General features: G+C 68.9%; 40 protein-coding genes and 4 pseudogenes (1 of these 44 only partly in view). 25 read left to right on the forward strand and 19 right to left on the reverse strand.

Annotated elements, in window-relative coordinates:
* Nucleotides 1-8: 8 nt before the first annotated feature.
* Nucleotides 9-638 (reverse strand): annotated as a pseudogene (locus B5557_RS42145) (sigma-70 family RNA polymerase sigma factor); the annotation flags it as partial.
* 535 nt (nt 639-1,173) lie between these two features.
* Here B5557_RS42145 and B5557_RS42150 point away from each other — a divergent pair.
* The 3 genes and pseudogenes from B5557_RS42150 to B5557_RS44065 all read left to right on the forward strand — a co-directional run.
* Nucleotides 1,174-1,857: pseudogene (locus B5557_RS42150) on the forward strand (FAD-binding protein); the annotation flags it as partial.
* 74 nt (nt 1,858-1,931) lie between these two features.
* Nucleotides 1,932-2,678 carry an SDR family oxidoreductase gene (locus B5557_RS42155; RefSeq protein ID WP_079664463.1) on the forward strand — a complete coding sequence of 249 codons (747 nt, stop codon included), beginning with the start codon at nt 1,932-1,934 and terminating at the stop codon, nt 2,676-2,678.
* A 122-nt stretch (nt 2,679-2,800) separates the two neighbouring features.
* Nucleotides 2,801-2,974, forward strand: a complete 174-nt coding sequence (locus tag B5557_RS44065; RefSeq protein ID WP_159424504.1) for a hypothetical protein — start codon at nt 2,801-2,803, stop codon at nt 2,972-2,974.
* Nucleotides 2,975-3,178: 204 nt separating this feature from the next.
* On the opposite strand, the gene B5557_RS42160 is transcribed toward B5557_RS44065, so the two are convergent.
* Nucleotides 3,179-3,847 carry a sigma-70 family RNA polymerase sigma factor gene (locus B5557_RS42160; protein WP_079664464.1) on the reverse strand — a complete coding sequence of 223 codons (669 nt, stop codon included), beginning with the start codon at nt 3,845-3,847 and terminating at the stop codon, nt 3,179-3,181.
* 349 nt (nt 3,848-4,196) lie between these two features.
* On the opposite strand from B5557_RS42160, the pseudogene B5557_RS42165 reads away from it, so the two are divergent.
* Nucleotides 4,197-4,604: pseudogene (locus B5557_RS42165) on the forward strand (ATP-binding protein); the annotation flags it as partial.
* A 10-nt stretch (nt 4,605-4,614) separates the two neighbouring features.
* Here B5557_RS42165 and B5557_RS42170 read toward each other — a convergent pair.
* The 3 genes from B5557_RS42170 to B5557_RS42180 form a co-directional block, all read right to left on the reverse strand.
* Nucleotides 4,615-4,956: a hypothetical protein gene (locus tag B5557_RS42170; RefSeq protein ID WP_079665279.1), complete on the reverse strand. Its 342-nt coding sequence runs from the start codon at nt 4,954-4,956 to the stop codon at nt 4,615-4,617.
* 35 nt (nt 4,957-4,991) lie between these two features.
* On the reverse strand, nt 4,992-6,347 hold the full coding sequence (locus B5557_RS42175; RefSeq protein ID WP_079664466.1) for an NAD(P)/FAD-dependent oxidoreductase: 1,356 nt from the start codon (nt 6,345-6,347) through the stop codon (nt 4,992-4,994).
* A gap of 265 nt (nt 6,348-6,612) precedes the next feature.
* Nucleotides 6,613-7,023 carry an SsgA family sporulation/cell division regulator gene (locus B5557_RS42180; protein WP_231976171.1) on the reverse strand — a complete coding sequence of 137 codons (411 nt, stop codon included), beginning with the start codon at nt 7,021-7,023 and terminating at the stop codon, nt 6,613-6,615.
* Between the two features lie 293 nt (nt 7,024-7,316).
* Here B5557_RS42180 and B5557_RS42185 point away from each other — a divergent pair, with 293 nt between their 5' ends.
* Nucleotides 7,317-10,073, forward strand: coding sequence for an AAA family ATPase (locus tag B5557_RS42185; RefSeq protein WP_079664468.1), 2,757 nt, complete (start codon nt 7,317-7,319; stop codon nt 10,071-10,073).
* Here the strand turns inward: B5557_RS42185 and B5557_RS42190 are convergent.
* Both B5557_RS42190 and B5557_RS42195 read right to left on the reverse strand, forming a co-directional pair.
* Nucleotides 10,070-12,901, reverse strand: a complete 2,832-nt coding sequence (locus B5557_RS42190) for a helix-turn-helix transcriptional regulator (protein WP_079664469.1) — start codon at nt 12,899-12,901, stop codon at nt 10,070-10,072. The two genes, B5557_RS42185 and B5557_RS42190, sit on opposite strands and share 4 nt — an antisense overlap.
* Before the next feature lie 53 nt (nt 12,902-12,954).
* Entirely contained in the window at nt 12,955-13,377 is a 423-nt protein-coding gene (locus B5557_RS42195; RefSeq protein WP_079664470.1) for a cupin domain-containing protein, read from the reverse strand.
* Between the two features lie 363 nt (nt 13,378-13,740).
* On the opposite strand from B5557_RS42195, the gene B5557_RS42200 reads away from it, so the two are divergent.
* The 5 genes from B5557_RS42200 (at nt 13,741) to B5557_RS42220 (ending at nt 22,669) form a co-directional block, all read left to right on the forward strand.
* Nucleotides 13,741-14,730, forward strand: coding sequence for an ROK family glucokinase (locus tag B5557_RS42200; RefSeq protein ID WP_079664471.1), 990 nt, complete (start codon nt 13,741-13,743; stop codon nt 14,728-14,730).
* A gap of 154 nt (nt 14,731-14,884) precedes the next feature.
* The gene (locus tag B5557_RS42205; RefSeq protein ID WP_079665280.1) at nt 14,885-16,318 is read left to right on the forward strand and encodes a sugar porter family MFS transporter; all 1,434 of its coding nucleotides are present in this window, start codon (nt 14,885-14,887) and stop codon (nt 16,316-16,318) included.
* Entirely contained in the window at nt 16,315-16,686 is a 372-nt protein-coding gene (locus B5557_RS42210; RefSeq protein WP_231976172.1) for a WhiB family transcriptional regulator, read from the forward strand. Before B5557_RS42205 ends, B5557_RS42210 begins: the two co-directional genes overlap by 4 nt.
* A gap of 239 nt (nt 16,687-16,925) precedes the next feature.
* Nucleotides 16,926-19,670 (forward strand): ATP-binding protein, encoded by a 2,745-nt coding sequence (locus tag B5557_RS42215; RefSeq protein ID WP_079664473.1) that lies wholly within the window; start codon nt 16,926-16,928, stop codon nt 19,668-19,670.
* Between the two features lie 224 nt (nt 19,671-19,894).
* Entirely contained in the window at nt 19,895-22,669 is a 2,775-nt protein-coding gene (locus tag B5557_RS42220; RefSeq protein ID WP_079664474.1) for a helix-turn-helix transcriptional regulator, read from the forward strand.
* 172 nt (nt 22,670-22,841) lie between these two features.
* On the opposite strand, the gene B5557_RS42225 is transcribed toward B5557_RS42220, so the two are convergent.
* Complete coding sequence (locus B5557_RS42225) at nt 22,842-23,780, reverse strand: sigma factor-like helix-turn-helix DNA-binding protein (RefSeq protein ID WP_107472691.1); 939 nt, start codon at nt 23,778-23,780, stop codon at nt 22,842-22,844.
* A gap of 621 nt (nt 23,781-24,401) precedes the next feature.
* Between B5557_RS42225 and B5557_RS42230 the strand changes: the two genes are divergently transcribed.
* The gene (locus tag B5557_RS42230) at nt 24,402-25,244 is read left to right on the forward strand and encodes an alpha/beta fold hydrolase (protein ID WP_079664475.1); all 843 of its coding nucleotides are present in this window, start codon (nt 24,402-24,404) and stop codon (nt 25,242-25,244) included.
* Nucleotides 25,245-25,480: 236 nt separating this feature from the next.
* On the opposite strand, the gene B5557_RS42235 is transcribed toward B5557_RS42230, so the two are convergent.
* From B5557_RS42235 to B5557_RS42260, 6 genes are all read right to left on the reverse strand, one after another.
* On the reverse strand, nt 25,481-26,233 hold the full coding sequence (locus B5557_RS42235) for an SDR family oxidoreductase (protein WP_079664476.1): 753 nt from the start codon (nt 26,231-26,233) through the stop codon (nt 25,481-25,483).
* Nucleotides 26,234-26,367: 134 nt separating this feature from the next.
* A complete protein-coding gene (aceE, locus tag B5557_RS42240; protein WP_079664477.1) occupies nt 26,368-29,055 on the reverse strand; it encodes a pyruvate dehydrogenase (acetyl-transferring), homodimeric type in 2,688 nt (895 codons plus the stop codon).
* 383 nt (nt 29,056-29,438) lie between these two features.
* Entirely contained in the window at nt 29,439-29,933 is a 495-nt protein-coding gene (locus B5557_RS42245) for a cupin domain-containing protein (protein ID WP_079664478.1), read from the reverse strand.
* 127 nt (nt 29,934-30,060) lie between these two features.
* The gene (locus tag B5557_RS42250; RefSeq protein WP_079664479.1) at nt 30,061-31,599 is read right to left on the reverse strand and encodes an MFS transporter; all 1,539 of its coding nucleotides are present in this window, start codon (nt 31,597-31,599) and stop codon (nt 30,061-30,063) included.
* 14 nt (nt 31,600-31,613) lie between these two features.
* Entirely contained in the window at nt 31,614-32,513 is a 900-nt protein-coding gene (locus B5557_RS42255; RefSeq protein ID WP_231976173.1) for an alpha/beta fold hydrolase, read from the reverse strand.
* A gap of 217 nt (nt 32,514-32,730) precedes the next feature.
* A complete protein-coding gene (locus B5557_RS42260) occupies nt 32,731-33,201 on the reverse strand; it encodes a carboxymuconolactone decarboxylase family protein (protein ID WP_079664481.1) in 471 nt (156 codons plus the stop codon).
* A gap of 218 nt (nt 33,202-33,419) precedes the next feature.
* Between B5557_RS42260 and B5557_RS42265 the strand changes: the two genes are divergently transcribed.
* Complete coding sequence (locus B5557_RS42265) at nt 33,420-34,370, forward strand: alpha/beta hydrolase (RefSeq protein ID WP_079664482.1); 951 nt, start codon at nt 33,420-33,422, stop codon at nt 34,368-34,370.
* Between the two features lie 78 nt (nt 34,371-34,448).
* Nucleotides 34,449-35,168 carry an alpha/beta fold hydrolase gene (locus tag B5557_RS42270; protein WP_079664483.1) on the forward strand — a complete coding sequence of 240 codons (720 nt, stop codon included), beginning with the start codon at nt 34,449-34,451 and terminating at the stop codon, nt 35,166-35,168.
* A gap of 646 nt (nt 35,169-35,814) precedes the next feature.
* On the opposite strand, the gene B5557_RS42280 is transcribed toward B5557_RS42270, so the two are convergent.
* Nucleotides 35,815-36,876 (reverse strand): ferritin-like domain-containing protein, encoded by a 1,062-nt coding sequence (locus B5557_RS42280; RefSeq protein WP_079664484.1) that lies wholly within the window; start codon nt 36,874-36,876, stop codon nt 35,815-35,817.
* A 343-nt stretch (nt 36,877-37,219) separates the two neighbouring features.
* Between B5557_RS42280 and B5557_RS42285 the strand changes: the two genes are divergently transcribed.
* Nucleotides 37,220-37,675 carry a cupin domain-containing protein gene (locus B5557_RS42285; RefSeq protein WP_079664485.1) on the forward strand — a complete coding sequence of 152 codons (456 nt, stop codon included), beginning with the start codon at nt 37,220-37,222 and terminating at the stop codon, nt 37,673-37,675.
* A gap of 360 nt (nt 37,676-38,035) precedes the next feature.
* Here the strand turns inward: B5557_RS42285 and B5557_RS42290 are convergent, their stop codons facing one another.
* Nucleotides 38,036-39,766 carry an FAD-binding protein gene (locus B5557_RS42290; protein ID WP_079664486.1) on the reverse strand — a complete coding sequence of 577 codons (1,731 nt, stop codon included), beginning with the start codon at nt 39,764-39,766 and terminating at the stop codon, nt 38,036-38,038.
* A 217-nt stretch (nt 39,767-39,983) separates the two neighbouring features.
* Here B5557_RS42290 and B5557_RS42295 point away from each other — a divergent pair, with 217 nt between their 5' ends.
* The 3 genes from B5557_RS42295 (at nt 39,984) to B5557_RS42305 (ending at nt 44,331) form a co-directional block, all read left to right on the forward strand.
* Nucleotides 39,984-42,803, forward strand: coding sequence for a helix-turn-helix transcriptional regulator (locus B5557_RS42295; protein WP_079664487.1), 2,820 nt, complete (start codon nt 39,984-39,986; stop codon nt 42,801-42,803).
* A gap of 164 nt (nt 42,804-42,967) precedes the next feature.
* Nucleotides 42,968-43,702, forward strand: a complete 735-nt coding sequence (locus B5557_RS42300) for a sigma factor (RefSeq protein WP_079665281.1) — start codon at nt 42,968-42,970, stop codon at nt 43,700-43,702.
* 143 nt (nt 43,703-43,845) lie between these two features.
* Complete coding sequence (locus B5557_RS42305; protein ID WP_079664488.1) at nt 43,846-44,331, forward strand: MarR family winged helix-turn-helix transcriptional regulator; 486 nt, start codon at nt 43,846-43,848, stop codon at nt 44,329-44,331.
* Nucleotides 44,332-44,461: 130 nt separating this feature from the next.
* Here the strand turns inward: B5557_RS42305 and B5557_RS42310 are convergent, their stop codons facing one another.
* Nucleotides 44,462-44,803, reverse strand: a complete 342-nt coding sequence (locus tag B5557_RS42310; RefSeq protein ID WP_231976174.1) for an antibiotic biosynthesis monooxygenase family protein — start codon at nt 44,801-44,803, stop codon at nt 44,462-44,464.
* 285 nt (nt 44,804-45,088) lie between these two features.
* Here B5557_RS42310 and B5557_RS42315 point away from each other — a divergent pair.
* From B5557_RS42315 to B5557_RS42345, 7 genes and pseudogenes are all read left to right on the forward strand, one after another.
* A pseudogene (locus B5557_RS42315) lies at nt 45,089-45,545 on the forward strand (cupin domain-containing protein).
* Between the two features lie 164 nt (nt 45,546-45,709).
* Nucleotides 45,710-46,480: a DUF427 domain-containing protein gene (locus B5557_RS42320; protein WP_079665282.1), complete on the forward strand. Its 771-nt coding sequence runs from the start codon at nt 45,710-45,712 to the stop codon at nt 46,478-46,480.
* A gap of 188 nt (nt 46,481-46,668) precedes the next feature.
* Nucleotides 46,669-48,603 carry an ATP-binding protein gene (locus B5557_RS42325; RefSeq protein WP_079664490.1) on the forward strand — a complete coding sequence of 645 codons (1,935 nt, stop codon included), beginning with the start codon at nt 46,669-46,671 and terminating at the stop codon, nt 48,601-48,603.
* Nucleotides 48,604-48,697: 94 nt separating this feature from the next.
* Nucleotides 48,698-49,963, forward strand: coding sequence for an IS21 family transposase (gene istA, locus B5557_RS42330; protein ID WP_079657744.1), 1,266 nt, complete (start codon nt 48,698-48,700; stop codon nt 49,961-49,963).
* On the forward strand, nt 49,963-50,823 hold the full coding sequence (gene istB / locus B5557_RS42335) for an IS21-like element helper ATPase IstB (protein WP_079657743.1): 861 nt from the start codon (nt 49,963-49,965) through the stop codon (nt 50,821-50,823). The genes istA and istB overlap by 1 nt, the downstream gene beginning before the upstream one ends.
* A 64-nt stretch (nt 50,824-50,887) precedes the next feature.
* Complete coding sequence (locus B5557_RS42340) at nt 50,888-51,754, forward strand: helix-turn-helix domain-containing protein (protein ID WP_079657742.1); 867 nt, start codon at nt 50,888-50,890, stop codon at nt 51,752-51,754.
* A 207-nt stretch (nt 51,755-51,961) separates the two neighbouring features.
* Entirely contained in the window at nt 51,962-52,675 is a 714-nt protein-coding gene (locus tag B5557_RS42345; RefSeq protein WP_079657741.1) for a sigma-70 family RNA polymerase sigma factor, read from the forward strand.
* A gap of 312 nt (nt 52,676-52,987) precedes the next feature.
* On the opposite strand, the gene B5557_RS42350 is transcribed toward B5557_RS42345, so the two are convergent.
* Together B5557_RS42350 and B5557_RS42355 are read right to left on the reverse strand one after the other, a co-directional pair.
* On the reverse strand, nt 52,988-55,732 hold the full coding sequence (locus B5557_RS42350) for an AAA family ATPase (protein ID WP_079657740.1): 2,745 nt from the start codon (nt 55,730-55,732) through the stop codon (nt 52,988-52,990).
* 104 nt (nt 55,733-55,836) lie between these two features.
* On the reverse strand, nt 55,837-56,673 hold the full coding sequence (locus B5557_RS42355; RefSeq protein WP_159424505.1) for a hypothetical protein: 837 nt from the start codon (nt 56,671-56,673) through the stop codon (nt 55,837-55,839).
* 791 nt (nt 56,674-57,464) lie between these two features.
* On the opposite strand from B5557_RS42355, the gene B5557_RS42360 reads away from it, so the two are divergent.
* On the forward strand, nt 57,465-57,671 hold the 5' portion of the coding sequence (locus B5557_RS42360) for a DUF5133 domain-containing protein (protein WP_079657738.1). Its footprint extends 36 nt past the window's final position; only the first 207 of its 243 coding nucleotides appear in the window; its start codon is at nt 57,465-57,467; the stop codon falls past the right edge of the window.

Raw genomic sequence — 57,671 nt, forward strand, 5'->3', positions numbered from 1 at the left:
CAGCAGGGCAGAGAGACGGCGTCCGGTGTCAGAAGAGCCTCCAGGGACGCGATGTCCCCGGTACGCGCCGCCGAGACGAAGGTGTCGAGTAGCTGCCGGTGCTCGGCCGCGTCCACGGTCTCCTGGTGGTCGGCCGACAGGTGCTTACGGGCCCGGCTCACGATTTTGCGCACGTTGACGACGGTGAACCCGAGTATCTCCGCGATATCGGCGTAGGCGTAGTCGAATGCCTCACGCAGCACGTAGGCGGCCCGCTCGGTCGGATTCAGCTTGCCCAGCACGAGGAGCAGGGCCAGTTCGAGGGCCTCTGCCCGCTGCGCGCCCGCCTCCGGGTCGTTGCTCGTGTCTATGGGCTCGGGTAGCCATGGGCCGATGTAGGTCTCACGCCGCACGCGGGCGGATTGGGCCACGTTGATGGCCAGCCGGGTGGTTGCCTTGGACAGGAACGCTATGGGATTCTCCACCGCCGAACGGTCTGTCTTCTGCCAGCGCAGCCACACCTCCTGGACCACGTCCTCGGACTCCACCGCGCTTCCCAGCAAGCGGTAGGCGATACCGAAAAGACGTGGACGGAGCTCCACGAAGACAGAAACGGCCTCGTCCATCGTGCTCGTAGTGGAGGGCCTGTCAAGATGCATGTTCCTCTGTCTCCGTTCCTCTCAGGACCCGTGCTGTCGATGGCGCACTCGTTGGTTCACCGTGTGACGGTCCGGCCCGTAGGCGCCTGGACACGGTTGCTTTGGCTGCACGCGCACAGGGGAGGGGCCGGCCGCCACAGAGTCCGGTGTCACCACAAGGCGGGCACCAGGTCGATCGCGTCTTCTCTTCGACCGGGCACACCCTCATTCCGTTACAGGTCTGCCATGGTCGTTGTCTCCGGCGAGCATCACACTGTCACTTTCGACAGAGTGGTCACACTGTGGCGATGCTCTTAGGCCCTGTTGCGAAAGTGCTGGTCGCGGCTCGAAGGCGTGATGAGCCAACCGGGACAAGTGTCTGAGCCGATCAGCCATGATTAGGGCTGGAAAGCGTCGGCTGGGGGGAGGAGTGCGGTTGAGCAGGACTGTGCCAGTGATCTCCGGTGAAGCGATGTTCTGGGCCTATGACGTGGCGCTCGGGGTTCTCTTTATCGAGGCGGCGCGCGTTGGTGCGGAGATGCCGGCGGATCGGTACCTGGACCTGCAGATGCTCGACATCACCCGCGAGCCGATCGAGATCGCGCCCACCGCGCACTACTCGATGGGCGGGGTGTGGGTGCGCCCGGAGGACCACAGCACGGACGTCCGCGGCCTGTACGCCATCGGCGAGGCGTCGAGCGGCCTGCACGGCGCCAACCGCCTCGGCGGCAACAGCCTCATCGAACTGCTTGTCTTCGGCCGCCTCACCGGCCGGGCGGCGGCCGCCTATTCAGAGTCCCTGACCGCGCAGCCGCGGTCGGCGTCGGCCATCGCGGAGGCCCGGGAGGAGGTCGACGATCTCCTCGCCGCCGACGGGCCGGAGAACGTTCGTGCTCTGCAACGCGCCATCCGCAACACCATGACCGAGCACGCGGGCGTCGTCCGCGATGAAGACGGCCTGCGCGCGGGACTGGCGGATCGCCGTCAGGACCTCGCGCACGCTTTCGACCTCAAGTCCGCCGCGCTGGCGGCCCGGGCCACCCTCGAAGCGGCACTGGAGCGCCGGGAGACCCGCGGCTGCCACAACCGCAGCGACTATCCCGACATGGATCCTGCTCTGCAGGTCGACCTCGTGTGGTCCCCGACGACGGGCGTCACCCGCGAGAGCGTTCCGGCCGTCCCCGAAGAGATTTCCGCCCTGATGGAGGAAGTCTCGACCACGGGCAAACTCGTCGAATAAGAGGTGTCACAAACAGAACCGGTGGCCGGTCTCTACTGGTAGAGGCATCAGGGAAACTCGAAAGGAATTCCGTCATGAAGGTCGTAGTGATCGGTGGGACCGGGCTCATCGGCTCGAAGGTGGTCGCCGGGCTTGGCGAGCACGGGCACGAGGCGGTCGCGGCGTCCCCCAACACCGGCGTCAACACGCTGACGGGTGAGGGCCTTGCCGAGGTCCTGCAGGGTGCGTCAGTGGTGGTCGACGTGTCGAACTCGCCCTCGTTCGAGGACGAGGCTGTCATGGAGTTCTTCCGCACCTCGACGACCAACCTGCTGAAGGCGGAGACCCAGGCCGGCGTGGCGCATCACGTGGCGCTGTCCGTGGTCGGCACCGACCGTCTCCAGGGGAGCGGGTACTTCCGCGCCAAGCAGGTCCAGGAAGACCTGATCAAGGCGTCCGGCAACCCCTACTCCATCGTCCACGCCACCCAGTTCTTCGAGTTCGCGAAGGGACTCGCCGACGGGGTCACCCAGGGTGACACCGTGCACCTCCCCGACGCCAAGATCCAGCCCATCGTCTCCGACGACGTGGCCGTGGCCGTCGCCCGCACCGCGGTCGGCGCACCGGTGGGAGGCGTGGTGGAGGTCGCCGGTCCTGAGGCGTTCCAGCTGGAGGAGTTCATCCGCATGGGACTGACCGCCCTGAACGACCCCCGCAAGATCGTCACGGATCCGCAGGCGACGTACTGGGGCGCCCCGCTGCAGGAGAACACACTCCTGCCCGGCCCGGACGCGCACATCGCGGAGACCCGCTTCGCCGACTGGCTGTCACGGCAGAAGTAATTTCTCGAGGTGGCCCTCACCGAAAGGAGAGGGCCACCGATGTCCTTTGCCAACGGGCCGACTTCATTCCTCCGGGAGGGCGGCTCGCGCTGCTCGAACGCAAAGTCATGGAGCCACCCACGATGTCCCTGATCCATGAGGACCGCATCGACCTCGCTGCCACATTCGAGTCGCTGACCGCCGAAGCCGCCGAGCTTCGTGACCGGGTCACGGAACTGCGCCAGGAACTCGCGGCCCTCGGCGAGCGCATGATCGTCATTTCAACCGCTCTGAACCGGCATACGCCCTACCCCTGACCTCCTCGTCCGGGCCAAGAGGCGTTGCGGCAGGAGGCGACGGCGCGTGGGTACGCGTCGTCCCCGTCGAGCCTGGATTAGCCGCGAGAGGCTGAGCCCGAGGAAAGTCGCCGACGACGTCCGGTACGCCGTCACCCGGCCCAGCCACGTCTGCGTCGACGACATTCCGCCCGCCCGGAGGCCCGCTGACACCTGCCGCAGCAGTCACCGCCGACCGCCCGCATCACTCGACAGCACCCTCTCCAGGTGCCCGAGGTCACCCGTCTGGGCCGCCGAGAGGAACGCCTGAACAAGACGCCGGTGCGCGACGGAGTCGACCTGCTGCCTGCGGCGGTCCCCGTTGAGACGCCGCTGGGCGCGTGCAACCTGCTGCCTCGTGTTGACGACGCTGAGATGCAGGATCTCGGCGATCCGGTCGTACGGGCAGCCGAAGCCCTCCCGCAGGACGTACGCGGCGCGTTGCCTCGGAGTCAGGGTTTCCATCAGCAGGAGGACCGCTCGCTCGACGGCGTCCTGCCGCTCGGCCACCTCTTCAGGGCCCGCGTGGTGGTCCACCCGCTCCGGGAGCGAGGGGCTGTCACAGGACTCCCGGCGCTTCCAGGCGGACTGGACGACGTTGATGGCCAGCCGGACGGCGGTCGTCCTGAGCAGTGCCGGCGGATTGGAGACGGCCGTGCGGTCGGCATCCTGCCACCGCAGCCACGTCTCCTGGATGACGTCCTCGGCTTCGTTCGCGTTTCCGACGATGTGCCTGGCGAGGGTGAGCAGCCCGGGCCTGGCCTGCACGAACACCCAGGTCGCGTCGTCCAGCGCGATGACGGATGTGCCCGCCGTCTCCCGGCTCTGCCCGGTCTCGGTCAGCTGTGTGTCCATGTCCGGCTCCTCTGCTCCGTGGGTCAGCAGCTCGAAGAGCAGCCGGCACCAATGTCGCGCCCGAGGGCAGCCCGGCGCGCCCTTGGAAGGCCGTAGGGGATTGCGTGGTCGTGCCGTGGGAGATCCGTGGCCGACCCGTCGGACCGTCGTTCCGGACGGCACTCGACCACTACGCTCGCTCAAAGTCGGAAGTTCTCCACTTTCGCAGCCGTTTCCGATGGAACCGGCTCGCCTCGGTTGCGCCACGGCCGCAGTCATCCGGCTACGCGCCAGCCGACGCGCCGCCATGAGGATCTGACGTGGGAGGCTGCCATGACGAGCCGCGGTTCCGGAGCCGGAACTCCTCGGCAGGCGGAGCGAGCGTCGGGCCCTCGACGACCTGCTGGCGGGCGCCAGGGACGGGCGCAGCGGAGTCCTGGTCCTTCGAGGTGAGGCGGGGATCGGGAAAACCGAGCTGCTGAAATACCTGCTGGGTCGTGCCACCGGATGCCGTACCTTCGGCGTGGCCGGCGTCCAGTCCGAGATGGAGCTCTCCTACGCCGGCCTGCACCAGCTCTGCGCACCGCTGCTGTCGGGTTCGCGGAGGACTCCCGAAAGCTTCTCGCCTCGGTCGTCACCGGCCCAGGTCGCGGCGGCGCTCGGCCGTGACGCCGACAGCGGAAGCATCAACGCGGTCCGCAGCACACTCGATCGCCTCGTCGCCTCCTCCCGCATTGAGCGCGCCGGCCGGGGCTTGTATCGCACCGGGCGTTCCTAGCGCTCGGCGGTCACCGCGACGAGCCAAGGATCACCACGACGCAGGCGATGATCGTCAGGGTGATCAGCACCATTCCGGTGAGTGTTCCCCGCAGCCATTGCCGGATCCTGACGTGGTGCTGCGCCTCCATCGCGCCGACGCGTTCGGCGATGTGATCGGTCACCATGCGGGCTACGTGTTTCTGCTCGTCGACGTACCACTGCTCGATGTCCCGCTTCTGCTCGGGGGTGAGCCCCTCCACGCGCGCGGTGAATGCCGCCACGCGGCGGTACGTCGCTCCCCTGTGAGCCTCCCGGTACAAGAAGCCCTCGATGTCGGGCAGGCCGCGGGCGGCCTCCTCGCGTGCGGACACGGCGTACCCCCAATGAAAACGAGAACCCCACATGGTCATGGTGCGCTGCCTTCCTTCGCACGGCCGGCGCTCGGGTCCTGCGGCTGCCCACCCGTGACGAAGGCGTCCCGCGGACGCTGGACGGAGGCGAGGGACACGAGATCCCGGCCTGTCAGGGCCGCGGTGAGCCAGACCGCCAGAACGCGGATCTTGCGTTCCCAGCTGGGCACCGCGAGCACGTGATAACCCCGGTGCATCAGCCACGCCGGGAATCCCCTGATGACGATGCCCTTGTACTGGAAGATGCCCCGCCCCAGCCCCAGCGTCGCCACCACGCCCAGGCTGCCGTGCCGGTAGTTCCGGACTCGCCGCCCGCGCAGGTCGGCCACGAGGTTCCTGGCGAGACGTCTGCCCTGTCGCACGGCGTGCTGGGCGTTCGGCACCGTGCGCGCGCCCGGCACCGGCGAGGCCAGGTCGGGGATGGACGCGTCGTCGCCGGCGGCCCACACGTTCGGCACGGGCTCGGCGTCCGTGCCCACGCGTAGATCGGCGCGGGCCAGCAGCAGACCGCGCTCGTCGAGGGGCAGGTCCGTGTGGTTGTGCACGACCGGGTTCGCGGCGTTGCCGGCGGCCCAGACGATCAGCTCGGAGTCGTACTCCGCTCCGTCGGAGAGGACGACGTGGCCGTCCTCGGCGGACAGCAGTTGCGTGTTGAGGTGGACATGTGCGCCGCGGCGTTCCAGGTGGCGTACCACCCAGGCACCCGGCCGGTCGCTCACCTCGGGCAGGATGCGGCCCCGGGCCTCGACCAGGTGGAAGGACAGGTCGTCGATGCTCAGTTCCGGATAGGACCTGAGCATCGCGGTCGCCAGTGACAGCAGTTCACCGAAGCCCTCGACGCCGGAGAACCCGCCTCCCACGAACGTGACGGTGAGCAGCTTTTGCCGCTCGGGGCCGGCCGGCAGCGACGCGGCCTGGTCGAACGCGGTCATCAGCCGGTCACGGATCGCCACGGCCTCCTCCACGTGCTTGAGGCCGATGGCCTGCTGCGCGAGTCCGGGAATGGGGAAGGTGCGGGTCACCGCGCCGGCGGTGACCACGAGGATGTCATACCGAAGCTCGTAGGCGTCGCCGCGCACCGGGCGGACGGTCACCGTACGGTCCGCGTTGCTGATCCCGGTCACCGTGCCAGAGATCAGCCGGGTGCCCCGCAGGTGCCGCCGCAGTGACACGACGGCGTGACGTGCCTCCACCGAACCGGCCGCCACCTCGGGCAGGAAGGGCTGATAGGTCATGTACGGGCGCGGGTCGACGACCGTGACCCGCGCCTCGTCCGAACGCAGCTTCTTCTGCAGACCCCAGGCGGTGTAGAAGCCCGCGTATCCGCCGCCGACAATCAGAATCTCTCGCATGACTCCCTCTGCTCCTTGTCCGTCACCATGTAGACCGCTCAGGCCGGGCCGGTGTGACATGCGACGGCGGCTCAGTGAGTGGCGTGTTGTGCCGCCACGTGGATGTAGACGAACCGCATCGATCCGGCGAACCGGGTGATCCAGTCGGCGATCCGCAACTGGACGTCCTCGGCGCGCTCCTTCCGCACCTCGAGATGGGCGGGGTGCCTGTGCGCCGGGGACGCTCGTCCCCGTACGGCGTCGGTCCGTCCGGCTCGGATGGCCCTTATCGAAGTGACTCACCGGGGCCGCTCAGGAGTTGGTGGACGGCTCCGTCCATGTCCAGGTGGCACTCCTCGGTACCGGGGGGCACCACCGCGAGGGTTCGCTGCAGAAAGCCCCCGAGGGCTCGCGCCGAGGCGGTCACCACGACCGCCTCCTGCTTCGGACACGGGCACAGTGCGATGTGTACATGGTCCGCCCCCGGGTCCCGGCAGGGCCAGACCTGGACGTCACCGACGCCGGTGAGCTTCGCCAGCCCGTCCAGGAGGAGATCGCGACCGACCACCCAGCGCACGGTCGTGTCTGCGCGCATGTGGAACGTCAGGGACACCGCGTAGGGATCGGCTCTGTCGTAGGACAGATCAAGCATCACCGGCCGGTCCACTCCTTCGGCGACGACCAGACGGACAAGCATCCGGCACACCACCGGCGTACAACTGTCGGGTTCTCTCATCACATCACCGCTCGGTAGATCTTGGGAGCACGGGAGATTCGGAGGGCACACGGTGTGATGCATCCAGCGCCGCTCGTGTGATTCAGGGACATCACGATTCTGCAAGGCCCTCGTGTGCTCGCACCATCAGTCAAATGACCCGCAAGTCGCCACGCAGTCACGTGACTGATGTTTGTCCTCGCCGACCGGTGCACAGTGAGCCCAAGCCTTCCCGCCCTACAGCGGGAGGGACGGCGCAAACGTACGGAGTACCCATGTCACTCGGCTCGCGCGTCGAACGGTTGCCCAAGACCCCTGCCGCGGACGCCAGTCAGTCCCCTGAGGTGGTGGGGCGTGCGCGGCAACTCCGGGAGATCACGGCGCTGATCGGGCAGGGCTCGGCCGCGGGCCGTGCCCTGCTGCTCTCCGGGGAGCCGGGCGTGGGCAAGAGCGCCGTGCTCGGGGAGGTCGCCAGGGTCATGTCCGGGTCGGGTGCCCGGGTGCTGTCGGCCGTCGGCGTCCGGTTCGAGTCCGAGCTCGCCTACTCCGGCCTTCACCAGTTGCTGTTGCCGCTGAACGACCGGATCGAGCGCTTGGAGGACACCCACCGGAGGGTTCTGCGCAGTGCGCTGGGCTACGGGGGCGATCCGGTGCCCGACAGTCTTCACGTCTCCGACTCGGTGATCTTCCTGCTGCGCCGAGTGGCAACCGAACGCCCTGTGTTCATCGTCGTGGACGACCTCGGCTGTTTCGACCGGGCCAGTTCGGAGGTGCTGGGCTTCGTCGCCCGTCGGTCGGCGGGCAGCCGTATCGGATTCCTCGCCGCCTGCAGATCGGGAGACGAGACTTTCTTCGACCGAGCCGGGCTCACCGAGTACGCGCTGCCGCCGCTGGATCGCGACGCGGCCGTGGAACTGCTCGGAGTCCGCTTTCCGGGGCTGGCCGGACCGGCGCGGGACCGCGTCCTGGCGCAGGCGCAGGGCAACCCGCTGGCGCTCGTGGAGCTGCCCGCCGCGCTGAGCGGCCCGCAACGCGGCGCGCCGGCCGATCTGCACGACGTACTGCCCCTCTCCTCACGTCTTCGGATCCGCCTCGCTTCGCGCGTGGCCCGCCTTCCCGCCGAGTCGCGCCGGCTTCTGCTGCTGCTCGCCCTCGACGACACCGGAGATCCAGGAGTCCTCCGTGCCGGATCGGACGACTCGAAGGCTCTTACGGCGCTGTCAGCGGTGGAGTCGGACCGTCTGATCACGTTCGACGACACGAACCGACGGTTCGTCTTCCGGGATCCGCTGACGAGGGCCGCGGTCGTCGAGACCAGCACCCTGACCGAGCGATGCCAGGCCCACAAGACCCTGGCCGAGATCCGCGCGGAGACGCCTGAGCGGCGGGCCTGGCACCTGGGACGGGCAACGCTCGTTCCCGACGAGCGTGTCGCCGCTCTGCTGGAGGAGGCCGGGCATCGTGCCGCCACGCGAGGTGACGCTGCAGAGGCGGTCGCCACGTTCACCAGGGCCGCCGAGCTGAGCCCCCGTGCCGTGGACCGAGGACGCCGACTGACCCGGGCCGCATACCTCGGTGCCGACGCGACCGGTGAGCTGCGCGCGGCGTCGGAACTCCTCGACCGCGCCCGGCGCGCGGACCCGGGCCTCACCGGGTCTCCGCTGACCGCCGCCACGGCGGCTCTCCTCCTGCTCAACGGCGGTGACGGCGACATCGACATGGCCCACCGTCTCCTGGTGGAGGCCATCGAGACCGGCAGCCATGGATACGACGCCGAGGACGACCTTCTCATCGAGGCACTGCACATCCTGCAGCTGGTGTGCTGGGCCGGTGGTCGCGATGCCCTGTGGGAACCCTTCCACGCGGCCCTCGACCGTCTGAAGCCGACTGCACCGCCTCCGCTCTCCGCCTGCGGCAGGACGTGGAGGGAACCTGCCGGCACCGGCTCGGTCGGCCGTCACGGCATGGCCCCTGTCCGCCTCGACCGGCTGACGGAACTGCGGGGCGTCTCTTGGGACGCGGTCCGTCGGGGACGCCGGGGCGGCCACGTGCGCCGGCACATCGACGCGCTCATGCACCTGTGCCTGCAGGATTTCCCGACCGGCCGGTGGGAGGAGGCCAAAACGCTGGCCGCCGAGGGCCTGAGGCTCTGCGAGGAGCGCCAATACCCGTTCTTCTCCTGGTATTTCGAGTACCACCAGGCCCTGCTCGCCGCCGTCCACGGGCACTTCGAAGAGAGCAGGAGTACGGCCGACCGAATCACGCAGTGGGCCGTGCCTCGTGGAGTTCTGGCGGCGGCGGCCTTCGCCGACCATGCGCGAGTCCTGGCCGAACTCGGTGCCGGCGACTACGAATGCGCGTACCGGCACGCCGTGGCGATCAGCCCTGCGGGCCGACTCGCGCCCCACGCTCCGTACGCGCTGTGGGTCTGCATGGACCTGGTGGAAGCGGCGGTGCACACGCGGCGCACCGCTGAGGCGGAGGCACACGTGCGTGCGATGCGGGAAGCCGGTGTCGCGGCTCTCTCCCCGCGGCTGGCGCTGTTGGTGGCGGGCTCGGTCGCGCTGGCAGCACCCGATGACGGCGCGGTCGGGTGCTTCGAGCAGGCGCTGGGCGTCCCGGGAGCGCAGGACTGGCCCTTCGATCTGGCGCGGATCCGGCTGGCCTACGGGGAGCGTCTGAGGCGCATGCGCTTCGTCACGGAGGCCCGAGCCCAGCTGGACTCGGCGGCCGAGGTGTTCGAGCACCTGGGCGCCCGGCCGTGGGCCGACCGGGCCATGGGCGAACTCCGCACCACCCGCCGGTCCCGCACCGGAGCGAAGCACGGTTCCGTGACCCTCACCGCGCAGGAGCAGGAGATCGCCGTACTCGCCGCTTCCGGGTTGACCAACAAGCAGATCGGCGAACGTCTCCACCTCTCGCCCCGAACCGTTGGTTCGCACCTCTACCGGTTGTTCCCGAAACTTGGAATCGCCTCACGTGCGGCACTGAGGGACGCGCTCGCGTCCCTTGCAGGAAGCAACGCCTTCTAGGCCTGCGAAGAGGTGGCAGACCGCTCCGCCCGGGACTGCTGAGGCGGCAGCGCGGCCAGGGCCTCGCCGAGGGTGACACGCGAGGTGATGCCGAGCTTCCGGAAGATCCGGTGCAGGTGGGCCGCCACGGTTCGGTGGGAGAAGAAGAGACGTTCGCCGATCTGCTTGTTGGTCAGCCCGGTCGCGGCGAGTGCGGCGATCTGGTGTTCCTGCTCCGTGAGCGGCTCGGCCCCCAGGTGCTGATGGGCCCCCCAGGTGGCGGTACGGCCGGTGGCCCGCAGCTCTTCGGCCGCCCGCGCGACCCAGGGGGCGGCCCCGAGACCGCGGAAGGTCTGGAGGGCGGCGGCGAGGTGCGTCCGGGCGTCCTGGGCGGCCCGTGCGCTACGCAGGTGCTGCCCGTAGGCCAGGCGGACGCGGGCCAGGTCGAAGGGCCAGCGCTCGGCACCGGGAACGGCGAGCGCTTCCTCGAAGGCGTCGGCGGCCCGGTCCTCGGGGGCGGCGAGCGCGGCCGAACCGGCGGTGACCAGTGCCAGGCGGCCGGAGATTCCGGGCAGGCCCGTCTCCCGCATCGCGGCGACATGGGCGAGTGCCTCGGCTCGGCGTCCGCTGCGCACCGCGGCTTCCACGAGGTCCATGGCAACCCACAGAGCCAGCGGGGCATGCGGGGCCAGCACGCCTGAAGGGCTGATCGCCGAGGCGTCGAGGAAGGCGTCCTCGTGGTCACCACGTCCCAGGGCGGCCAGTGCCGTCATGTGCCGCGCGAAGTGCTCGACGGTCCACGCACCGCGGGGTACCGCCCACTCCGTGATCCTCTGTGCCAGCCCCCGCACCGTGCCGTCGTCGCCCCGCGCCGCGGCCAGCAGGCCCTGGGCCCGGTGGAACTGCTGGGCCAGCATCTGATAGCCGTGGGCCTCGCTCAGCGCCAGCCCCTCCGCGGCGAGACGGCCGCACTCGTCCCACCGACCCGTCGTGAAGTCGTCCAGGCACAGCACCACCAGCGCGATGAGCGCCGACGTGACCGCGCCGCCTTCGCGCCCGTTTTCGACGACGGGCCAGAGCGCCGCACGGCACCCTGTCGCCCGGTCCACGAACAGCGCCGCCATCGCGATCCGTTCGATCCGGCTCGGGTCGGTCTGCCGGTGCAGGTCGTGGATGACCGTATCGAGAAGGCCGAGGGCTGTCGGGGAGGAGCGTGCCGGGTCGGCGTAGACGTCGCCGAGCAGTTCCTGGAGGGGAGGCATCGGCACGGTCAGCTGCGACATGGCGGCCTGGTACGCGTTCCAGAGCTCGGGTCTGCCCGCGCACAGACACACCCTGCGCAGGGTGCACAGCGCCTCGAAGAACGCCTCGTCGTCGCCGTCGGACCTGCCGTCGCGGGTCATGATCGCGCCGACCAGCAGCCGGTGCGCGGTGTTGACATCACCGTCGCGGTTGAGCAGCACCTGGGCGGCCGCGGCCGCCGCCCGCAACGATCCCCGGAGTTCCGGGTCGGCACGTCGGGCCTCCACGAGCAGTTCGGCCGCGGTACGCAGCTCTCCGGCCACGTCCGCGCCCACGAAGGCGGCTTCGGCCAGCCGTCTGGCGCGGTTCGCGGGGCCGGGAGTGAGGTCGGCGGACCGCACCAGCGCGTTGAAGGCGCCGACGGCGTCCCCGCGTCGGCGGACCCGGTGTGCGGTGTCCTCCAGGAGCGCGGCGACCTGCTCGTCAGGATCGGGTGTGGCCTCGGCCAGGTGCCAGGCCCGGCGATCGGGCTTACTGGTGAGCGCTTCGGCCAGAGCCAGGTGGGCGTCCAGGCGCTGACCGCTGGTCGAGCCCGACACGACGGTCGCGCGGATCAGCGGATGGTGGAAGGACAGCCGCCCCAGACCTCGGTGTTCGATCCGCAGCAACTGCGCCCGCTCCGCGGGAGCGAGAAGGGCCGGTACGTCCTCGCCGGGGGCGGCGGCCCGCAGGACCGACAGGTCCCCGCCGCCCTCCAGCGCGGCCAGGAGCAGCAGGCGGCGGGTGGGGGCCGGCATCTCCGCGACCCGGGAGCCATACAGGTCCCGCAGCCGACGGCTGAGCGGGAGTACCTCGGACAGCAGCACTCCCGCGCTGCCTCGCGAGTCGTCGAGCGCGGCCGGCAGTTCCAACAGTGCCAGTGGGTTGCCCCGCGCCTGCGCGAGGACCCGACGCAGCTCCTGCCCGGTAAGCAGCGGGAAGTGGGTGCCGACCAGGGTGGCTGCCGCCCTGTCGTCCAGGGGGGACACGGTGAGTTCGGGAAGCCCCGCGCGTTCGAAGGAACTCTCGAACCCCGGCCGTGAGGCTGCGAGGAGGCCCACTCGGCTCCCGGTCAGCCGCCGGGCGACGAACGCGAGCGCCGCGGCGCTCGCCCGGTCGATCCATTGCAGGTCGTCGATGGCCAGCAGAACGGGACGGCTGCTCGCTGCCCGGCGGAGCAGTGCCAGTACGGCCCCGTACAGGACCAGCCGATCCACTGGGGCGCCGTCACTCGCGCCCAGCGCCACGGTCAGGGCTTCCCGGTGCACCGGGTCGAGCCCGTCGTACTCGTGCAGCAGGGGTTCGAGTGCGTGGTTCAGTCCGGCGAAGCTCAGATCCGCGAGGAACTCGACCCCGTCGGAGCGCAGGACCAGCGCACCGGCCGCCGTCGCCGCCGTTACCGCGGCATCAAGAAGCACGGACTTGCCGACACCCGGTTCACCGGACAGCACCAGCACCCCACCGCGCCCGAGCACCTGGTCGACGTACGACCGAAGCAGCTCCAGTTCCCGGTCGCGTCCCACCAGCCCCTTGGTCGTGCTGCGCGGCGCCGATCCATGACCAGCCACAGCGTTCCCCTTCGAGATCTGACGTGGCGGACTCTCGTCCCCCGGGCCGTGGTTCAGTCCTCGGAAGGCCGCGGGGCTCGCAGGTGGGCCCGTTTCGACAGCTCTTCCTCTTCGACCAGGGTGAGCATCGGCTGGCCGGGCGCGCACAGCATGATGACGACGTACTTGGCCGGCGTATCCGACAGGGCGTTGCCGTTCTGGTAGTGGATCACGTCACCGCCCGGCTCCCAGAAAGTCTCACCGGCCTTGATCACCCGCTCGGGCTCGCCCTCGAGTTCCCACCGGACGGCGCCTTCGGTGACGTAGCCGAAGCACGGCCCCGAGTGTCGGTGCGGCGGCGTCCCGGGGTGTCCCGGAGGCCACTCGACCACCACGGTCATCGCCGAAGCACCCTCCGGCACGAAGGGCGGCTTGACGTCCGCCAGCATCCTGGGCCCGGTCCCGTCCTGGCTCCCGTGCTCGTCGAGTCCGCTCATGGATGTCTTGTCCAACACCGTGTCATACCTCCGCTAGATCCGACTTGGTTCGCTTAGAAGACAACGCAGGGCACCGATGTGTGACACGGCGAGCGACTACGGCTGGACACAGTCGAATGACTCATGCAACTCGCCACCGAATTACGGAAGCTGAGCCTGTAGACGGACCGGCGGCGAACCGCCGCCTCCGGGGTGCCGAAGCCACCATGCCCGTTGGTCCGGCTGGTGACGAGCCGACTCCCCCTCCTTCACACGAAATCACAACGTCAGGAGCCACACCATGTCTCACGGACCCGTCAGCCGGTCAGGCGGACACAAGCGTCGGTACGCGCACCGTCGGTTCGACGGCGTGGGCGGTGCCGCATGAACGACCAGAACGGCGGTCTGACCGTCGGCGTAGATCTCGGCGGCACGAAGATCGCCGCCGGGACGGTCGACCCCGGCGGGGAGGTCGTCTCCCGGGTGCGCGTCCCCACCCCCCACGACCCGGACCGGATCGCCGGGGCGATCGCCGAGGCGGTCCAGCGGGTCCGCAAGGGCTGGGACGACGTCCGAGCGATCGGTGTCGGAGCAGCCGGATACGTGGACGCGGACCGCTCGACGGTGCGCTTCGCACCCAACCTGGGCTGGCACGACAAGGAGATCCGGGACATCGTCCAGGAGGCCACCGGGCTTCCGGTCGTCGTCGAGAACGACGCGAACGCCGCCGCTTGGGGCGAGTTCATCCATGGAGCCGGTGCCGGGCATGACGACATGTTGATGGTCATGGCGGGCACCGGCCTGGGCGGCGGCATCATCAGCAGGGGCCGGCTCTTCCGCGGCCGCTTCGGCATGGCCGGCGAGATCGGCCACTACCGGGCGGTCCCCGACGGGCTCCCCTGCCCCTGCGGCCAGCACGGCTGCATGGAGCAGTACGCCAGCGGGGCGGCCCACACCCGCCGCGCCCGCGAGATGGCGGCCGCTGATCCGGCACGGGCCGCGGTGGTGCTCACGCTGGGCGACGGTACCCCCGACGGCCTCGATGGGCACCATGTGACCGAGGCTGCCCTCAGTGGCGACCCCTTCTCCCTCGAGGTGTTCGCGCAGTCGGGCCGCTGGTTGGGCCAGGCCCTCGCCGACCTCGCCTCCATCCTCGACCCGTCCGTCCTCGTCATCGGCGGCGGCCTCGGCGACACCGGTGAGCTGATCAGGCGTCCGGCCGAGATGTCCTACCGTCGGGCCCTCGGGGGCGGCGAGCACCGCGTCTACGCCGAGGTCCGCACCGCCACCGTGGGATCGGACGCCGGCCTCATCGGCGCGGCGAACCTCGCCCGCCTGCACGAACTGCTCTCAGCCCCGACGGCGGGCGTCTGAGCGGCGGCATGCTCGCCGCCCGACACGACGACCGGTGCCGGTCATCAGCGCGGTCGTCCATCCGATCCACGTCCCCTACGACTGGTACGCCCGCCTGGCCGGGAGCTCCCGCCTGCGCCGGTGCGTACCCGGTCCTGTGAAGGAGTCCTTGTCCATGACCGCGAACGCCTCTTCAGCGGGGCGGGCCCACTCAGGGGCCGCGCTCCGCCCGGCCAACCTCCGGCGCGTCACCTATATCTCGGCGGCCGCGTCGATCGGCGGCTTCCTGTTCGGCTACGACAGTGCCGTCATCAACGGCGCCGTCACCGGAATCCAGCACCGATTCGATGTCACCTCCAGCGAGACGGGCACCATCGTCGCCTCCGCTCTGCTCGGTTCCGCCTTCGGAGCGGCCGTCGCCGGCCGTCTCGCCGACCGCATCGGCCGTCGGCGCGTGATGCACTTCGCCGCGGTTCTCTTCGCGATCAGCGCGCTCGGCTCGTCCCTGCCCTTCTCCGTCTGGGACCTGGGCGCCTGGCGCGTCGTCGGCGGTATGGCGATCGGCCTCGCCTCGCTGATCGGGCCCACCTACATCGCCGAGGTCGCGCCGCCCGACCATCGCGGGCGGCTGGCCTCGTTCCAGCAGGCGGCCATCGTGCTCGGCATCACCGCCTCCCAGCTCGTCAACTGGGGCATCGCCCAAGGGGCCGACGGCAAGAGCGAGAACCTGCTGGGTGCCCTGCATGCCTGGCAGTGGATGCTGATGGCCGCGGTCGTACCGGCGCTCGCCTACCTGTTCCTCACCCTGCGCATCCCGGAGTCGCCGCACTTCCTCGTCGCCACGGGCCGCGAGGTCCAGGCTCTCGCCGTGCTGCGCGACCTGCAGGGCACGTACGCGGGCTCCGAGGAGCGGATCGCCGAGATCCAGCATGCTCTCAAGACCGATCACAAGCCGCGGGTACGCGATCTGCTCGACGGCCGCTTCGGACTGCTGCCGATCGTGTGGGTCGGCATCGGGCTGGCCGTCTTCCAGCAGCTCGTCGGCATCAACGTCATCTTCTACTACTCGTCGCTGCTGTGGCAGTCAGTGGGCATCGACCAGGCAAACTCCCTTCTGATCAGCCTGTCCACGTCGATCATCAACATCATCGGCACCGTCGTAGCGATGCTGCTGATCGACCGGGTCGGCCGGAAACCGCTCGCGCTGACCGGTTCGGCCGGCATGGCCGTGTCGCTGGCCTTCGCCTCCTGGGCCTTCTCGTACAAGACAGGCAGCGGCGGCAGTCTGTCCATCCCGGACGCCCAGGGCACCGTGGCGCTGGTCGCCGCCCACTCCTTCGTGTTCTTCTTCGCGGTCTCCTGGGGTGTGGTGCTCTGGGTGATGGTCGGCGAGATGTTCCCGCTGAGGATCCGAGCCGCCGCGATGTCGGTGGCGACCGCCGCGAACTGGATCGCCAACTGGGCCGTCACCGAGAGCTTCCCCCGCATGTCGGACTGGAACCTGTCGTCCACCTACGCGATCTACGCGGCCTTCGCCGTGCTCTCGTTCGTCTTCGTCGCCGTCAGGGTGCGCGAGACCAACGGCAAGAAGCTGGAGGAGATGGGATGACAGCGTCTCGTACCCCCGTGATGAACAACGGTGTCCTGCCCGTCCGCCCGGCGGCGGTCCGGTGGCCGGCCGCGGCCTGCCGAGGTGCCGACATCGAGACCTTCTTCCCCTCTCCGGGCGACCTGGCGACCGTCCGACGGGCGCTGATGATCTGCGATCGGTGCCCGGTGCGGATTCCGTGCCGCCGGTATGCGCTCGACCACCGGGAGCGGCACGGGATCTGGGGAGGTCTGACCGAGGAGACACGGGAGACGCTCATCCGCATCGGGCCGCCGCCGGCCATGCCCTCTCTGCCACAGGAACCCGTCGCCGAACCCATCGTGGAACGGGGGTTCGCCCTGCTGGAGTCGTCGCGGGGCGCGCGGTGAGCGCGGAACCGGCCGGGCCCACCGGCCGGCCGGTTCTGCCGCGTGACCGCCTTCGGATCCGGGCCTCGGCGCCGCGGCGCAGACGAGACTTGAGTCGTTCTACCGATGGTGCGAACGCGCCGAGGGTGTAGGGGGCCACGGTTAGGATGTGGTGCGACGTGACTCCCTGCACTGAGGAAGCCGCACATGTTCAGCACAGCAGCCGGGGCCCTCAAGAGGCCGAACCGAGCCCCCGCGCGATGATCGGCCGGGACGAGGAGCTGCGAATCCTGCGCGGGCTGCTGGCGGACGCGGCGGACGGACGCGGCAGTGCGCTGTTGATCCACGGCACCGCCGGTGTCGGTAAGTCGGCTCTGCTGCGCTCGGTCGGTGACGAGGGCACCGAGGGCGGTTTCAAGGTGCTGAGCGCAGCCGGTGTGGAGACCGAGCTGTGGCTGCCGTTCGCGGCTCTGCAACTGCTGCTGCAACCGGCCGCCGACGGCATCGGGAAGCTGCCGTCTCCGCACCGCACCGCGCTGGTCGACGCCTTCAGCGCCACCCAGACCGAGCCCCATATCTTTCGGGTCGCGCTCGCCGTGCTCGAACTGCTCACCGATGAGGCCGACCGGCAACCGCTCCTGCTGCTCGTCGACGACCTGCAGTGGATCGACTCGCCGAGCCGGGACGTCCTCAGATTCGTCGTTCGCCGCACCCGCGATCTTCCCGTACTGATCGTGGCGGCGTCCCGGGTTCACTCTCCCGACTCCTACGCCCCGAGCGCGCAGCCGGACCTCCATCTGCAACCGCTCAGCCGGTCCGCCGCCGCCGAACTGCTCGACGCGGGTGCACCGGACCTGGCGGCACCGCTGCGGGCCCTCATCCTGGAGCGCGCCGCGGGCAACCCGCTGGCCCTGGTCGAGCTGCCCAAGACGGTGCAGGACAGCGCATCGCAGCTGGACGATCTGCCGCTGACCCAGCGGCTGGAGGACGCGTTCGCCGCGCGTACGGACTCGGCGAGCCCGGAGTGCCGAACGCTCCTGTTGGCCCTGGCCACCGAGCCCAGCGCACCACTGAACCGGCTGCTGGACGTGTCGAGTCGTCTGACGGGCACGACGGTTTCCGTGGACGCGGTGCAGGAGGCGGTCGACGCGGGCCTGGTCGGTCTGGTCGGCCGTAGCCTCGAGTTCCGGCATCCGCTGATGCGCTCGGCGATCTACACCCGCGCCACGGTCGCCGACCGGCTGGCCACCCACCGCGCCATCGCCGTGGCCATGGCCGACACACCCGAGCGCCGGCTCCTCCACCTGGCGGCCGCGACGCTGGGCCCGGACGAGGAACTCGCCGCCCAGCTGGAACGTTTCGCCGACACCGCGCTGGCCCGGGGCAAGGTGGCCTCCGCCGTGCCGGCCCTGCGCCAGGCGGCCGAGCTCGTCCAGGACTCGCGCCGCAGGACCGAAATCCTGGTCCGGGCGGTCGAGTCGGCCAGCGAGATCAATGACCGGGTTCGCACCCAGCTGTTGCTGGACCGGGCCGACATGAGCGAACTCGGCCCGCTGGAGCGGGCCCGCCTCATGGTCGTGTCCGACAAGGCGGCGTTCGAACCCGACGAGCCGCAGCGCCGGATCGAGGACATGGTGACCACAGCGGCCGGCGCGTTCGACGCAGGCGGCGTGCAGGTCGCCGAGAACCTGCTGTGGCGGGCGGCCGCCCGGTGCTTCTTCCAGGACGGCGACGCACGGGTGCGCACGCTGGCCGCGGCTGAGCTGGACCGATGGAACCCTGATCCGGACGCTCCCGTCGTGCTGACGGTACGGGCGTACACCGAACCGTTCCGGTACGGCGCCGAGGTGATCACACGGCTCGACAGCCTGCGGCCGGACCGCCTGGACGGCCGGATCATGCATTTCCTCGGCAGCGGCGCGATGGTCCTGGGCGACGCCACCCTCGCCGCCCGGTACCTGTCACTGGCGGCCGCGGCGTGGCGGTCGCAGGGCAGGCTCGGGCTGCTCGCCCGGTCACTTGCGGGCAGTTGGCCGCGGGTGTACCTCGGTCAGCTCGATCGGGCCCGCGAGGAGTCCGTCGAGGGACTCGCGCTGGCCGAGGAGACCGGGGAGTGGATCGTCTGGCTGGGGGTGAAGGCGACAGGGAGTCTGGTGGCGGCGCTGCGCGGGGAGACCGAGGGCGCGGAGCGGATGCTCGGCGAGCTGCGCGCCCACCGGCTGTTCCCCGGCATGCCTTTTGCCGCTGTCATGGCGCAGCAGGTAGAGGGCCTGCTCGCGCTCTTCGACGGCCGCGCGGCCGAGGCCTACGACGCACTCGCGCGCGCGTTCGATCCGACGGACCCGCATTACCACTCGGTCAGCCGCTGGCTGCTCGCACCGGACCTGGCGGACGCCGCAGTGGCCGCGGGCACCGTGCAGCGGGCCCGGGAACTACTGGACGGACTCCCCGAGCTGGCCGCCCGACTGCCCTCGGAAATGATGGTGGTGGCCCACGTCTACACCGAGGCGGTGCTGGCGCCGGACGACACGGCGGAAGAGCACTACGCCGCGGCACTGACCGCGTTGCCCGCCGGCTGGGCCCTGGCGCGGGCCCGGCTGCACCTGCACCACGGTCGTCGGCTGCGTCGGCAACGGCACAACGTCGAAGCCCGGAATCCGCTGCGCAGCGCCCGCGACGAGTTCGACCGGGTCGGCGCGCTGCCCTGGGCCGAGATGGCTCGCGAGCAGTTGCGTGCCGCCGGCGAGTCGAGCGGCCGGAGGCACGCGAACACCAGCGACCGGCTGTCGGCCCAGGAGATGCAGATCGCCGTGCTCGCGTCGCGGGGACTGAGCAACCGGGAGATCGGCCAGCGCCTGTTCATCTCGCACCGCACCGTCGGAGCCCACCTGTACCGCATCTATCCCCGCCTCGGTATCACCAGCCGGGGCAAGCTCGCTGCCGCGCTCGCCGCACTCCAGGACGGACACCCGGCGAGCGACCCGTCAGACGCCGACGCCGGGTGACTGCCTGAAATCGACGAGGACCAGCGGGCGTCCCGTTTCGCCCTCGCCTTGCACGCTCAAAGTCCATGGGGAACCGCCCTGACCAGCACCGTCACAGGGTGGGCGAGCCTGCTCAGTCGTTCTGCGGGCCCGCAGGCGAGCCGACTCGTCACGGTCGACCATGGGCACGGCGATCAGCAGACGGATTACCATACTCAGCGAACATTCCTGACAAGGGAGCTGCCATGGCGAGGCGCGGTGCACGGGCCGGGCTTCTCGGCAGGGAGAGGGAATGCAAGGCCCTCGACGATCTCGTGGCAGGTGCCAGAACCGGGCGCAGCGGTGTCCTGGTCCTGCGCGGTGAGCCCGGGATCGGCAAGACCGAGCTGCTGAGACATCTCCTCGGTCGTGCCACCGGATGTCGCACCATCAGAGCGGCCGGCGTCCAGTCCGAGATGGAACTCTCCTACGCCGGCCTGCACCAGCTCTGCGCTCCTCTGCTCAGCGGGCTCGACCAGCTGCCCGAGCCTCAGCGTGATGCGCTCGGCACGGCTTTCGGTCTGCGCGCCGGCGCCGCGCCCGACCGGTTCCTCGTGGGTCTGGCCACCCTGAGTCTCATCGCGGACGCCGGCGGTGACCAGCCGCTCGTCTGCATTGTCGACGACGCGCAGTGGCTGGACAAGGCGTCCGCGCTGACCTTGGAGTTCGTGGCCCGCCGACTGCTCGCAGAATCGGTTGTGCTTGTCTTCGCCGTCCGTGAACCCGGTGCCTGCCATACGTTCGGCAGCCTTCCCGAGCTGTCACTCACGGGACTGATCGAGCGTGACTCCCGGACACTGCTCGACTCGGTCGTCACCGGTCCGCTGGATGAACGGGTGCGCGACCGCATCGTCGCCGAGTCACGCGGCAACCCGCTGGCCCTGCTCGAGCTGCCGCGCGGGTTGACCACGGCGGAGATGGCCGGAGGGTTCGGGCGTCCGGACGCATGGCCGTTGTCGAGCCAGATCGAGCAGGGGTTCCTCCGCCGTGTTCAGGCGCTTCCGTCCGAGACCCGACGCCTGCTGTTCATCGCCGCCGCGGAACCGCTGGGCGACGTGACACTGCTGAGGCGCGCGGCCGGCCGCCTCGGGATCGACGCCGACATCGCCGTGTCGCACGAAGGCGTGGCGGACCTGATCACACTCGGCACCCGGGTGCGGTTCCGGCACCCGCTGGTGCGCTCGGCGGCCTATCGAGCGGCGGGCCCGAGCGAACGTCGAGAGGTGCACAGGGCGCTGGCCGACGTCACCGATGCCCGGCTCGACCCCGACCGCCGGGCCTGGCACCTGGCCGACGCGGCCTCGGGGCCCGACGAGACAGTGGCCGCCGCACTGGAGCGCTCCGCGGACCGGGCCTACGCACGCGGCGGCATCGCCGCGGCCGCCGCCTTCCTCCAGCGTGCGACCGCGCTGACACAGGATCCCGCGCGACGCGCACAGCGCGCGGTGGACGCAGCACAGGCGAAACTCCACGCCGGGGCGTTCGAGCCGGCCGCCAGCCTCCTCGCCACGGCGGCGGCCGGACCCCTCGACGAACTGGGCCGAGCGCGGATCGAGGTGCTGCGCGCCGGGATCGCGTTCGCCCAGAACCGCGGCGGCGAGGCCCCGCAACTGCTGCTCGCCGCCGCTCGCCGGTTCGGCCGGCTCGACGATGTCGCACTCGCTCGTGAGACCTACCTGGACGCCATGGCGGCGGCGATATTCGCCGGCCGCCTGGCGCGCGGCCCAGGACTGCTGGAGGTGGCCGAGGCCGCCCGTGAGGCCCCGCCGGCACGGCAGCCACAGGTGTCCGACCTGGTCCTGGACGCCCTCGCCGTGCGAGTCGCCGACGGTTCCCCGGCCTCGGCGTCGATGATGGAGCACGCACTCGAAGCACTCTGCGACGAGCGGCTTCCCGTACAGGAGCAGCTGCGCCGGCTGTGGCTCGCGTCCGTCATCGCCTCGGATCTGTGGGACGACGAGCGCTGGCACGCGGCCGCGACCCGTCATGTGACGGTCACCCGCGAGGCCGGAGCGCTCAGCGCTCTCCCCGACGCACTCGACTCCCGCGCGTTCGTGCACCTCATCGCCGGGGAACTGGCGGCGGCCGAGAGGTTGATCGAGGAGATCGAGGCGGTGTGCGCGGCAACCGGCAACAGCGACCCGGGACGTGTGGGCCCCCTCGGCCTGGCCGTCTGGCGTGGTCGTGAGGGAGAGGCACGCACGTTGATCGACGCGGCCCTGGCCGAGGCGGTGCCGCGGGGCCAGGGAGCCGTTGTCACCGTCACACGCTGGTACGAGGCGGTGCTCTGCAACGGGCTCGGCCAGTACGCGCAGGCGCTGGCCGCGGCCCGGGAGGCAGCGGCCGAGCAGCGGGAGTTCTCCTCGCCGCGATGGGGCTTGGTCGAGCTGATCGAGGCGGCCGTACGGAGCGGCTCACCCGAGTCGGCCACCGACGCGCTGGAGCAACTCTCGGAGGTGACGCGAGCCAGCGGCACCGACTGGGCGCTGGGCGTGGAAGCGCGCTCGCGGGCGCTGCTCAGCGAGGGCGACTCCGCGGAGCGGCTCTACCGTGAGGCGATCGAGCGGCTCGCACGGACCCGGGTCCGCATGGAACTCGCCCGTGCACATCTGCTGTACGGGGAGTGGTTGCGCCGCGAGAACCGCCGCTCTGATGCCCGTGCCCAACTGGACGTCGCACACGAGATGTTCAGCCGGTTCGGGGCGGAGGCGTTCGCCGAACGCGCGCGAGGCGAGTTGCAGGCGACGGGGGCGAAGGTCCGCACCCACGCGGTCGCGACGCCCACGGCTCTCACCTCGCAGGAGGCGCAGATCGCCCGACTCGCCGGGCAAGGGCTCACGAACCCCGAGATCGGCGCCCAGTTGTTCATCAGCCGGCACACAGTCGAGTGGCACCTCCGCAAGGTGTTCTCGAAGCTCAGCATCTCTTCCCGCCGGGAGATCCGTGCCATCCAGTTCGAAGACGAGGCGACATCGGCCTGATCCGCGACTGGAGTGACCCCGAAATCCGAGACCTGGACGTTGGGCACCTCGTATCCAGGGGGTCCTCACGGACATGGGCCGGAGCGGCCTTGAGGCGCGAGGCGCTGGAGTTCTCTGCGTCTTCGGGGTGGCGGTCAGGCCGGGCGCTTCTGGCTCTCGACAGGACACCGTCTTAGTCCCGGTCTGCAGCGGACACGTTGTTCGACCCACCAGGCCCACCAGGCACCCGAGGTACACCGGGAGAGGCATCCGGCCGGTTCCAGAGGCGCAGTTTGTCGGGGTTCAGAACGGCCCAGACCTGGACGACGTGATGGCCGGCGATGTCGAAGCTGATCACGGCGGCGACCTGGCCGTCGTAGCGCACGACGATTGCCGTCCGGCCGTTGACGGAGTGGAGGTCCAGTGCGGTACGGGGGCGGTGGGAGAGCAGAGTGAGCAGGCTGCGGGCGACCTTCAGGGCACCGTGGACCGGCCGGTCCAGAGCCCGCACCTTGCCACCGCCGTCGAAGAAGGCCGTGGCGTCGGGGGCCAGCAGAGATGACAGGAGGGCCGAGTCCTCCGCGGCGCAGGCCTCACGGACCGCCCGGACCATCCGGTCGTGCTGCTGCGGCATGGTGGGACTCGAACGCCTGGTTAGCAGGGTGCGACGGGCCCGTTCGGCGAGTTCGGTACATTCCCGTTCCGTCCGGCCCACGATCTCGGCGACCACCTGTGGCGCCATCCCGAAAACATCATTGAGGACGAACGCTGCCCGCTCGGTCGGGGACAGGGAATCCAACGCGTTCAGCAGAACCTCGCTGACCTCGTCCGTCAAAGACGGACAAGCCCTCACCGTCGTATCACCGGCTGTCCCTGCCGCGCCCGGTTCTCGACGCTCGGGCAGGGCCAGGCACGTCAGGCAGATGGCGCCCGCCGTCTTCACCAGCCAGGAGAGCGGCTCCGCGATCCGCGCCCTATCCGGATCGGACAGGCCGTACCACCGCCGGTAGGTCTCGGTAACGACTTTGTCGGCATCAGGACCTGTGCCCACCATCCAATAGGCGACGGCCAGCAGGTGCTGCCGCTCGTCGAGCATCTCAGCGATTGGCACCGCGTCATCGGCCTGGTCCATACGGCATCTTCCCTCTCACACGGCAGTCCATCGCCTACACCGCGACGTCTCGGCCGACGTCCGGAACGGCCTCGGTGGACCGAGCGCGCTGTCCCGACCTGTCGTGTCCAACGTTCTGGTCACGCTGTTCTCGACAGTGCAGACCGGACAGGCATGAACCATGTGACACGGGCAGTGACGCGGGGGAGGAAAGCGCCTGCGAACGCGCTGGGTGACGTTGAGATGCGGGCGAGTGCATGCCCCCCGGTGGGCCGACACGCGACTGGCTGAGTGGCGACCCGTATGGGACAGGGACCGGCCGGGCCCGCATCGTCTCGAGCCCGCGGCGACGAGGGGCACATGTCACACATTCGATGAGCGTCCTGTCATAAGGGCGAAAGGCGGTAAGTGCGACTGTCGAGTCAACCGACCGTCCCCGCCCGGCGGTTGGCACCCGGCACGTACACGTTGCCGGCCGGCCTCCTACCTGGTTTCCGCGTCGCAGCAACGATGCTGACCGCGCCGCCGTACACGGCTCCAGCCCCGCCTCAGCAGTGGGCTGCCGTGGGCCGCCGACCATCAGCGCCGCGCTCCTTCCACCAGAAGTCGGCGCGTCTGCGCAACCTCGAAAGGTGTCTGCCTATGTTCCGCTCATCCCTCGCCCGCCGGTCCCGTACCTCGCTCACCGTTGTCGCCGGGGCCAGCATCGCCGCGGGCCTGCTGGTCACCGCGGTCGCCCCCGCCTCCGCCGACAAGGGTGTCCACGTACGGAGTCCCAAGCCCACCGTCGTCCTGGTCCACGGTGCTTTCGCCGACTCCACCAGCTGGAACGACGTCATCAAGGAGCTTCGCCACGACGGTTATCCGGTCATCGCGGTCGCCAACCCGCTGCGGTCCCTGAGCGGCGACTCCGCCTATCTGAAGGACGTCCTGGCGGGCATCGACGGTCCCATCGTTCTGGCCGGGCACTCCTACGGCGGCTCCGTCATCAGCAACGCGGCCACCGGCAACAAGAACGTCAAGGCGCTGGTCTACCTCGCCGCCTTCCTCCCCGAGAAGGGCGAGAGCGCGGCCGACCTGTCGGGCAAGTTCCCCGGCAGCACCCTCGGCGAAGCCCTCCGCTCCGTGCCGTTCACGGAGGCGGACGGCTCCCAGGGCGCCGACCTCTACATCCAGAACGACAAGTTCCGTCACCAGTTCGCCGCCGACGTGCCCCGTAACAAGACCGACCTGATGGCCGTCACGCAGCGACCTGTCACCAACGCCGCCCTGGCCGAGGGTGCGGCCGAGCCGGCCTGGAAGACCATTCCCTCCTGGGTCCTGGTTGCCACGCAGGACCTCAACATCCCGCCCAGGGCTCAGGAGTTCATGGCCGAGCGGGCAGGCGCACACACCACGGAGGTCCGCTCGTCGCACGCGGTGAGCGTTTCGCAGCCCGGAAGGGTCACCGACGTCATCGAGGACGCCGCGCACTCGGTGCGCTGACGTCTCTTACGTACTCGGTCAGGGGATCGGGACGGACCGGACGGTCCGTCCCGATCCCCTGCAGCCCGTTGCCGGCCCTTCGCGAGCGGGCCCCGTCACAGGTCGGGGACGGCGAGAACCCTTCCGACCTGGATGGGCACACCACAACGGCCGGTGCCGGACAAGTGTCTCGGTACCGGCCGTCGTGCGGTCCAGTCGCGCGGGAGCGGATCCCGAGCCCTGGCCGTTCGCCGGTTCTACTTCCCCTGCTGCGCGATCCAGTCGCTGAATCGCGTCTCGCCGAGGCGCGCGTCCGGACCGGGCAGCAGCGTCTTCTCCTCCAACTGGGCCCCGAAGTAGGGGGCCTTGGGGTCGGAGACGACCGTGCGCGGGTCGTTCTTGGCGGCCAGGCCCTTGCGGATCAGCTCGTCCAGCTGGAACGTGTCAGGTCCGGCGACCTCGACGACACCCCCCACCGGCTCACCGACGGCAGTGCGGCCCACCGCGGCGGCGACGTCGTCGGAGTAGATGGGCTGGATCGCGATGGGGGCAAGGTGCACCGTGTTGTCGTCCTTGGTGGCGGAGTCCGCGATGCCCTTCATGAACTCGAAGAACTGGGTGGCGTGCACGATGGAGAACGGAACACCGGACTCCCTGATCAGCTCCTCCTGCGCCTGCTTGGCACGGAAGTAACCACTCTCCTGGAGCCGCTCCGTGCCCACCACGGACAGCGCGACGTGGTGCGTGACACCGGCCTCCTTCTCCGCCTTGAGCAGATTCGTGGTGGAGGTGCGGAAGAAGTCCATGACCGCGTCGTCCGCGAACGAGGGGGAGTTGGACACGTCCACCACTACCTGAGCGCCCTGCAGAACCTCGGCCAGGCCCTCGCCCGTCAGGGTGTTCACCCCGGTGTAGGGCGCGGCCGGAACCGCCTCGTGGCCGTGCTCGGTGAGCTTGCCGACCACCTTGGAGCCGATGAGACCGGTTCCGCCGACAACTACAACCTTCATGATGATTCCTCCTCGACTATTGGGGTTTGCGTACCAGTAGTGACAGGACAGGGGGAGGTATGTGTGACATGGCACCGGGCGCATCATGTGCGGCGCGTCGTGTCACGCAGGCCCGGGTTGCGGCACCTCGCCGTTCACTGGTCGAGGCCGTAGCGCGCGCGGGCCTGCGCGACGGTCTCTGGGGTGACCTGCCCGGTCCTGGCCAGCCGGTACAGCGCCGTCACCACGATGGACTCGGCGTCCACCCGGAAGTGGCGGCGCACGTCCGCACGGGTGTCGGAGAGACCGAAACCGTCGGTGCCCAGGGAGTAGTAGTCCTGCTCGACCCACTGGCTGATCTGGTCGGGTACCTGCCGCATCCAGTCGCTGACGGCCAGCACCGGGCCCGGCGCACCCGCCAGTGCCCGGGTGACGTACGGGGTGCGCTCCTCGCCGCGCATGCGGGCGGCGTCGGTGTGCATCGCGTCACGCCGCAGCTCGGTCCAGGACGTCACCGACCACACGTCGGCGTGTACGTTCCAGTCGGAGGCGAGGAGTTCCTGGGCTCGGAGTGCCCAGTGGATGGCCGTACCGGAGGACAGCAGTTGGAGCCGGGGGCCGGTCGCGGTGGGCTCGGCGGGCCGGAACCGGTAGATGCCCCGGACGATGCCCTCCTCGATACCCGGTACCGCCGGCATGGCCGGCTGGTGCTTGGGCTCGTTGTACACGGTCAGGTAGTAGAAGACGTTCTCCGGCTGCTCGCCGTACATCCGGCGCAGACCGTCCCGGACGATCACCGCGATCTCGAAGGCGAACGCCGGGTCGTAACTGATCACCGCCGGGTTGGTGGAGGCCAGCAAGTGCGAGTGTCCGTCGCCGTGTTGCAGCCCCTCACCGGTCATGGTGGTGCGTCCGGCGGTGCCACCGACGACGAAGCCGCGGCCCATCTGGTCGCCCAGCGCCCAGAACTGGTCGCCGGTGCGCTGGAAACCGAACATCGCGTAGAAGATGTAGAACGGGATCATCGGCTCACCGTGCGTGGCGTACGACGTCGCCGCGGCGGCGAACTCGGCCACGGAACCCGCTTCGGTGATGCCCTCGATGATCAGCTGCCCGGTCTTGCTCTCCTTGTAGTAGAGCAGTTGGCCGGCGTCGACCGGGTCGTAGTTCTGGCCCAGCGGTGAGTAGATCCCGGCCGTGGGGAACATCGACTCCATGCCGAATGTACGGGCCTCGTCGGGGATGATCGGCACCCAGCGCGCCCCGGTCCGCTGGTCCCGCATCAGGTCCTTGACCAGGCGGACCAGCGCCATCGTGGTGGCGACCTCCTGATGGCCGAAGCCCTTCTCCAGCGACTCGAAGGGCTTGGCGGACGGCTCCGGCAGCGGTTTGGCGATCACCCGGCGAACGGGAAGGGGGCCGCCCAGCGCCGCCCGCCGCTCATGCAGGTACCGCACCTCCGGCGAGTTCTCCCCCGGGTGCCAGAACGGCACCTGCTCACCGGCGAGCGCGCTGTCGGGGATGGGAAGCTCCAGCAGGTCGCGCATCTCACGGAACTGCTCCATCGTGAGCTTCTTCATCTGGTGGTTGGCGTTGCGGGACTCGATCGCCGAACCGAGGGTATGACCCTTGACCGTCTGGGCGAGGACCACCGTCGGCGCGCCTCGGCGCTCCACGGCGGCCCGGTAGGCGGCGTACACCTTCAACGGCTCGTGGCCGCCGCGGGAGTTCTCGAACAGCTCGACGACCTGGGCGTCGCTCAGGGAGGCGGAGACGGCGGAGAGAGCATCGCCGGTGAAGAAGTTCTTGCGGATGTAGGCGGCGTCCCGCGCGGCGAAGGTCTGCATCTGCGCGTCGGGCACCTCGCCCAGGCGCCGCACCAGGTCCCCGGTGGTGTCCTGGTTCAACAGCGGGTCCCATGCTTCGCCCCACAACGTCTTGACCACGTTCCAGCCGCTGCCGCGGAACCGGGCCTCCAGCTCCTGAACGATCTTGGAATTCGACCGGACCGGCCCGTCCAGGCGCTGCAGGTTGCAGTTGATGACGAAGGTGAGATTGTCCAGGCCCTCGCGGGACGCCAGCGTGAGGGCGGCGATCGACTCCGGCTCGTCCATCTCCCCGTCGCCCAGGAACGCCCACACCCGTGAGGCGGAGGTGTCCTTGATGCCGCGAGCCTGGAGGTAGCGGTTGAACCGGGCCTGGTAGATCGCGCCAAGCGGACCCAACCCCATGGACACCGTCGGGAACTCCCACAGCCACGGCAGCCGGCGCGGGTGCGGGTATGACGGCAGGCCGTGGCCGCCGGCCTCCCTGCGGAAGGCGTTCAGTTGCTCCGTGCTCAGGCGCCCCTCGAGAAAGACCCGGGCGTAGATGCCCGGCGAGGCATGCCCCTGCAGGAACAGCTGATCACCCGAGCCGTCACCGTCCTTGCCCCGGAAGAAGTGGTTGAACCCGATCTCGTAGAGCCAGGCCGCAGACGCGTAGGTGGAGATGTGGCCGCCCAGTCCCAGACGCGAACCGCGGGTGACCATCGCCGCCGCGTTCCACCGGTTGAGCGCGGTGATCCTGGATTCCATCTCCAGGTCCCCGTCGAACTCCGGCTGCGCGGAGGCCGGGACGGTGTTGATGTAGTCCGAGGACAGCAGCCCCGGCAGGGACATCCCGGACCGCGCCGCGAACTCGTGCACCCGTCGCATCAGGTACACCGCCCGCTCCGGCCCGGCGTTCCGCACCACAGCGTCGAGGGAGGCCTGCCATTCGGCGGTCTCCTCGCGGTCACGGTCGGGTATCTGGTCGAGCTCACTGATCGCAGAGGACTCAGTGGGCCGGGACGGATCACTCATGGCAGCCTTCCTGTCGCGGCGTGGAGAAGAGGGGAATGCCGGCTGCGGAAAGGGTCGGTGTCGCACAGACGGCCGGCCGGCGGGCACGGGCGGCGACAGGTGCCGCCGCCCTGGTGGGGGCAACGTACGTTGAGCTACTGGGTCAACCTGTGGTGGTCCGAGTCGTGCTCGGCCCGGAGGGCGTCCGCTCAGCGGGCACGACGCCGACGAACGCAAGAACCCCGGACAGCGGCATATGGCGACACGGCGACCTGAACGATCCCCACCCCGTGGTCGCGGAGCCCGGAGACGGCCCTCGCAGCGATGAGCCGGCGGAACCTGTCACGACGACTCCCATCCGAACCTCTGTGAGAGGCTCGGGATCGAGGCCGCTGATCACGCTGCTACTCGACGAAGTACGAGTCGTGCCTGTCGAAGAACGCGGCACGCTCCTCCTCCGAGGCGTGCGCCAGCTGCGACACCTGCTCGAAGTACTCCTCACGTGGTGCGCCCGGTGTGAACAGCAGCAGCATGTCGGCCGGGGCGTCGGAGTCGTTTCGGAAGGCGTGCAGACCGCCCTGGGGCACATGCAGGAAATCACCCTTGCGCGTGTCGACCCACTGCACACCGTCGAACACACGCACCGTGCCGTCCAGGATGTAGAACGACTCCGAGATCCGCTTGTGGAAGTGCTTCTTGGGTCCGCCCGCCTTCGGCCTCATCTCCACCCGGTACAGGCCGAACTCACCCCGCGTGGTGTCAGTGGTCGCCAGATAGTGGGTGGCGTCCTTCCCGGTTCCGCTCTCGCCGATGGCCGGTGGTGTGGTGGCAGGCCGGTAGACGGCGCTGACCTCGCCGTCCTCTCCCCAGTACTTCTGCTCCGGATACGGGTACGACATGTCGCGATTCCTTTCCTGCGACGCACACGCGGTGAGGCGCCGGCGCGGGCCGCTGAAGAGCGGTCCTCTCAACAGTGAGACCGATGAACACCCATCGATGTGACACGGGGCGCCCCAGGACGAGACGTCAGTCGACGACGTGGTGATGGGCGAACCGGGACACCAGCGGGGGCTCCATCAGCCAGCCGTGCGCCCGCCCGCGCAGTGGATGACGGGCCGTGTCGGCCTTCCGCAGCGTGCCGAAGGCCACCAACGCGCCGATGGCCAACAGGCCCGCACACAGCGGCATGGCCCGGCTGAACGAGGCGCCGAAGGCGGCACCTGATCGGTAGGCGTCCGGCCCCATCCCCACCAGCAGCGGCAGCGCTGCCACGGAGACCAGGCCGGAGGCGCGGGCCGCGGCGTTGTTGATGCCGCTCGCCAGCCCGGCGTTCGCGGCCTCCACCGACGACAGCAGGGTGACGCTCAGCGGGGCGACCATGATGACCATGCCGGTGCCCATCACCATCAGCGCGGGCAGCACGTCGTGGAGGTAGGACGTGCCGGGGCCGACCCGCAGCATCATCAGCATGCCGGCCCCGCACACCAGCGGGCCGACGGTGAGGGGGATCCGCGGCCCCAGCCGTTGGGCGAGCATGCCGGAGTGGGACGAGAACAGCACCATCAGCACCGTATTGGGCAACATGGCCGCGCCGGCTGCCAGCGCCGAGTACCCGACGACGATCTGCAACTGCAGAGCGGTCAGGAAGAAGAACCCGCCCGTGCCCGCGTACACGCACAGCGTGATCAGGTTGACCGAGCGGAACTGGCGGGACGAGAAGATCGACAACGGCATCATCGGGTCGTTGCTGCGTCCCTCCACCACAAGGAACGCGAAGCCCGCCACGGCGCTTCCCACGGCCGCGGCCAGGACCACCGGTCCGCCGTCCCGGGCCTCGGTCAGTGCGTAGGTGGCCAGGGCGAGCGTCACAGCGCCCAGCACGGCGCCGGGGATGTCGAAGCCGAGCCGCCCTCTGCCACCGACGCCGACTGCGGGACTGTCCCGCCGGGGCGTGCCCACGGACTCCGGGACATGACGTAGCGCCACGGGCAGGCACAGAAGCGCCGGCACAGCGCTGAGCAGGAAGGTCCAGCGCCAGCCGGGGCCGTCCACCAGCCAACCGCCCACAAACGGCCCGAGGGCCGCGCCGATACCGCCGAATCCCGACCACAGGCCGATCGCCCGGGGCCGGTCGTCCGGGTGGAACGAGGCCTCGATGATCGCCAGTGAGCCGGGGGTGATCAGGGCGCCGCCGACGCCCTGCAGTGCTCGGGCGGTGATCAGCGTGGTGGTGTCGGGAGCCAGACCGCACAGCAGGGATGCCACCGCGAACCACACGATGCCCATCACGAAGAGGCGACGCCGTCCGAAACGGTCGCCCAGCGAGCCGCCCAACAGGATCAGCGCCGCCAGAGTGAGCATGTAGGCGTTCGCGGTCCACTGCAGAACGCCGAGGTCGGCGTCGAAGTCGGCGCCGATGTGCGGCAGCGCGACGTTGGTGACGGTCGAGCCGAGCATGACCACGCTGGATCCCAGAACGGTGGCCAGCAGGGTCCACCGGCCGCGCGCACTGGCGATACGGAGCGGACCCCGATCGTCCGGAGACGGAGACGGAGATGAAGTCATGTCGCGTCCTGGCGTCAGTGGGCGAAGCCGTCGCGTCCGGCGTGTTCCTGTCGCAGGGCGCGCACGTCACGCACGGCGGCTGCGAACGCCTCCGGGCGTTCCTGCGGGAGATTGTGACCGGCGTCCGGCACCTGCCGGTGCAACCGGGGACCGGTGAAGTGGTGAGCGCTTGACGAACCGTCCGTCGCCGGGAAGTTACCGTCGGCCAGGCCGTCGAGGGTGACGGTGGGAACCGTGATCGTAGGCAGTTCGGCGAGACGTCTCTCGAGATCCACGTACGCCTCGGCGCCCTGCGCGAAGCCGAGCCGGTGCCGGTACGAATGGATGACGACGTCGGTGTAGTCGGGGTTCCGGAAGGCCTCCGCGGCTCGGGCCAGGTCTTCTTCCTCGAACGGCCACCGGGGGGAGTTCCGCTTCCAGATCACCCGGGCGACCCCCGTGGGGTCGGCGGCCAGACCGGCCTCGCCCCGCTCGGTGAGAAAGTAGTAGAAGTACCAGAACCCGGCCTCCAGTTCGGGGGCCACGGGAGTCATCGCCGCGCCGATGTCCTGGATGAGATAGCTGTTGACCGATACCAGTCCCAGGATCCGCTCGGGCCACAGGGCCGCGGCGATGTTGGCGGCGCGTCCGCCCCAGTCGTATCCGGCCACGTAAGCCCGCTCGACGCCCAGAGCGTTCATGAGCGCGATGACGTCCGCTCCCAGGGCGGCCTGCTGACCCGAACGCGGTGACACTTCGGACAGGAACGCGGTAGGCCCGTGTCCCCGCAGGTAGGGGACGACGACCCGAAAACCGTCCTCGGCGAGCAGCGGGGCCACGTCGACGTAGCTGTGCACGTCGTAGGGGAAACCGTGCAGGAGCAGCACAGTGTCGCCGTCCGCGGGACCCGTCTCGTAGTAGGCGACCTCCAGCACGTCGGTTCTGACTCGTCGCAGAGGCGCGAGTGCGTGGCGATCTGGCATGAGAGTCCTCTGGATTCCGGTACGAGTGGGGGTGGCCACGGCTCGCCGCAGGCGCGCGGGGCACGAGGGCAACATCGGCGGCCGCTCGGCGCGCCGTCCGTCTCCTGGTCGAGGACCAGGACGACCAGGAGACGGACCGTGGGTGCCCGGTGCGCCCCGAGCGGACGTCTCAGCCGAACATGCCGGGCTTGTAACCGCCCGCGGGCTGCTGGTTGATGACATTGATGCGGTTGTAGGCGTTGATGACGGCGATCAGAGAGATCAGCGCGGCGAGCTGGTCCTCGTCGTAGTGCTTCGCGGCGTTCGCCCATGCCTCGTCCGACACACCGTTCGCGGCGTCCGCGGTGCGGGTGCCCTGCTCGGCCAGCTCCAGCGCCGCACGCTCGGCGTCGGTGAAGACGGTGGCCTCACGCCACGCGGCCACGAGGTTCAGACGCTGCTGGTCCTCGCCCGCGGCGATGGCGTCCTTGGTGTGCATGTCGGTGCAGAAACCGCAGCCGTTGATCTGGCTGGCACGGATGTTCACCAGCTCCACGGTGGCTGCCGGAAGTGCCGAGTGCACCACACTGGCGGCCGAGTTCAGGTGCTTCATGACCTTGCCCGCAAGGGCGTTGCCGAAGTAGTTGATACGTGCGTCCACGACGGGATCTCCTCGGATGTGGGACCGTTACAACGCACTGACCGGGACCGCCCTCGATCTGTGACAGCGTTCGCCGACTACGCCCCCGTGCACGGCACAGTCGTGCCGTAATTCGCCCGCCTCGGTCCCTATTTCTTGGTGTGTCACACATCGGCTCCTGGCCCTGTCTCATGGTGTGGAAGTCCTGTGAAACTCCACCATCTCTGAAGGAGCACACCGTGAGTGACACCATTCTCGAGCCCGCCGCGCAGGAGTTCGCCGACGCGACCGCCAAACCGCCGCTGCTGTACGAGCTCGGCGTCGACGGTGCCCGCAAGCTGCTCGATGACGTGCAGGCCCAGCCCATCGAGAAGCTCGACGTGGACGAGAAGTGGATCACCGTCCCCGCCCACGTGGGTGACGTGAGGGTGCGCATCGTCAAGCCTGTCGGCAGCAGCGGCGTGCTGCCCGTGATCCTGTACGTGCACGGCGGCGGCTGGATTCTGGGCAACGCCGGTACACACGACCGTCTGGTGCGCGAGCTGGCAGTGGGGGCGAAGGCGGCCCTGGTGTTCGTCGAATACGACCGTTCACCCGAGGCGAAGTACCCCGTCGCCATCGAGCAGGCCTACGCCACCGCCCAGTGGATCACCGCGAAGGGGAGCGAGGAATCCCTCGACGGGTCCCGCCTCGTCGTCGCCGGTGACTCCGTCGGCGGCAACATGACCGCGGCCCTCACCCACATGGCCAAGCAGCGCGGTGACGTGACCTTCCTGCACCAGTCGCTGTACTACCCCGTCACCGACGCGGCCCAGGACACCGAGAGTTACAAGACCTTCGCCCATGGACCGCACCTGACGGCGAAGGCCATGGAATGGTTCTGGGACGCCTACACCACCGACCCGGCCGAGCGCGCCCAGATCACCGCGTCCCCCCTGCGCGCCACACTGGAGGACCTCCAGGGTCTGCCGCCGGCGCTCGTCATCGTCGACGAGAACGACGTACTGCGTGACGAGGGTGAAGCGTACGCCCGCAAGCTCATCCAGGCCGGCGTGCCGACCACGAGCATCCGCTACAACGCCAGCCTGCACGACTTCATGATGCTGAACACGGTCCGCGGCACCCAGGCCTCGAGCGCGGCGATCGAGCAGGCCATCCACGTGCTGCGCAAGGCCCTGGGAACCAACTGACACCCGTCGGGCGGTGACGCCCCCGCGGCAGCCCAGGTGCGCCGCGCATGCTGCACCAGCAAAGGAAAGGCCACTCTCGTGAGTGCACTGAAACCAACCATCGTCCTCGTCCACGGCGCCTTCGCGGACTCCTCCAGCTGGAACGGCGTCGTCGAAAGGCTCCAGTCCCACGACTATCCGGTGGTGGCCGCCAGCAACCCGCTGCGCGGACTGGCCGGAGACGCCGATCACGTCAGGCAACTCGTGGCCTCCATCGACGGCCCGGTCGTCCTCGTCGGCCACTCCTACGGCGGGTCGGTCATCAGCAACGCCGCGACGGGACTGAACAACGTCAAGGCGCTCGTCTACGTCGCGGCCTTCCTGCCCGACGAGGGGGAGAGCGCGGTCACCCTGTCGGGCAAGTTCCCCGGCAGCACTCTCGGAGAGACGCTGCGCCCGGTACCGGTCACGCTGCCCGACGGAAGGCAGGTCGCGGATCTCTATATCGAGCAGAGCAAGTTTCACGACCAGTTCGCCGCCGACGTTCCCGACGACACGGCGGCGGTCATGGCCGCCATCCAACGTCCCGTGACCGATGCGGCGCTGGCTGAGGGCGCTTCAGCCCCTGCGTGGAAGGACCTTCCGGCGTGGGTTCTCGTGGCCACCGAGGACCGGAACATTCCGCCGCAGGTGCAGACCTTCATGGCTGAGCGTGCGAAGGCCACGTTCGTGAGCCTCAACGCCTCCCACGCGGTCAGTGTCTCGCATCCCGGTGATGTCGCCCGCCTGATCAACGAGGCGGCGCAGGCGACCGCCTGAGCGGACGGCTCCCTGAGTACGGCACTGTCGGGTGGTCGGTCGCGCATGCGATCGGCCACCTCGCCCGGCGAACGGGGATCAAACATGTGATCACCCTGTCGATCGTCGGCAGTGACGAGGTGGACTCGGGTATTACATGGGCAAACGCGCGCAGGAGGAACTGGTCCGCGACGGAGATCTGCCATGGACAGTGCTCCGCGCCACCCAGTTCTTCGAGTTTCCTGAGCCGCTGCTGGACAACCGGTCACCGGTGGTCCTGATGCCGAACATGCTGACTCGACCCGTTGCCGCCCGAGAGGTTGCAAAGAGGCTCGTCGACCACGTGACCGCGGGACTGGCTGAAGCGACAGCGTCGCCGGGATGCGCGGCGTCGTCCGCGCTGGTCCCGACCAGCGTGGCACCTCGTCCGGGCCGCGCTCCCGACGGAGCGTGCGCAGCGGCGCGTGAGACGGCGACTACGTTGCCGTACGCACCGGTGAACCGGGTGGCCGAGGTGTCCAGGAACAGATCGGCATCGTGAAGCGGCCGAGTGATGTGCGAGACGCCCGGCGAGCCCTGCGGCCGTTACGGAGTCCGGGAGCAGGCGCTCCATCGGATGCGGTTCGCCTGCTCCCGGAACGCGGCAGCAGTCAGATCTCTCAGCCTGTCAGGGCCGGGTTTCGACGTACTCGAATGTCGGGCCGGCCGTCGTGTCGTCTCCGTCGGGCATCGTCATCAGATTCTGTGCCTCCGACTTGAGTGCGTACATCGTGCCCGTTGCGGCTCCGAGCAGCTGCGGACTGCCGTTGAAAGCCTGTTCGAGTTGCTGGAGCAGTTGGCAGTACGTCCGGTTGAACTTCTCCTGAGCCTTCCGGATGGGGCTGCCCACGGGATGGTCTGCCAGCAGGGGGTTGGGGCGCATCGGCAGGACGCCGTCCGGGTCGATCGCGACGGTCTCACCCGTGGGTCCGGACTGCGGTGTGTCACCGCGCAGGTAGCGGCGTCCGAGCTTCAGTTCCTGGAACCGGTAGTAATGAGAAACCTCATCGCGGTCGGGATGGAAGATGTCTCGGTCGCCGTCCCAGACCTCGCCACGTGCCGTCCCCTCACCTTGTTCGACGATTTCCTCCAGGGCGGCGAGCGCTGAAGCGAGGTCCGTGACCGCGGTCAAGGTGCCGCCGGTATGGGCGAAGGGACCAGCTGTCACCTGGCGCGCCCCGTCACCGCAGAAGACTTCTGTCTCCCCGAGTTCAGCGCACAGGTGACGCAGCCCTTCTTCGATCGCGTCATAGAACTGACCGATCGTCTCGTAGTTGTCACCTTCCGGCGGAGCGCTGGGCGCCGCCGGCTGTTCAAGACGGAGGAACATCTCGAGTGCCTCCGCCCCGAACGGAACGAGCGACAATTGCAGGGAACGGTCGCCATGGGGGAGAGGGCGAGGATGACGCTGCAGCAGCTTCGCCGGATCCAGCTGAGGCTCCCCGCCGACCGCGTTGAGCAGATTCGCCGCCAGTGCCAGGTGGATCATCTCCTCGACGAAGACGCTGCCGACCGCTTGGGCGGCGTCCGGGTTGCTCTGCGGGTCGAGAGAGTAGAGAGCGCAGAGATAGGGCGGCAGGGTGGCGTGTTCCAGTTCGATCGCCCACTGAAGGTGCTCGCGAAGGCTGTCGAGCGTTTCGATCCGTGCTGCTGTTGCCTGGCTGACATGCGACACTTCGTCGTGATTCACGGGTTTCCCATTTCGGGTGCAGGGGGGATGGGCGTGATGCCGATGCTGCCCACTTGTGTCACCGGCTGGTCAGAACCGTCGAATGCCACTGTCTTCACGGCACACTTTCCTGGCAGCGGGAAGGACATCGCCGACCGACCGTTGGTTAAGACAGGGCAGACGTCCGTTCTGTGACATCACTGGGTCCCGGGAAGCCGTGACTTCGGCCCCGTTCCCAGCTGTCACAGATCTGTCGCGTCCCCGGTCATATGGAACAACGGGGTTAGCGACCAACTTTCACAACCATGTCTTCGGCTACTTCACAGCCCCACGACGTGGTGGACATCATGGAAGGTGCGAGACAATGTCGGATATCGGACACCATGGGCATGGGCATGGGCATGGGGATGGCAGCGAGGACGGGCCGAGTTGGACCAGGGCGGCGGAGCTGCTGCAGGATGCCGCGCCGATCACCGTTCCGGAGGGTGCCTCGGCCATGACCATTCATGTGCACTGGGAGCCTGGGGACCCGGGCACTCCGCCGCATCGTCACTCCGGCCCGGCGTTCGGGTACGTCACCAAGGGTGCGGTGCGTTTCGAGCTGGAGGGGGAGCCGGAGCGTGTCGTCGAGGCGGGCGGCACGTTCTGGGAGCCGGGCGGTGACGCGATTCATTACCAGGACGGCAACGCCCTGGCCGACGAGACGACCGAGTTCGTGGTCACCATGATGTGCGCGCCGGGCAAGCCCATGCTCGAACTCGTCGACGAAGAGGAACTCAAGCAGCGCGCCCACCTCCGGGCCCCGCGACCCACCGCCTGACCCAGCGCGCCCCTTCCCCGAACGGAACCCTCCGCCCGGGGAAGAGAGGGCGATGCGGCAGATCCTCTGGACGTCGAGTGCAGACGCGCCAACCACTTACGGCAGCACCGCCGTCGCCGAACCTGGCGACGGCGGTGCTGCTGTAGGTACGGCGAAATTGTTGGGCCGGTGAGAACCGGCCGGCGTCGCGCACGTGCCGCACATGCCGCACATGGTGCCCTCCACCCTGCGCGCCTTGCCCGCTACGGCCCGCTCCGCCCGATACATATGGGCCGCGCCACCGGCCGCCCGGCACCTGGTGCACGTCGGCACCAGTGAACTCGACGACATCCCCGATGGCGGCGGCCTCATGACCGGCTCTTATTCGAGCAACTCGGCATCGGCCGAGACGTCGTCCATCAGCTCAGCGATGTCGGTGGGGACGGGCGGGACGGGTTCGCGGCGCACCCCGGTCGTCGGGGACCACACCATGTTGACCTTCAGGTCCGGGTCGACATCGGGGTAGTCGGACCGGTTGTGACAGCCCCGCGTCTCCCGCCGTTCCAGGGCGCACTCAAGTGTCGCGCGAGCGGCGAGAACGGCGGACCTGAGGTCGTAGGCGTACGCGAGGTCCTGGAAGCCGCCGACGTCGATGTGCACACCCACGTCCGCCATGCGGGCCTCGATCTCGTCGAGTCCGGCGAGTCCGGCGGCGAGCCCGACCTCGTCCCGCACGACACCGGCGCGCTCCGTCATCAGGTGGCGCACCGACCGTTGCAACGCGCGGACGTTCTGGTCGCCGTCGGCGGCCAGAAGCCGGCTCACGTCCGCCTCCGCGGCGCGAATCGCTGCCGGCGACCGCTGCTGGCTGGTAAGCCTGGCCGAATACTCCGCGGCGGCCCGGCCGGCGATCCGGCCGTAGACGAGTAGTTCGATCAGCGAGTTCTCCTCCAACCGGTTCGCGCCGTGCAGACCACTGGCCGCCTCTCCGATCACGAAGAGCCCGTCGACATCCGTGCTGTGGTCCTCGGGCCGGACCCAGACGCCGCCCAGGGAGTACTGGGCAGTCGGCGCGACCTCGATCGGGTCGCGGGTGATGTCGAGCATCTGCAGGTCCAACAGGGCCTGGTGTACCCGCGGCAGTCGTGTCAGGACCGTCTCACGCGGCAGGTGGGACAGGTCGAGCCACACGCCGCCGGCCTGGGTGCCGCGTCCCTCCTTGATCTCGGTATAGGACGCCAGCGCGACTCTGTCCCGGCTGGAAAGCTCCATTCGCTCGGCGTCGTAGCGCGTCATGAAGCGCTCACCGAGGTTGTTGAGCAGGACCCCGCCCTCGCCGCGTGCCGCCTCGCTGACGAGCATGCCGGCCGCGTTCTCCGGCGTGATCAGCCCGGCGGGGTGGAACTGCACCAGCTCGGGGTCGCGCAACCGGGCACCGGCTTCGACGGCGAGGCGGAAGGAGTCGCCGGTGTTCTCGTGCCGACGTGAGGACGTACGCCGCCAGATGCGCGTGTGCCCTCCGGTAGCCAGGATCACCGAATCGGCGTGCACGAGGTAGCGCGAGCCATCGACGACGTCGAATCCGTAGGCACCGAACACCGCCCCGTCGTCGACCAGCAGCCGGGTGACGTACACGCCCGACAGGACGGGAATGGCGAGCTGCTTCGCGCGGTCGCGGAGCGCTCGCTGCACCTCCAGGCCGGTGTACTCGCCGGTGAACGCGGCGCGGCGGTACATGCGTTCGCCAAGCTGACGCGGGGCGGGCCCGCCGTCGCCCTGGCGGTCGAAACGCATGCCGTAGCGCCCCAGGTCATGCAATCCCTGTGCGGCGTAGTAGGCCACGACCTGGGCGGTGCGCGGGTCGGCCAACAGGTGGCCCTCATGCAACGTGTCAGCCGCATGCCGCCCCCACGTATCGCCAGGGCCAGGGATCACGGGCGCTCCCTCGGAACCACCCGTTGCCATGACAGTGTGGATATCGTCAGCCGGGCCTTTGAGTACCGCGACGACCGCGACACCGGCCTCGGCGACCTCGATGGCCGCCCGGAGGCCTGACTTGCCCGCCCCCACCACGAGGACGGACGTGGCGAGCTGGTGACCGAGCGAAGACATGGGACCTCCTGCGACAGGGGACAGACGACATCATGGGCAGTGGTCGACCGGGTAGTGGCACCGAGTGTGACAGCATCGGGGCTTTTCTCGACGTGGAGTCAATCACAGCAATCCGACACATGTGGCGGGGACCACCCCAGGTATCGTTGCAAGGATCGTTCCAAACAAACGTTGTGTATGCCTCCCGCCCCCGGATTCCTCGAAGGAGCCGCGTCGCATGATCGCCAGCCCCCTTCCCGACCTGGTCGGCCGGCATCGGGAGTGTGCGGTGCTCGACGACCTGCTGGTCGGCCTGCGCGAAGGTGGCTCCCGAGTCCTGGTGGTCCGCGGCGAAGCCGGCATCGGAAAGTCGGTGCTCCTCGAGTACGTGGCCGCGCAGGCGTCACGGGTGAAGGTGACCTGGGCGCGCGGCATCGAGGCCGACATGGAACTGCCGTACGCGAGCCTGCACCAACTGTGTGCGCCGTTCCTGGACGAGCTCGAAGAGCTACCGGGACCCCAGCGGGATGCCCTGCGCGTAGCGTTCGGGATGGCGGCCGGCGACCCGCCCGACCGCTTCCTGGTCGGCCTCGCCGTGCTTACCCTGCTCACCCGGGCCTCGGAGACCCGACCGGTGCTCGTCCTGGTCGACGACGCCCAGTGGCTGGACCAAGTGTCCCTGCAGACCCTGGAGTTCGTGGCCCGGCGACTCCTCGCCGAGGCGGTCGCGATGGCGTTCGCGGTACGCGACCCCGAGGGGCAGGCCGCACTCAGCGGTCTGCCGGCGCTACGGCTCGGCGGTCTCGACACCGCCGCGGCCGGAGAGCTCCTGGAAGCCGCCGTCGGTGGGCGGCTGGAGAAGCGGATCCGGGACCGGTTCGTGGCCGAGATGCACGGCAACCCGCTCGCGCTGCTCGAATTCTCCCGCGGCCGCAGCGCGGCGGAGCTGGCCTACGGCCTGGACTCGTCGCGTTCCCCGAGTCTCCAGGGGCCGGTGGTGAGCCGCGTCGAACGCGATTTCGCCAGCCGACTCGGTTCGCTCCCGCCGGAGACCCGGACACTGCTCCTGATCGCCGCGGCGGAGCCGGTGGGTGACGCGCGCCTATTGGTCCGCGCCGCCGCCTCTCTCAAGATCACTCCCCATGCCGCACCGGCCAAGGCGGCCGGTCTGATCGAGTTCGGTGAGTCCGTTCGGTTCCGGCACCCCCTGGTCCGTTCGGCGGTCTACCACGGAGCCGAGCCCGGAGAACGCCGAGCGGTGCACCGGGCACTGGCCGAGGCCACGGATCCGGTCCTGGACCCCGACCGGCGTGCCTGGCACGCCGCCCAGGCCGCCGACGGGCCGGACGAGGAGGTCGCCGCGGGGCTGGAGCAGGCCGCCGGCCGAGCGCGTCAGCGCGGCGGCATGGCCGCCGAGGCGGTACTTCTGGAGCGCGCGGCCGAGGTGACGCCGGACCCCTGGCAGCGGGGGCGCCGAGCCCTCGCTGCCGCCGAGGCGTACTTCTCGGCCGCCGCGCCCGACCGCGCCACGGAACTGGCGACGCTGGCTGAAATGTGTCCCCTCAGCCCCTTGGACCGCGCCCGCCTGGCGCGCCTGCGTGCCAGGATCCTCTTCGCCCGCCACCGCAGCGACGAGGCGGCACCTCTGCTCCTTGACGCCGCCGCACAGTTCGCTGCCGCCGACTCGCCACTGGCACGGGAGACCTACCTCGAGGCGATCAGCGCGACCATCTTCGCAGGCAGGCTCCACGGTCCGACGGGCGCCCGCGCCGCGGCGATCGCGGCCCGCGGGTCCGGGGCACCCTCCTCGGGCTCCGAGGCCGCCGACCTGCTCCTGGACGGTGTAGCCACGCTCCTCACAGGCGATTACGAGACCGGTGGAGCGGCGCTGCGCCGCGCGCTGGAACCTCTTGTACACGAGGACGTCGGCACCCGGGAGGCGACGATGCGTTGGCTTCTCCTGGCCCCGGTCGCACTGGAGGCGTTCATTCACTACGCCTGGGACCTGACCGCGTGGGACATGCTCGCGACTCGTGCGGTGCGCCTGGCTCGTGACATCGGAGCGCTCGGCGCGCTGCCACCGGCACTGGTCTACGCAGGCGGGGTGCACATCCACACCGGCGACTTCGCCGAGGCGGCCCGGATGATGGACGAAGCCGACGCGCTCGCCGCCGCGACGGGCCACGCCCCGCACAAATACGCGACGCTTGTTCTGTCTGGGTGGCGAGGCGACGAGGACGCTGCCATCAGCCTCATCGAAGACGCCAAGGCGACCGCCTCACTGCACGGCGAGGTGGGCCTCCTGGGCGTCTCGGGCTACGTCCAAGGCGTGCTGTTCAACGGCCTGGCGCGCTACGACCAGGCTCTGGTGGCCGCTCGCTCGGGCATCGACCACGACGGGTTCAACTTCACCGGCCTGTCGCTGGTCGAACACGTCGAGGCCGCGACCCGGTGCGGCGAGCTCGGCCAGGCCCGTGCCTCGCTTGCCCGGCTGGTCGAACTCACCCGCGCCGCCGATACCGGCTGGGCCCGTGGCGTCACCGCACGCAGCCATGCTCTCCTCACCGACGGGGACGAGGCCGATGGTCTGTACCGGATCGCGATCGAGGAGCTCGGCCGCGACCGCGTGGCCGTGAAGGTGGAGTTGGCACGCACCCACCTGCTGTACGGCGAGTGGCTGCGCCGGACACGCCGCCGTTCGCTGGCCCGAGAGCACCTTCGCACGGCGCACGAGATGTTCGACGGAATGCGGGCGAACGCGTTCGCCGAGCGGGCCCGCCGCGAGCTGATCGCCACCGGCGAGCACGTCCGGGCGCGGGAAACCAAGCCGGCGAGCGCCCTGACCCCACAGGAGTCGCAGATCGCGACTCTCGCCGCCCGCGGCATGACGAACGCGAAGATCGGCGCGGAGCTGTTCATCAGCCCACACACCGTGGAGTGGCACCTGCGGAAGGTGTACACGAAGCTCGGGATCAACTCACGGCGCGCGCTGCCGGCTGCCATCGCGAGCGCCCGGGCCACGGACACGACAGACGTGAGCGCGGCGCAAACCGGCTGAGGTCGCGGGCCCCGGGGTTGTCCCGGGTCCTCCGGTTTCCCTAGGGGACCCCATGGGGTCCCTACGGACTCGACCACGGGCACCAAGGGCGCGGTGAGCAGTGCTGTGGACCGAGGGTGGAACCAACGCCCTCGATGGGCGCCGCCCACGAAGAGGAGTCCTCGATGTCCGCGCCCAGCCCGGAGGCGACGACGCACGCCGAACCGCCTGTCGCCCAGCCAGCCGAGGACGACCTGGACCTCGCCCTCGACGACTTTCTGGCCCAGCGGACACGGCTGTTCCGCATCGCCTACCAAATCCTCGGCGACGTTTCGGGAGCCGAGGACGTGGTCCAGGAGGTGTGGCTGCGCTGGCAGCTCACCCACCGCGCGTCGATCGAGAATCCGGCCGCGTTCCTGACCACGGCAACGACCCGTCTGGCGATCAACGTGATTCAGTCCGCGTGGCACCGCCACGAAATCCCGGCCGAGTCGCAGTTGGTCGGCCTCGGCGACCGGGCCGCCCAGGATCCCGTGCTGCGTGCTGAGCAAGCCGTGGCCGTCGAGGCGGCATTGGCCCTGCTCATGGCGAGGCTGACGCCGGAGGGGCTGGCCGCCTACCTACTGCGGAAGAGCTTCGACTACGCCTATGCCGATCTTGCGAGATTGCTTCGGATCAGCGCCCCGAACGCACGGGTAATGGTCCACCGCGCGCAAGTCCGCCTGGAATCCGGCCGCGAGCGACCGGTCCCTGCTGAGTCACACCGTCGCCTCGCCGCCGCTTTCCGGACCGCGGTCGGCACCGGTGACCTGGAAGGCCTCATACAACTGCTCGCCCCCGACGGCCACGTGCACCGCCTGCTGCCGCCGACTCCTCGATCGCTTCGTCCGGGTCACCCATCGGCCAGACAAGCGGCATAGGGAACATGGCTGTCACAACGATGGCCGCTGGCCTGTCTACTCGGTACAGGCAAGCGGCGGCGGCTCAACGCCGCTTCCTCCTGCTGGGACGTCGTTCCGGCAGAAGCGGTCGGGCGCTGCGGACAGCATGGAGGCCATCCCCGATGAGTGACGATGCCACGTTGATCACGCAGTGGAACACACTGACCCTTGTCCATCGCCGGATCGAGACCCGGATCGAGCGACACCTTCATCAACATCTGGGCCTGGGGGTCAGCGAGTTCTACGCCCTTCGCGCCTTGTGGGAGGGCGTGCGGGCGGGTACGGGCTTGCTGTACCTCAACGACCTGGCCAACGGGATAGGGCTGAGCCAGTCCGCCACCAGCCGTCTCGTGGCGCGTCTGCGGGACCGCGGGCTGATCACCACGCACACCTCGTTGCACGACCGTCGGAGTGTCGAAACGGAACTCACCGCCGTCGCACACGACGTACTGAGGGTGGGTTCGCCGCTCCTCCACCAGGCGGTCGAGGAGGCCGTGCGGGAACTCGACGCGGGGGACACCGACGAAGACCTGCTCCGCTATCTCCGGGGAAGCACGTACGGCGCGGCCCCTCAACCGGATGAGGAACAAGTCCCCGCACTGGGGTGAGCGGCGGCCCGGTCTCGAGACACCATCGTGTGCGTGACGGCGCCGTGGAAGGGCGCCGGCTGGCGGTGGCCGAGCCCCGTCGCCCCTTGAATGGTTACGACTGGCTCAACTCACCGCCCTGCGGCCGAAGTCAGGAGGGTTGAAGTTCGACCACGACGCGATACCCAGCGGGTTCTGAGGTGATGTGAAGACCGGGATCATCGAACATGCGCCGTAGCGAGGCGAGCCACTCGGGGTCGGCGGTGGCTCTGTCGAGCGCGGTGCCCGAACTCCATTCGGCGATGTGCACGAACCGCACCTCCGGCGCGTCGACGAGCGCCCTGTGCAGGCGGGAGCGAAGAAAACCAGGTTGGGTCGACATGATCCGGGCGTTCTCCCGGTACACGTCGATGAAGTACTCGGCTTCCCCCGCTGGCACCGTGTAGTTCTTGATCAAGGTGACGGGCTCATCAATGTCGGTCTTCGACTGCAAGGATTGACTCATACTTGTGAAGACCGATCACGTCCCGCAGTTGTGACATTGAACTGGCCGTCGGACGCCTTCCACCTCCGAAGAGCCAAGCGGTGCTCTGACCGCAACGCCGCTGCGCGTTCTGACGTCGAGCCCGCGATCGGCTGGAGCCCGTCGGCTCCGCTGTCACAGATCTGGGCATCGCTCGGTCTGGATATACGAGCCGTTGTCGCGACTGACTATGCGGTCACGCTTGGGGCGGACGGCATGGCGTCCGCTCGTGGACATACTGGAGGGTGTTTCTCAGTGTCGGAGAATGCGCATCACGGGCATGGGCACGGTTCATGGGGATGGTGGCGAGGACGGGCCGAGTTGGACCAGGGCGGCGAAGCTGCTGCAGGATGCCGCGCCGATCACCGTTCAGGAGGGTGCCTCGGCCATGACCATTCATGTGCACTGGGAGCCTGGGGACCCCGGCACTCCGCCGCATCGTCACTCCGGCCCGGCGTTCGGGTACGTCACCAAGGGTGCGGTGCGTTTCGAGCTGGAGGGGGAGCCGGAGCGTGTCGTCGAGGCGGGCGGCACGTTCTGGGAGCCGGGCGGTGACGCGATTCATTACCAGGACGGCAACGCCCTGGCCGACGAGACGACCGAGTTCGTGGTCACCATGATGTGCGCGCCGGGCAAGCCCATGCTCGAACTCGTCGAGGAAGAGGAACTCAAGCAGCGCGCCCACCTCCGCGCCCCGCGACCCACCGCCTGACCTCGACTCCGCAAACGTGACCCAGCAGATTGCACCGAGCTGGGACACCATGTGACAACAACCTGGTGACGCACCACCAGGCCCACCCCAGAGCATCAACTGAGTGGATGTGTGGCCCTTTCTCCGGAGGGCGCACAGCCGGCGAATCAATCAAGGTGATCACCATGGCAACCGAGAGTGTTCTGCATCCAAGCCTGATCGTTCCGATCGGGCACGTCGAGCCCGTGCCCCGCCGTATCCGCGGCACGATCGGTGGCCGCGTCGCCTTCGACACCCGCCGTGCCCTGTACGTGTGGGAATGGCAGGCCTACCCTCAGTTCAGCATCCCGATCGAGGACCTTGTGGACGGCGTGCTCCAAGACGACAACCACACGGAACAGCTCGGTGCCGGACCGGCACACCGACACACTCTGCGGGTAGGCCCTCACGTCCGCGCAGGCGCGGCCTGGCTCTGGGGCGAGGGCGCCCCGGGACCCTTGCATGACACCGTACGCTTCGAGTGGGAGGCCCTGGACGCGTGGTTCGAGGAAGACGAGCCCGTCTTCGTTCATCCCAGGAGCCCCTACTCCCGTGTGGACGCCCTGCGTTCCACCAGCAGCGTTCGTGTGGAGCTGGATGGTGTGTTGCTGGCGGAGGCCCCCAATTGTGTGAAACTGTTCGAAACGGGCCTGCCCACCCGTTACTACCTTGATCGCAACTACGTCGACTGGACCCGACTGCGGCATTCAGACACCGTGACCCGATGTCCCTACAAGGGGACGACGAGCAGTTACTGGTCCTTCGACAGCGACAGGTCCTCCCATGAGGACATCGCCTGGGGCTACGACTTTCCGACCATTCACGCCAACCGCATCGCGGGGCTGACTGCGTTCTACAACGAGCACGTCGACCTGTACGTCGATGGTGTCCTACTGCCGAGGTCCACTCACGGCTGACCGTCTGGTTTCGGCTCTTCCGCTTGTGGAGGAGGGCGGCCGCAGGGTCGCGGATACTGCAGGGGGCTACAGGCCAGGGCTGATGGATACGGCTCGCGAACACTCGTGGTCCTGTCGTGTGAGTAGGGATAGATTTTGAGACAGCGCGTACACGAGGCCGAGGGTATGGTGACAGCCGGGAGGCTGCCATGGGGAGAGGCGGAGCGCGGGCCGGGCTCGTCGGGCGCCGGAACGAGTGCCGATATCTCGACCACCTCTTGGCAGAAGCCAGGGCCGGGCAGAGCGGGGTCCTGGTGGTGCGTGGTGAGGCAGGGATCGGGAAGACCGAACTGCTGAACTACCTGATCGAGCGTGCCATCGGTTGCCGTGTCGTCCGGGCGGCCGGCGTCCAGTCCGAAATGGAGCTCTCCTACGCTGGACTGCACCAACTCTGCGCTCCGCTGTTGTCCCACCTCGATGATCTTCCTGAACCGCAGCAGAACGCGCTGCGCACGGCTTTCGGGATGCAGGCCGGTGATGCGCCTGATCGTTTTCTGGTGGGGCTGGCGACTCTCAGTCTTCTTGCCGGCGCCGTCGGTGACGAGCCGCTCGTCTGTCTCGTGGATGACGCGCAATGGCTGGACCGCGTGTCGGCCCAGACGCTGGAGTTCGTCGCTCGTCGGCTGCTTGCCGAATCGGTTCTGCTCGTTCTCGCCGTCCGTGAGTCCGGCCCTCGCGAGGCTTTCACCGACCTGCGAGAGCTTCCCGTGCGCGGGTTGAGCGACAGTGATTCCCGCAGGCTCCTCGAAACGGTGATCACCGGCCCCCTCGACCGGCGCGTGCGGGACCGCATCGTGGCCGAAACGCGCGGCAATCCGCTGGCACTTCTGGAACTGCCGAGGGGCCTGACCGCAGTCGAATTGGCAGGAGGGCTCGCAGGGCTCGAGCGCCGCCCACTGTCCAGCCAGATCGAGAACGGTTTCCTCCGTCGCGTGCAGTCGCTCCCGGCGGAAACGCAACAACTGCTGCTCATCGCCGCGGCAGAGCCGGTCGGTGATGTGGCCTTGCTGCGGCGGGCTGCTGAACGTCTCGGAATCGCTGTGAACACTGCCGAGGCCAGCGCCGAAACGTCCGGACTCATCTCATTCGGTACGTGGGTTCGCTTCCGCCACCCGTTGGTTCGGTCTGCGGCGTATCGCGCCGCCGACTTCGAACAACGGCGACGGGTCCACAAGGCCTTGGCGGACTCGATCGACGCGCAATTCGATCCGGAACGCCGGGTCTGGCACCTGGCGAGCGCGACGACGGGACCGGACGAATCCGTGGCTGCCGAATTGGAGAAAACGGCCGGGCGCGCGCAACTGCGCGGCGGAATCGCCGCGGCGGCGGCCTTCCTCCAGCGAGCCACCGAACTGACCTCGGACCCCGCCCGCCGGGGGCCCCGGGCGTTGGCTGCGGCGCAGGCCAAGTATCAAGCAGGCGCTTTCGACGTTGCGCGGGAGCTGGTGGACGCGGCGGAACTGAGCCGCCTCGACGACGTCAGCTCCGCGCAAGCCATGCTGCTCCGCGGGCAGATCATGTCCGTCTCCCAAAGCGCCAGTGCCGGACTACCGCTGCTGCTCAAAGCAGCCGAGCGGCTCCAGGCATTCGACGCCAAGCTCGCCCGTGAGACCTACCGGGACGCCATCTACGCGGCATTGACCGCAGGCCGACTGGCCGCAGGGGGCGTCCGCGACGTTGCAGAAGCGATGCTGAGCGCACCGTCCTCGACTCACCCCGCGACCCGGGAGGATCTCCTCCTGCAGGGTGTCGCACGGGTGATCACTGAAGGTTACGCCGCTGGTGCGCCGGTTCTTTTGGAGGCCGTGGCCGCCTTCCGCGCGGAGGAGGTCGCGCCGGAGGACGGCCTTGGGTGGCTCCCGCTCGTGTGCCGTATGGCACACACGACTTGGGACTTCGACGCCTGGTCGGAGCTCTCCGCACGGCTGGTCGACATGGGCCGCGACACAGGAGCCCTCGCTATTCTGCCGTCATCCCTCCTGCTCCGTCTGTCGAATCGGGCATTCGCCGGCGACCTGCGGGGCGCCGATTCCCTTGTCGCGGAGGCGAACGCGATCGGTGAGGCGACTCTCGGCAACGGGTGAAACGAGGGCCACGGACGGCGGATGAAAAGTGAGCCACTCTGCGATCTCTTGATCATCCTGACTTCACTGGTGCTGAGGTCGGGAGGAAGAGAGGGTGATCCACGTGGAGGACTGGGCTGAGATCCGCCGCATGCACCGGGTGGAGGGGCTGTCGGCTCGTGCGGTGGCCCGTCAGCTGGGGATCTCCAGGAACACCGTGCTGCGGGCTTTGGCCTCGGACCGTCCGCCGCGGTATCGGCGGGCGCCGAAGGGCTCGGCGGTGGACGCGGTGGAGCCTGCCGTGCGGGAGCTGCTGAAACAGACGCCGACGATGCCCGTGACGGTGATCGCGGAGCGGATCGGCTGGGAGCGGGGGCTGACGATTCTGCGGGAGCGGGTGCGTGAGCTGCGGCCGGCTTATCTGCCGGTGGACCCCGTCTCGCGGACGGTCTATGAGCCGGGTGAGCTCGCGCAGTGCGACCTGTGGTTCCCGGCCGTGGACATCCCGCTCGGTTACGGCCAGAGCGGGCGGCCGCCGGTGCTGGTCATGGTGTCCGGTTATTCGCGGGTGATCACGGCTCGGATGCTGCCCTCACGGCAGACGGGCGATCTGATCGACGCCCACTGGCGGCTGCTGACCGCTTGGGGAGCCGTGCCGAAGATGCTGGTCTGGGACAACGAAGCCGGAGTCGGCAAGGGACGCCTGACCAGCGAGTTTGCCGCGTTCGCGGGCCTGCTCGCCATCCGGGTGCACCTCTGCCGGCCCCGGGACCCGGAGGCGAAGGGCCTGGTCGAGCGCGCGAACGGCTACCTGGAGACCAGCTTCCTGCCCGGCCGCCTCTTCTCCGGCCCGGACGACTTCAATGCCCAGCTGACCGCCTGGCTGCAGATCGCCAACCGGCGCCATCACCGCGTCATCGACGCCCGGCCGATCGACCGTTGGGAGCGCGACCGGGCGTCGATGCTCGCCATCCCGCCCGTCGGCCCGCCCCACTGGTGGCCGCTTCGCACCCGTCTGGGCCGGGACCACTACATCCGCGTCGACACCAACGACTACTCCGTCCACCCCCGCGCGATCGGCCACATCGTCACGGTGCACGCCGACACCGAGGAGATCACCGTGACCTGCGGCGACGACCTGGTGGCCCGTCATGCCCGCTGCTGGGCCAGGCATCAGAGCCTGACCGACCCCGAGCACGCCGCGGCGGCCCGGAACCTGCGCGGTGAGGTGATCCACCAGCAGGCGGCCCGGGCGGCCACCGCCAGGGCCGCGGCCCTGGCCCCCGACAGCCTCGGCATCGAGGTCGAACAACGCGAGCTGGGCACCTACGACCGCATGTTCACCCTCATCGAGGGCGGCGGCGGGAAGGAGGACACCTGATGGCCCCAACCACCGCCCCCGCGAAAACACACCCTCCCACCGCGGACGCGGCCGGCGCGGCCAAGCCCGACGGCCAGAGCGCCCGCACGGGCCGGCAGACCGCCGCCGACCTGGCTTTCCTCGCCCGTGCCATGAAGGCCCCGGCCCTGCTGGACGCCGCCGAGCGCCTGGCCGAACGCGCCCGCACCGAATCGTGGACCCACACCGAGTACCTGGTCGCCTGCCTGCAGCGCGAGGTCTCCGCCCGCGACTCCCACGGCGGCGAGGGCCGCATCCGCGCCGCCCGCTTCCCCGCCATCAAGACCATCGAGGAGCTCGATCTCACTCATCTGCGTGGTCTGACGCGCCAACAACTCGCACACCTGGGAACATTGGACTTCATAGCGGCCAAAGAGAACGCCGTCTTCCTGGGACCGCCGGGCACCGGCAAGACCCACCTGGCGACCGGACTCGCCGTCCGGGCCTGCCAGGCCGGCCACCGGGTCGCGTTCGCCACCGCCGCCCAGTGGGTCGACCGCCTTGCCGCCGCCCACCAGAGCGGCCGGCTCCAAGACGAACTGGTCAAGCTCGGCCGCTACCCGCTGATCGTGATCGACGAGGTCGGCTACATCCCGTTCGAGGCCGAGGCCGCGAACCTGTTCTTCCAGCTCGTCTCGAACAGATACGAGAGAGCCAGCGTGATCGTCACCTCGAACAAACCCTTCGGACGCTGGGGAGAGACCTTCGGCGACGAGACCGTCGCCGCCGCCATGATCGACCGACTCGTCCACCACGCCGAGGTCCACTCCCTCAAAGGCGAGTCCTACCGCATGAAGGGCCGCGAACTCGGCCGCGTCCCCACCGCCACCGACAACGACTGACGAACAACCGAGGCCGCACAGTGGCTCACGATTGAACCGTTCGAACTGGTCCCAAATTCAGCCGTTGCCGACAGCGACGGGCAGCAGTTTCTTCGCGCACTACGGCGCACTGGTTCTGGAACCCTTCAAGGGGCGGGAGTCCACGACCTATCAGGCGATCGAAGCGCTCACGCAAGACCGTCTCCTGCAGGACGAGGGAAAGGTGACGACAGCCACGCAATGGGCCTTGGCAGTGCTCTACAACGGCCTTGGGCGATACGAAGAGGCCTACGCGTGCGCAGAACGTGGATGCGAGAACCCCCAGGAACTCGGCTTGTCCCTCCAGTCCAGGGTGGAACTGGTCGAAGCAGCCGTACGGTTGGGGCGAACACCCAGGGCGGCCGAAGCCGCGCGGATGATCGAAGAGATGGCCCAGGCCAGCAAGACCACCTGGGCACTCGGTATTTCGGCGGCTACCCGTGCCCTGGTGAGCGACGGAAGGACAGCCGAGGATCTGCACCGAGAAGCCATCGAGCTGCTCGACAGCACGCAGGCCCGGATGGACAGCGCCCGCGCCCGACTCAGATACGGTGAGTGGCTGCGAAGTGAAGGTCGATCAGCGGACGCTCGTGAACGGCTGAGCGAAGCGCACGAGATGCTCAGCGAGGCGGGCGCCGAGGCATTCGCGGAGCGCGCACGACGTGAGCTCCAGGCTGCGGGAGCGAAGGTGCGCAAACGAGCCTCAGTCGCGCCGGCGGTCCTCACGCCAAAAGAAGTCGAGATCGCGCGGCTTGCCAAGGAGGGTTTCACCAACCCGGAGATCGGCGCCCGACTGTTCCTCAGCCCCCATACGGTCGATTGGCATTTGCGCAAGGTGTTCGCGAAGTTGGGTATCTCCTCCCGCAAAGAGATCTCTTCGGTGCGGCCGGAAGGCCTGACGGCCACACGCTAGCCGTGTTCAACACGTCGCCCGCGCTCGGCGTAGGTCCTGTCCAAGCCCACGGCCGAGCGGGGCGCCCACGGACTCACCACGGCATCACCACGCAGTTCCCCACGGGGTCCCACGGAGCCTTGAAGGCGCGGGCCACGCGTGCTCGGCGCGAGGTTGGTCGCAGCTCGAATTTCCGGGTTGCTGACCCACCCAGCGGAGGATCCAACCATGGACAGGTACCTGCTCGAAGCCGGACAATTGCCGATGGCCGGCGGTCACGCATCGCCCTCGACAATTGATGATCTGGAGGATGCGGCGTCCATATACCTGCGGAATCGGCCGGCACTCCTCAAGATCGCCCATCGCATCCTCGACAACGAGAGCGAGGCCGAAGAGGTGGTCCAGGAGGTATGGCTGCGACTGCAGTGCACCGATCGAACGTCAGTGCGACGCCCCCAGGCGCTACTGCGGACGATCACCGTCAGGCTGGCGATCAACTCGGTCCAATCGGCGTACAGACGCCGGGAACGCAGCGCCACCCCTTGGCTTCCGGAGGCATTGGACCCGAGCCCCAGCCCGGAATCAGGAGCCGAGCAGCAAGACACCGTGGAGCGAGCGGTCTCTCTGCTTCTGGAGACGTTGACACCTCCGCAGCGCACAGCCTTCGTCCTCCGGGAGGGGTTCGGTTATCCGTACGAGCGGATTGCCGGCCTTCTGCATCTCAGCGTCGCCAACGCCAGGCAGCAGGTCACTCGCGCACAACGGCGACTGGGTGCGAAGCGTCACCGGCAACCGGTGGACTCCATCAGCCATCGCCGTCTTGTGCAGGCCTTCCTCGCGGCGGCACAGGGAGGCAACCTGGCCCGCCTGGAGCAGGCCCTCCTGACGGAGACCGGCCCGACAGGTCGAGCCACGAGGCCGGCCGGGGTGCAGGCCGCGTAAGAACGTGTTCGGACTCATCGGCGCCGTTTCTGGTCTACCCCATGGATTGATTACCGTCCCTTTTCCGAGAGACCCGGGGCGTTTGCAGTGTCGACCGGACTGAGTCAGCGATTTCCCCCTTGAAGGGCGGCTGACATCAGGTTCCCGCAGAGAGGCACCTGGTCGCGCCCTTGACAGGCCGTAGGTGGCTTCGTGGTCACCCCGTGGAGAGTCCCTGGGGCTGGTCCGTCAAGTCGCTGGACTGTTGGTCTCGCGTCGGTGGCCAGCGGCTCCATCACTGCCGAGATCAGTGGGTCCGGGGCGGCGTACCGGTCAGAACGCCGTGCGCAGGAGCCGGCGAGAAGTGATGTTGAGTTTGGCGTACACCTTGCGCAGGTGCCATTCCACGGTGTGGGGGCTGAGGAACAGCTGCGCGCCGATCTCGGTGTTGGTGAGCCCCGCACGGGCCAGTTGCGCGATCTGCGTTTCCTGGGGGGTCAGCGTCGCCGGGGCGGCACCAGTCCGACGGGTCACGGTCTCGCCGGCGGCCCGCAGTTCGCGGACGGAGCGCTCGGCGAAGGCGCCGGCGCCGAATTGACTGAAGAGGGTGTGCGCCATGCGAAGTTGCTCGCGGGCGTCGACGCGGCGGTTCTGCCGGCGCAGCCATTCGCCGTACACCAGGTGTGCCCGTGCCAGATCCGTCCTGACCCGAGTACGTCCGAGTCGCTCGATAGCCTCGCGGTAGAGCTCTTCGGCAGAGTCCTCCTGGCCGAGCAGAGCCTGCGAGCGTGCCTGAACCCCCAAGGCCCAGTCCGTGCCCGCGGCTTCGGTGGCCCGGGTCAGTTCGGCCAGTGCGGCCTCGGCCGCCTCACGGTGACCGCTGCGAACTGCGGCCTCCACCAGTTCAGTCAATCCCCAGTTGTATACGGCGACATCCTGCGGGTGCGCGCTCGCCTGACGGGCGGAGTCGAATGCCTCCTCGTATCGGCCCAAACCGTTGTAGAGCACTGCTGCGGCCCGATGGCCGACGGACAGGCCGGCGCCTTCACCGCGATTGATGGCCTCGTCCTGGCTGGCCCTGATAAGCGTTACGGCCTCGCGTTCCCTTCCTTGCCAGGCGGCGAGGGTAATCGTTCCGTAGGGCGTGAAGCTGTTGCTGCCGGCGGCCTCCTGGACACTGAGGCTCTCCGCGATGAGTAGTTCCGCCGCGTCCAGTTCACCGGCGAACGTGTGGACGACTGACCGTGAGTGGAGCGCGAGGGGCAACTCTGTCAGCGCGCCGACGGCGCGGGTGGTCTGCACGTGGCGTGTCGCCAGCTCAGTCCAACCTTCGTCGTCCCACATATCGGCAGCGAGGGCGCCGCCCAACCATGACCAGCGCAGGACCTGCTCGGGGTCGGTCTCCTGACGGAGCCCGGTCACCGCGTCACGCGCGCCGACGACGGCGTCGCGGTACCCACTGGTGAACCGGGTGGCCAAGGCATCCATGAGAAGGTCGGCGTTGCGTGGCGGCCGTGTGTTGGACGGTGACGTCCTGTGCGCCGCTTCCGCCACCTCTCGCACCGTAGCCCCAACAGCGAGCCGCCCTGCGAACATAGCCGCTGACACGGTGTCCAGAAACGTCTCGCGAGCCAGGCCGACGTCCAGCGGCACCAAGCGCTGCGCGGCGGCCAGCAGGAGGGGGAGCGCTTCGGCGCCGCGGCTGGAGGCGAAGGCGATCTGAGCGTGGGTGAGGTGCACGCGAGCGTGACCGATCTCGTCCAGGACTCCGCTCTCGGCGAGGGTCAGCAGATCACGCGCCGCGGCTGGTGCACCGGCGCGAAGCTTCGCTTGAGCTGCCGCGAGGGCACGCGTCGCTTTCCGCCGGGGCTGCGGAGTCAATACAGCCGCGTGTGCGAGAAACGCCGCGGCCGCGGCGGTGCCGCCGCGCGCCTGCGCCCGCACGGCGGATGACTCCAGTTCGGCGGCGATCGCCTCGTCGGGCCGCACGGTTGATCGTGCCAGGTGCCATGCACGCCGGTCGGGATCGTGGCCGGGGTCGGTCACCTCTGCCAGGACACGGTGGATCTCTCGCAGCTCCGCGAGTTCGGCCGACCGGTAGATTGCCGAGCGCAGAAGCGGATGCTTGAAACGCACCAGAGCACCGATGTCGAACAGCCCCGCTGCCACTGCCGGGCCTGCCGCTTCAGGATCGATGTCCAGGAGCGCCGCTGCGCGTCTGAGGAGTGTCACGTCGCCGATCGGTTCGGCGGCGGCTGCCAGCAGCAGTCGCTGCGTCGAGGGCGGGAGCGAGCGGACCCGCTCGAGGTAGCTCCGCTCGATGCGGCCGGTCACCGGTCCGGGGTCCGGCAGGCCGAATCCGTCAATGGCTTCCGTCTCTTCCCGGCTGTGCGGAAGTTCCAGAAGTGCGAGGGGGTTGCCGCGGGCTTCCGCGAGGATTCGGTCGCGGACTCGTTCGTCCAAGGGGCCGCCGGCCTCCGAAGCCAGAAGCGCGAGGGCGTCGCTGTTGTCGAGGCCGTCGATCGTCAGTTCAGGCAGTCCGGCGAACTCGTCGCGTGCCTTCAGTTCACGCGTGGCGAACACCAGTGCGAGGGATTCAGCGAGCATCCGCCGTGTCACGAAGGCCAGGGTCTGTGCGGATACCCGGTCGAGCCACTGCGCGTCGTCCACCAAGCAGAACAGCGGCTTCTCGGCGGCCACCTCGGTCAGCAGTCCGAGTACGGCGAGACCGACCAGGAACCGGTCCGGTGGTGGGCCGGTGCTGACCCCGAACGCAGTGGTCAGCGCTTCTTGCTGCGGAAGCGGAAGAGAGGCGGCGTGACCGAGGAATGGTGCACACAACTGGTGCAGGCCTGCGAACGGGAGTTCCATCTCCGACTCGGCACCCGCACTACGAGCGACGCGGTATCCGGCGACGTACCCAGCCAGATGATCGAGCAGAGCAGACTTTCCTATTCCCGCTTCACCGCGTAGGACAAGAGCTGAGCTCTGCCCGGCCTCGACTTTCGACGCCAGCTCCTCAAGCGCATTGCACTCGCGGCGCCGACCGCGCAGTTGCTTACGACCCTGTCCGCTCACCTTGACCCCCTACGGGAGGATAACAACACCGTAGTCGATCAAGGCCGAAATGATGACGTCACGGTGAGCTCCGGTTCGGGGACGCAAAGGGAGTTCCGGCATTGTCAGGGTGCCGAACTGCTCAACCCCGGATCGCCGGCCGGCGGATGTGCTGCCGATCGCTGCACAGGCGCGGTCGTACCCTTCAGCGGCCAACGGCGGCTGACACCCACATGCAAAAGCACGCCCGAGCCCATGGCGTTCACGCAGACATGGGACACCCATCCCTCGGCACTCGAGGTTGTCCAGGTGAGCGTGCCCGCATAGGTGATCAGCCCGCCGAAGAGCCCAGCACCCACAACCACCGAGACGCAGAGAGTCGTCGCCCGCTCCCACCCGGCGGACATCCGGGAGCGGAAGGCTCCCTCGAAGAGCATGGCCACCAGCAGCCCGGCTGCGCTGAAACTGGTAACGGTCGCAAGGATGGTACGTGCCGCCACGCCGAACAAACCGTCGAGCAGAGCGAGACTGAACGCCGTTCCGGCGAAAACGAGCAGATTCCCCAGAGTGATCCGAAGCCATCGCCGGCCGAGTTTGTTCAACGGCCAGCCACGCCAAACGATGAAGAACCAAACCTGCCACGCCCCGCACAGTGCGAACACGGCACTGAGGTCCTCGTGCGAGAAGGGACCATCCTGACTGATCAGGCCGGAGCTCGCCGGCGCGCGGAATCCGTACGCCGTGTACTGCACGAGGAGAGCCAGTCCCCAGGAGAGTGCCAGCGCTGCGAAACCCGCGACCAGCCTGGGCAGTCGCTTGAACGGCCAGCCCTCGCACACGAGGGTGAGTTGCAGCATCGCGGTGAAGACCGTGAGTCCCAGCGGTATCGCGGCGGGGTACAAGGGTGCGCTGCCGAGTTCCGGAGTGGGGTCGAAGAGGCCGGACACGTCGAAATGGCCCACGATCACCTGGCCGACGGCCGCCAGGGCAACACCCCGCCGCTGCAATCAAAAGCGTGTCCACAAGGGCCGACCAACCAGGGCGCAGGTTCGAACCCGGCCAGTCCTCCCACCAGAACGCGACCATGGAGAGAACCGGCAGTGCGAACGTCATCAGTGGCGAGAGGATGACCACCGCACTCTCGGCGCCGTCCGGACCGAAGGCGAGCAGTGCGGCCAGTGGAACGACTACCAGTAGCCCGGCAAATCCAAGACCCGGCTGCGCGGCAAGGCGTGCACGTTCGGCGTTGAGGAAGGCCTCGGAGTGCCGGAGTCGGGGGTCGTTATCGTCGGCTGGTCGGGCAGCCTCTGGAACCAGATGCGTCTCGCGAAAAGTCCCGCGCCTGGATTGGACTTTTGATTTATCCATGAAACGCACCATGAGATGTTGTCCCGTGTGTCTCTGCGGTCGAGTATCGGTCGTGCCACAGTAAATCCGTAGTCAGAAAGGGACTTTGAGCTCTGACCGGGGCAGCCCGACCATAGAGACCGAGTGCCTGTCCCAGGTGTGACACTGTGTTGGCGAGCGGCCAGCGCGTGAAAGTTCGTCCCTCCCGCCGTGGTGTCACAACAGGTGCTCTGGGTGGTCCTTGTGTGAGGGCGGCCAACTGAGCCGCCGACTCGCCGAATCAGTGCGTGTGAAGGCAGGCTCCATTTTTGCGCCCTCTGTTGGGGGGAGTTGGCGTGCGGTGGTCAACATGCCGGAGCAGTAAGGACGCCTGAAGGACTGTGTTGCAAGAGGAGAGGGAACCGCAGTGATCGTTCCTGTGGAGAAGGAAGTGCGCATTGCGCTCGCCCGGTTCGCGCAAGCGCGGATCGAGTACGACGTCTGTCCCACTGGCCGGACCAGCCGGGCTCTGGAGGACGCGAAGTACACGCTGTGTGTCATTACCGGAGTGCGTACCGCCGAGCAGGCGCTGGTTGCGGCAGACACACTGCTGGAGCAGTACAGCACCCGCCGG

The organism is Streptomyces sp. 3214.6, assembly GCF_900129855.1.
Taxonomy (GTDB): Bacteria; Actinomycetota; Actinomycetes; order Streptomycetales; family Streptomycetaceae; genus Streptomyces; species Streptomyces soliscabiei.

Excerpts from the sequence above, each read along its gene's own strand:
- B5557_RS42155 (WP_079664463.1), top strand. The coding sequence starts at position 1,932 with ATGAAGGTCGTAGTGATCGGTGGGACCGGGCTCATCGGCTCGAAGGTG.
- B5557_RS44065 (WP_159424504.1), top strand. The coding sequence starts at position 2,801 with ATGTCCCTGATCCATGAGGACCGCATCGACCTCGCTGCCACATTCGAG.
- B5557_RS42160 (WP_079664464.1), bottom strand. The coding sequence starts at position 3,847 with ATGGACACACAGCTGACCGAGACCGGGCAGAGCCGGGAGACGGCGGGC.
- B5557_RS42175 (WP_079664466.1), bottom strand. The coding sequence starts at position 6,347 with ATGCGAGAGATTCTGATTGTCGGCGGCGGATACGCGGGCTTCTACACC.
- B5557_RS42180 (WP_231976171.1), bottom strand. The coding sequence starts at position 7,023 with ATGCTTGTCCGTCTGGTCGTCGCCGAAGGAGTGGACCGGCCGGTGATG.
- B5557_RS42185 (WP_079664468.1), top strand. The coding sequence starts at position 7,317 with ATGTCACTCGGCTCGCGCGTCGAACGGTTGCCCAAGACCCCTGCCGCG.
- B5557_RS42195 (WP_079664470.1), bottom strand. The coding sequence starts at position 13,377 with ATGAGCGGACTCGACGAGCACGGGAGCCAGGACGGGACCGGGCCCAGG.
- B5557_RS42200 (WP_079664471.1), top strand. The coding sequence starts at position 13,741 with ATGAACGACCAGAACGGCGGTCTGACCGTCGGCGTAGATCTCGGCGGC.
- B5557_RS42205 (WP_079665280.1), top strand. The coding sequence starts at position 14,885 with ATGACCGCGAACGCCTCTTCAGCGGGGCGGGCCCACTCAGGGGCCGCG.
- B5557_RS42210 (WP_231976172.1), top strand. The coding sequence starts at position 16,315 with ATGACAGCGTCTCGTACCCCCGTGATGAACAACGGTGTCCTGCCCGTC.
- B5557_RS42215 (WP_079664473.1), top strand. The coding sequence starts at position 16,926 with ATGATCGGCCGGGACGAGGAGCTGCGAATCCTGCGCGGGCTGCTGGCG.
- B5557_RS42220 (WP_079664474.1), top strand. The coding sequence starts at position 19,895 with ATGGCGAGGCGCGGTGCACGGGCCGGGCTTCTCGGCAGGGAGAGGGAA.
- B5557_RS42225 (WP_107472691.1), bottom strand. The coding sequence starts at position 23,780 with ATGGACCAGGCCGATGACGCGGTGCCAATCGCTGAGATGCTCGACGAG.
- B5557_RS42230 (WP_079664475.1), top strand. The coding sequence starts at position 24,402 with ATGTTCCGCTCATCCCTCGCCCGCCGGTCCCGTACCTCGCTCACCGTT.
- B5557_RS42235 (WP_079664476.1), bottom strand. The coding sequence starts at position 26,233 with ATGAAGGTTGTAGTTGTCGGCGGAACCGGTCTCATCGGCTCCAAGGTG.
- aceE (WP_079664477.1), bottom strand. The coding sequence starts at position 29,055 with ATGAGTGATCCGTCCCGGCCCACTGAGTCCTCTGCGATCAGTGAGCTC.
- B5557_RS42245 (WP_079664478.1), bottom strand. The coding sequence starts at position 29,933 with ATGTCGTACCCGTATCCGGAGCAGAAGTACTGGGGAGAGGACGGCGAG.
- B5557_RS42250 (WP_079664479.1), bottom strand. The coding sequence starts at position 31,599 with ATGACTTCATCTCCGTCTCCGTCTCCGGACGATCGGGGTCCGCTCCGT.
- B5557_RS42285 (WP_079664485.1), top strand. The coding sequence starts at position 37,220 with ATGTCGGATATCGGACACCATGGGCATGGGCATGGGCATGGGGATGGC.
- B5557_RS42290 (WP_079664486.1), bottom strand. The coding sequence starts at position 39,766 with ATGTCTTCGCTCGGTCACCAGCTCGCCACGTCCGTCCTCGTGGTGGGG.
- B5557_RS42295 (WP_079664487.1), top strand. The coding sequence starts at position 39,984 with ATGATCGCCAGCCCCCTTCCCGACCTGGTCGGCCGGCATCGGGAGTGT.
- B5557_RS42300 (WP_079665281.1), top strand. The coding sequence starts at position 42,968 with ATGTCCGCGCCCAGCCCGGAGGCGACGACGCACGCCGAACCGCCTGTC.
- B5557_RS42305 (WP_079664488.1), top strand. The coding sequence starts at position 43,846 with ATGAGTGACGATGCCACGTTGATCACGCAGTGGAACACACTGACCCTT.
- B5557_RS42320 (WP_079665282.1), top strand. The coding sequence starts at position 45,710 with ATGGCAACCGAGAGTGTTCTGCATCCAAGCCTGATCGTTCCGATCGGG.
- B5557_RS42325 (WP_079664490.1), top strand. The coding sequence starts at position 46,669 with ATGGGGAGAGGCGGAGCGCGGGCCGGGCTCGTCGGGCGCCGGAACGAG.
- istB (WP_079657743.1), top strand. The coding sequence starts at position 49,963 with ATGGCCCCAACCACCGCCCCCGCGAAAACACACCCTCCCACCGCGGAC.
- B5557_RS42345 (WP_079657741.1), top strand. The coding sequence starts at position 51,962 with ATGGACAGGTACCTGCTCGAAGCCGGACAATTGCCGATGGCCGGCGGT.